Annotated in this window: 32 protein-coding genes (2 of these 32 running past the window's edge); 8 read left to right on the top strand and 24 right to left on the bottom strand. The window is 37.7% G+C overall.

What is annotated here, in order from left to right; translation table 11 throughout:
- Both MYP_RS10190 and MYP_RS10185 read left to right on the top strand, forming a co-directional pair.
- Positions 1-646, top strand: partial view of a bifunctional alpha,alpha-trehalose-phosphate synthase (UDP-forming)/trehalose-phosphatase gene (locus MYP_RS10190; protein WP_045462391.1) — the end only. Its footprint begins 1,544 nt before the window's first position; 646 of the gene's 2,190 nt are visible here — the last part of the coding sequence; its start codon lies off the left edge, out of view; it ends in the stop codon at positions 644-646.
- A gap of 270 nt (positions 647-916) precedes the next feature.
- Positions 917-2,260, top strand: a complete 1,344-nt coding sequence (locus MYP_RS10185; protein ID WP_045462380.1) for a sensor histidine kinase — start codon at positions 917-919, stop codon at positions 2,258-2,260.
- A 7-nt stretch (positions 2,261-2,267) separates the two neighbouring features.
- On the opposite strand, the gene MYP_RS10180 is transcribed toward MYP_RS10185, so the two are convergent.
- Entirely contained in the window at positions 2,268-2,699 is a 432-nt protein-coding gene (locus MYP_RS10180) for a response regulator (protein WP_045462666.1), read from the bottom strand.
- Between the two features lie 339 nt (positions 2,700-3,038).
- Between MYP_RS10180 and MYP_RS10175 the strand changes: the two genes are divergently transcribed.
- Positions 3,039-3,290 carry a hypothetical protein gene (locus MYP_RS10175; protein WP_045462377.1) on the top strand — a complete coding sequence of 84 codons (252 nt, stop codon included), beginning with the start codon at positions 3,039-3,041 and terminating at the stop codon, positions 3,288-3,290.
- Between the two features lie 166 nt (positions 3,291-3,456).
- Here MYP_RS10175 and MYP_RS24945 read toward each other — a convergent pair whose 3' ends face one another.
- Together MYP_RS24945 and MYP_RS24940 are read right to left on the bottom strand one after the other, a co-directional pair.
- Entirely contained in the window at positions 3,457-5,808 is a 2,352-nt protein-coding gene (locus MYP_RS24945) for a glycosyl hydrolase family 8 (protein WP_052430078.1), read from the bottom strand.
- Positions 5,809-6,331: 523 nt separating this feature from the next.
- Positions 6,332-8,890, bottom strand: a complete 2,559-nt coding sequence (locus MYP_RS24940; RefSeq protein WP_052430077.1) for a glycoside hydrolase family 11 protein — start codon at positions 8,888-8,890, stop codon at positions 6,332-6,334.
- Positions 8,891-9,070: 180 nt separating this feature from the next.
- Here MYP_RS24940 and MYP_RS10160 point away from each other — a divergent pair, with 180 nt between their 5' ends.
- Positions 9,071-10,228 carry an alpha/beta hydrolase fold domain-containing protein gene (locus MYP_RS10160; RefSeq protein ID WP_081990472.1) on the top strand — a complete coding sequence of 386 codons (1,158 nt, stop codon included), beginning with the start codon at positions 9,071-9,073 and terminating at the stop codon, positions 10,226-10,228.
- A 200-nt stretch (positions 10,229-10,428) separates the two neighbouring features.
- Here the strand turns inward: MYP_RS10160 and MYP_RS26915 are convergent, their stop codons facing one another.
- The 9 genes from MYP_RS26915 to MYP_RS10110 all read right to left on the bottom strand — a co-directional run bounded on the left by MYP_RS26915 (position 10,429) and on the right by MYP_RS10110 (position 33,294).
- Positions 10,429-12,768 carry a carbohydrate-binding protein gene (locus MYP_RS26915; protein WP_156140480.1) on the bottom strand — a complete coding sequence of 780 codons (2,340 nt, stop codon included), beginning with the start codon at positions 12,766-12,768 and terminating at the stop codon, positions 10,429-10,431.
- An 84-nt stretch (positions 12,769-12,852) separates the two neighbouring features.
- The gene (locus MYP_RS25685) at positions 12,853-15,294 is read right to left on the bottom strand and encodes a carbohydrate-binding protein (protein ID WP_156140478.1); all 2,442 of its coding nucleotides are present in this window, start codon (positions 15,292-15,294) and stop codon (positions 12,853-12,855) included.
- 302 nt (positions 15,295-15,596) lie between these two features.
- The gene (locus MYP_RS25680) at positions 15,597-18,119 is read right to left on the bottom strand and encodes a family 43 glycosylhydrolase (RefSeq protein WP_081990469.1); all 2,523 of its coding nucleotides are present in this window, start codon (positions 18,117-18,119) and stop codon (positions 15,597-15,599) included.
- A gap of 127 nt (positions 18,120-18,246) precedes the next feature.
- Positions 18,247-20,691 (bottom strand): T9SS type A sorting domain-containing protein, encoded by a 2,445-nt coding sequence (locus MYP_RS10135; RefSeq protein WP_081990468.1) that lies wholly within the window; start codon positions 20,689-20,691, stop codon positions 18,247-18,249.
- 73 nt (positions 20,692-20,764) lie between these two features.
- Entirely contained in the window at positions 20,765-23,593 is a 2,829-nt protein-coding gene (locus tag MYP_RS24935) for an NPCBM/NEW2 domain-containing protein (protein WP_052430075.1), read from the bottom strand.
- 710 nt (positions 23,594-24,303) lie between these two features.
- Positions 24,304-27,150 carry an endo-1,4-beta-xylanase gene (locus MYP_RS24930; protein ID WP_052430074.1) on the bottom strand — a complete coding sequence of 949 codons (2,847 nt, stop codon included), beginning with the start codon at positions 27,148-27,150 and terminating at the stop codon, positions 24,304-24,306.
- A 25-nt stretch (positions 27,151-27,175) separates the two neighbouring features.
- Positions 27,176-30,589: a carbohydrate-binding protein gene (locus MYP_RS24925; RefSeq protein ID WP_081990467.1), complete on the bottom strand. Its 3,414-nt coding sequence runs from the start codon at positions 30,587-30,589 to the stop codon at positions 27,176-27,178.
- 708 nt (positions 30,590-31,297) lie between these two features.
- Positions 31,298-32,926: a T9SS type A sorting domain-containing protein gene (locus MYP_RS10115; protein ID WP_045462374.1), complete on the bottom strand. Its 1,629-nt coding sequence runs from the start codon at positions 32,924-32,926 to the stop codon at positions 31,298-31,300.
- On the bottom strand, positions 32,884-33,294 hold the full coding sequence (locus tag MYP_RS10110) for a hypothetical protein (RefSeq protein WP_045462370.1): 411 nt from the start codon (positions 33,292-33,294) through the stop codon (positions 32,884-32,886). Before MYP_RS10110 ends, MYP_RS10115 begins: the two co-directional genes overlap by 43 nt.
- A gap of 330 nt (positions 33,295-33,624) precedes the next feature.
- Between MYP_RS10110 and MYP_RS10105 the strand changes: the two genes are divergently transcribed.
- Positions 33,625-34,320 carry a hypothetical protein gene (locus MYP_RS10105; protein ID WP_045462365.1) on the top strand — a complete coding sequence of 232 codons (696 nt, stop codon included), beginning with the start codon at positions 33,625-33,627 and terminating at the stop codon, positions 34,318-34,320.
- A 491-nt stretch (positions 34,321-34,811) separates the two neighbouring features.
- Here the strand turns inward: MYP_RS10105 and MYP_RS10095 are convergent, their stop codons facing one another.
- Both MYP_RS10095 and MYP_RS10090 read right to left on the bottom strand, forming a co-directional pair.
- Positions 34,812-36,983, bottom strand: a complete 2,172-nt coding sequence (locus MYP_RS10095; protein WP_045462359.1) for a glycoside hydrolase family 9 protein — start codon at positions 36,981-36,983, stop codon at positions 34,812-34,814.
- A gap of 579 nt (positions 36,984-37,562) precedes the next feature.
- Positions 37,563-37,901: a hypothetical protein gene (locus MYP_RS10090; protein ID WP_156140476.1), complete on the bottom strand. Its 339-nt coding sequence runs from the start codon at positions 37,899-37,901 to the stop codon at positions 37,563-37,565.
- A gap of 416 nt (positions 37,902-38,317) precedes the next feature.
- Between MYP_RS10090 and MYP_RS10085 the strand changes: the two genes are divergently transcribed.
- The 3 genes from MYP_RS10085 (at position 38,318) to MYP_RS10075 (ending at position 43,176) form a co-directional block, all read left to right on the top strand.
- Positions 38,318-39,031, top strand: coding sequence for a hypothetical protein (locus tag MYP_RS10085; RefSeq protein WP_045462351.1), 714 nt, complete (start codon positions 38,318-38,320; stop codon positions 39,029-39,031).
- A gap of 518 nt (positions 39,032-39,549) precedes the next feature.
- Positions 39,550-41,919: a TonB-dependent receptor gene (locus MYP_RS10080; protein ID WP_156140474.1), complete on the top strand. Its 2,370-nt coding sequence runs from the start codon at positions 39,550-39,552 to the stop codon at positions 41,917-41,919.
- Between the two features lie 21 nt (positions 41,920-41,940).
- A complete protein-coding gene (locus MYP_RS10075) occupies positions 41,941-43,176 on the top strand; it encodes a DUF4374 domain-containing protein (RefSeq protein WP_045462348.1) in 1,236 nt (411 codons plus the stop codon).
- 399 nt (positions 43,177-43,575) lie between these two features.
- On the opposite strand, the gene MYP_RS10070 is transcribed toward MYP_RS10075, so the two are convergent.
- The 10 genes from MYP_RS10070 to MYP_RS10025 all read right to left on the bottom strand — a co-directional run.
- The gene (locus MYP_RS10070) at positions 43,576-44,715 is read right to left on the bottom strand and encodes a hypothetical protein (protein ID WP_197060052.1); all 1,140 of its coding nucleotides are present in this window, start codon (positions 44,713-44,715) and stop codon (positions 43,576-43,578) included.
- A 281-nt stretch (positions 44,716-44,996) separates the two neighbouring features.
- The gene (locus MYP_RS10065) at positions 44,997-46,379 is read right to left on the bottom strand and encodes an AMP-binding protein (protein ID WP_045462345.1); all 1,383 of its coding nucleotides are present in this window, start codon (positions 46,377-46,379) and stop codon (positions 44,997-44,999) included.
- Positions 46,380-46,608: 229 nt separating this feature from the next.
- On the bottom strand, positions 46,609-46,854 hold the full coding sequence (locus MYP_RS10060) for an acyl carrier protein (protein ID WP_045462342.1): 246 nt from the start codon (positions 46,852-46,854) through the stop codon (positions 46,609-46,611).
- A 307-nt stretch (positions 46,855-47,161) separates the two neighbouring features.
- Entirely contained in the window at positions 47,162-47,827 is a 666-nt protein-coding gene (locus MYP_RS10055; RefSeq protein ID WP_045462339.1) for a LuxR C-terminal-related transcriptional regulator, read from the bottom strand.
- A 707-nt stretch (positions 47,828-48,534) separates the two neighbouring features.
- Positions 48,535-49,932 carry an MATE family efflux transporter gene (locus MYP_RS10050; protein WP_197060051.1) on the bottom strand — a complete coding sequence of 466 codons (1,398 nt, stop codon included), beginning with the start codon at positions 49,930-49,932 and terminating at the stop codon, positions 48,535-48,537.
- A gap of 63 nt (positions 49,933-49,995) precedes the next feature.
- A complete protein-coding gene (locus MYP_RS10045) occupies positions 49,996-51,348 on the bottom strand; it encodes a lysine N(6)-hydroxylase/L-ornithine N(5)-oxygenase family protein (RefSeq protein WP_045462333.1) in 1,353 nt (450 codons plus the stop codon).
- Positions 51,345-53,804, bottom strand: a complete 2,460-nt coding sequence (locus MYP_RS10040; RefSeq protein ID WP_045462330.1) for a GNAT family N-acetyltransferase — start codon at positions 53,802-53,804, stop codon at positions 51,345-51,347. Before MYP_RS10040 ends, MYP_RS10045 begins: the two co-directional genes overlap by 4 nt.
- Positions 53,782-55,308, bottom strand: a complete 1,527-nt coding sequence (locus MYP_RS10035) for a pyridoxal phosphate-dependent decarboxylase family protein (protein WP_045462327.1) — start codon at positions 55,306-55,308, stop codon at positions 53,782-53,784. Before MYP_RS10035 ends, MYP_RS10040 begins: the two co-directional genes overlap by 23 nt.
- 32 nt (positions 55,309-55,340) lie before the next feature.
- Positions 55,341-55,979, bottom strand: a complete 639-nt coding sequence (locus MYP_RS10030; RefSeq protein WP_045462324.1) for a nitroreductase family protein — start codon at positions 55,977-55,979, stop codon at positions 55,341-55,343.
- 12 nt (positions 55,980-55,991) lie between these two features.
- Positions 55,992-57,671, bottom strand: the 3' portion of a protein-coding gene (locus MYP_RS10025; protein WP_045462321.1) for an IucA/IucC family protein. Its footprint extends 147 nt past the window's final position; 1,680 of the gene's 1,827 nt are visible here — the last part of the coding sequence; its start codon lies beyond the right edge, outside the window — the gene reads right to left on this strand; the stop codon is at positions 55,992-55,994.

The raw sequence follows: 57,671 nt of genomic DNA, 5'->3' as shown, positions 1-57,671 counted from the left end.
TGATGAAGAACTTAAGGATATGATCAGAAAACTATGCGAAATCTCCAATCTTACAGTTGTCATAATCTCTGGAAGAGATAAAGCAACCCTGGAAAAATGGTTTGGAAACTTCAAACTGGACATTGTTGCAGAGCATGGATTCTGGATTAAGAAGGGAAGAAAATGGAAAGCAATGATTCAATTACAAAACGAGTGGAAAATACAACTGCTTGAAATCCTTACCCGATTTGTAGGAAAAACGCCCGGATCTTTTATTGAAGAGAAAGATCACTCTCTTGTCTGGCATTATAGAAAAGCTGATACTGATCTTTCAAACACACGAAAAAAAGAACTACTTGATTACCTACAATACCTTACTACCAATATGGGGCTATCTGTACTTGAAGGGAATAAAGTTGTGGAAATAAAAAGTTCTTTGATTAATAAAGGAAGAGCTGTAAAGAGATATCTTAAGTCCAACTATGATTTCATATTTGCAGCGGGCGATGACTGGACAGATGAAGATATGTTCAAGGTAATGCCAGAACATGCGCATACTATAAAAATCGGATACTCCTTATCCGCCGCAAAATATAGCATGCCAGAGCATTTCAGAGGAACTGACATAGGAATAAGGGGGTTCCTTGCTGAATTCGCCAGCTCATAAAAACGAATAGATAAACTAATGGCATTGTATTATTAAAGAGAAAAGAGGGTTTGTCTCCTTCCTGAAGTGGAGACTGGTAGACAGTAATTTCAATATAACCTCCCATCGGAACAAAAGGAAAGTACTTCCACAAGTATATATAAATGAATATATCGATTCTTTACTTAAACACATGAAAAAGTATCTATCCAAGAAATAGATTGATAAATCTTCATGCCTAAATGTATCCACAGACTTGTGAAATGATATATGATTTAAAAGAAGAGTGAGATGCGGATCCGAAACAAGTTAACAATTCAGTTCACAGGCATAGTATTTTGTATTCTTATAGTATTTAGTGCATCAATCTATACTGCATTCTGGAAATACAGAACCTACTATTTCAGAAAACGCCTAAAAGAGAAAGCATTAAATACTACAAAAATGCTTATCGAAGTCAAAGAGATCAATACAGATCTGCTAAAAAAACTGAGAAGGAAATACTTTCTGACCTTCCCGAATGAATTCGTAAGAATCTATGACAAATACGATAACCTGGTATATAAAGATGATACCATAAACTACAAACTTCCTAATGAGCTGCTTCAAAAAATCAGAAGCGAAAAAAATTATTCTTTTTCTATAAAGGGCAGGCAAGTTGTGGGCATAGACTATGATGGAACCTACGTAATAACTGCCTCAGCAATTGATAAGGATGGATATGAGACCCTCAAATTTCTGGCTCTTTCTTTATTTGCAGGAAACTTCATTGCATTAATAATTATCTTTCTATCAGGAAAATTTTTTTCGTCAAAGGCTTTATTTCCTATTGCTGATATTATCGAAGAGGTTGACAACATTAATGAAGGCCATACAGGCTTAAGATTAAAGAATAGGGACGGTAAAGATGAAATAGCTACATTGGCTAATTCCTTTAACAACATGTTCGACAGGATAGAAGATACTTTTGAGAATCAAAGCAAATTCATCTCTCATGCTTCCCATGAATTAAGGACTCCTCTTACATCAATTACCGGGGAAATTGATGTGGCCTTACTAAAGGACCGCACATCTGAAGAATATAAAGCAACACTTTACTCCATATTGGAAGAGTCTCTTGCACTTACTGAACTTTCCAATAAATTACTTAAGCTACTTCAATCCAATAATAAAAACCTTAATGCTGACAGAATTAATTTAAGACATCTTATAGATCGGCTTGAAGAAGAGATATACGAACGCAGATACAAAAACAAGTTTAAAATTGAGAATCGAACATCAAAAGAATTAAGTATTTTAGAGATTTTTGGAAACGAGGATTTGATTAAGGCTGCTTTAATCAATGTGATAGACAATGGATTTAAGTACTCTGATTACCCGGTTACTCTTAAAATAAGCAGGCAAGAAGGAACAAAGATATCCTTCAAAGTAATAGATCATGGAATTGGTATAGACAAAGATGATCTCAGCAAAATTATTCAGCCATTCTATAGAAGCTCTAAAGGTAACGAGAAGAAAGGCTTTGGCATTGGGCTTTCATTAACAGAAAAAATAGTAACGCTCCATAAAGGAACATTAGAAATATTTTCGAAGCCAAAATTTGGGACTCAGGTCACTTTGACATTTCCTATATAAATAGGAATCACATAAAAGTCTTGCCTATCATTTTCAAAATTTGGAAGTGCATAAAATTATCCATGGAGGAGTTTCTCTTTGTGTTTTCATTAAAATTCAATGGCTTAATTGTGTAGCCATCAATCTTGAAACTTTCAGCACGAATCCTGTTTTTTTCTTCATTAGATGTAGTCATTACGAAAATTCTAACTAAATCAAATCTTCTATCCTTCCTTATCTCTTCCAAAAATTCAAATCCATCCATCTTCGGCAAATTAAGATCAATTACAATAATATCAGGAATTGGAATTTTATTGACTCCATTAAGTAACTCTAATGCCTCTACACCATTATGAACAGAATGAAAATCTATCGGAAGATTAAATTTTTGTATAGCTCGCTCAAAACTATATAAGTCTAGTTCATCATCTTCTAGTAGTAAAATAGATTTAGCTGCCATATTCATTATAAAGAAATCCCTTGCCTTACTTTTTATCAGTAAAGAGTAAAGGGCTAACACGATCCACGAGATAGGCAGATCGCAACTAATGTTATATATGATAATAAATAACACATAAATTTACTCAGATGATTGAGGTTCGGAATTAGAATTTAATTAGAATTAAAATTCCAGTTCAAATTTCCACCTGAGAAGATTAAAGGACTTTTCTGTTAATATTAAAGCGAAACACATTTATAAATCATTGCGTCTCAACAGTCCATATATGTATCTCACTAGGCACAAAATTAAGATGGAACTTATGATCTTAGGCATAAGTTAATTTAATAAAAAAAGACCATGAAAAATATTTTGATAATAGCTATAATGTTCTTGGGATTTGCTTGTAGTAGCAATAAAACAACCGTTTCATCAACCCAGGTGCCTGATGAAGTCGTTGCATCATTTAACAGAAGGTATCCTGATGCAAAAGATGCTACATGGAAAATCAATAATGAAGGATTATATGAGGTTAAATTTGAAGATGGAGCGGGTAAGAACCGTGATGTTTTTTATCGGGGAGACGGTGACCTAGTTAGAGTTGATAAGTAAAAATGATGAGGCCAAGTCTGGCCTCATTTATTTATACACATTTAAAGCTTTTTTGCATAAAATTTCCTTCTTTAAAAGACTCTCTAATTCTTATAAGTAAAAAAGCTGTCCTAATAATAAGGACAGCCCTTCTCAGTGAAATTTGAAGAAAAAGATTTTATAAAACTTATCTGACCACAACCTTTACTACGCTACTTCTCCCCTCAGATTGAACTATTAAACCATAAATTCCGGACTTTAGGTTACTGATATCAACCTGCCCCTCGCTTCTACCTTGCTGAAGTAGTCTGCCTGAATAGTCCAAAATGGAGTATTCGAAATTCCCTTGCAATCCTTGAACCTGAATAAACTCATCTGCAGGGTTCGGATATATGTCGATAGTAAGTTGATTGTTTCTTCCTATGTTAGTAATAATTCTCTCTGCAAGTATTGCCGTACCAAAAAGAGAAGGATCCTGCCATGCGTTATCTTCACCAGCATTCCAGGATAGCTTTTTATCTCTGCCACTGCCATCGTCATCGTCATTAATCATAAAATCAATACCAATAAGTTGGTCTTTCGCTGGTGTACCCTGTAATGTTGACCAAGGAATACTTGCTTCTATGATGTAACCATCAGTAGTGCTAACGCTGCTATAGACAATTCCTGCAGAAGATCTTCCGGATGGTAATGTCCCTACCACTGCCCCGTCGTTCCAGCCGAATGTATACTGAACATCATTAGCTCCATAGGTGGTTGCTTTATCGTTATTGATATCAAAGTAAAACTCAACAGCATCATCTTCATAACTATTAGGACTGTCATTGGTCTTCACATTGTCGGTTACAACAGCCAGAAGATATACATTTGTATTGTCCCACATAATTTTAGCTGAACCGCTTAAATCGTTGCTGTTAGATATCGTTCCAACAAGAGTTTTTGTAGCAGTGATGGGTGCAACAATTGGATCATTCCACAATTCATCCACAACTCCATCTATAGTCGGAGCAATGTTTGTATTGTAAATCTTGTAGGTATAGGTAACTTTAACAGTGATAGCAGCTCTTGGCCCTTCACAACCACTCAAAGTTTGAGAAACATAATACGTCACAGTTCCTGGTGCAGATGTATTTGGAACTGGAGCTGAAGCTAAAGCAGTACCACCTGTCTGCACTGTATACCACTTCAAGCTGGTTCCGGAAGCTGTTAATGGAGTTGCGATATCACCAAGTTCATATGCAACAGAAGCTGTTACTGTCGGAGCAGGAGTTGCGCAAGGATTTTCACAAGCAGGTTTATAAACTTTAAAATTACCAGACACATTTAATAACGCGAGCATATATAACATACCGTCGTAGTACCTCCATTGCCCGCTAGGGACTGCCATGTTCCAGAATGCCTGCACAAAAGGTGTAGAAAGCGCTGTATTACTTGTTGCCAGAGATGCTACCGCATTGCAGGCAACAAGCCCTCCGGATTGACTTCCTTCTGCACCTGAGCCATCCCAATTATAATGACTTTGATAGTTAGCTCCACGATTTTTAAAGAAAGTTAGATAACGCTCAGCAACCGCTGGTTGCAAAGGATCTGCTTTAAACCAATGGTAGTCCATCCCTATATTCATAATACTTCTCCATGCATCATACATAAACCTGTGACTATTGGAGTTGAAGGAAGTAGATTTAGGTGTTCCGTCAAAATTAGAGTAGTCTGTTGTTAAGCCAGAACTAGAGTGAGAAGCATCACGAAGTAACTTTCTTGCTGCTGCCGGTGTCTGTGACCAAAAGTTTTTATTCGTAGTTGACCAACGAGCCCACAACTCCCAAAAGGCAGGTAAGTTATAAGAAGGGTCAGTGTAGTCGTACGACCCCTGATTAGGTCCAAATGTTATTAATTTTGAATTGGTATTGAACAAATTATTGATACCACCAGCACCTGTTTTGCTCTGCACCTTATTTAAAACAGATTGTGCTTCAGCAGCATAATTAAAAATTCCTGTACCATTTCCCCAACGGTTAGCAGCAAAGAATAAGGCTGTTACAAAATATGCTTCACCATCCGGAGCAGGGTTATTATCCTTAGCACTTCCACTTGTATTTAATGACCATCTAAAGAACCCATCCAGATTTCCGGATGTATGATGCATGTAGGTCTTGGTCCATCTCCACAGTTTATCAAACTCAGCTTTTTTGTCAAGCTGCACACAAATCATCATTCCGTAAGACATACCTTCCGAGCGGACATCATTATTAGCCACATCAAGAATGTAGGCCATGTCTTGCCCTACCGGATAATACAATTGCTGATTTGAGTTACCATAGAAAATCTGCTGAAAAGCGTTGTTGATCTTGGTATTAATTTCTGTATCGTTTTTGTTCAAAAGTTCTTTGAACATATTTCTGTAAACGCCCGTAAAATAAGCACCCTCTCCGGTTTCTTTACAGAGATCCTGTGCATGAGAATTTCTGCTGGTGCAGAGGAACAGCACCATAAGTAATCCGCACAGCAAATTAATTCTTTTGGGAAAAAGATTCTTCATAAGCTAACAGTTTAAATTAGTTGGAAAATTTTTAATAGTTTGTATTATAAGTATATAGGTTTTAAAATTTACAATTCCGGCTCCATATAGGGTAAATACAGAGACCATATAAACAAAATCCCTCCGCCCAACTTACAATCTTGGCAGTACACAGAGGTAAATAAAAAGTAAACATCCTTTCTAAAAAAAATCTGATTAGATCTTTTTTAAATTCTATTGCTTGTTCTTACCTCAGCATATTCTGGGCTCAAAGAATAAAAACAACTATTTAAAAATTTTTACAAGAAAGAACTACCAGAGTTCATTTCCTCCAAAAGCACATTTCTGGTTATTAGAATTTTAGATGAGGAATAATGTATCCCTCCCTCTTAATAACACCTTATAATCAAAGCAATAAAAAATAAATTAGAAGAGATTGACAGATTAGTAAAAATTTAAAAGGCCGGAAAGATTTTCCGGCCTTTTAATGCATCATTTTGTTGCTGTTTCACTTTACTGATGAAACAGTACCAGATTGTATTAACTACCTCTTAACTGTTATCTTCTTTTGCACGATTGAATTATCCTTCTTAATACTAAGGACATAGATTCCCTCTTGTAATCCGCCTACATCTATCTTTACTGTATTTCCTGCAACTTCAGTTTTCTGAACAACTTCCTTACCCAATACATCTATTAAGGTGAAAGTCGCATTTGATAAATCCAGCTCTGAATCTATATATACTTCTCCGCTCGCAGGGTTTGGATAGAAATTAGCAAATACTGTGCTTGCTGATGACCAGAACCCTGTAACGCTACCTGATGTTACAGTTGTCACAGATGAAGTTGTAACTCCACCATTACTGTCGGTTACCCTTACTGTTATAGAATGATCTCCAGGGCTTGGGTTATTCCATACAAAGCTATAAGGTACAGTTGCGCTCGTGCCAATGACATTGGTCCCATCCAAAAACTCCACCAGAGTAATACCTCCATCCGGATCAGATATGTCTGCCGAAATCGTAACTGAACCTTCAATTATTGCATTGGATAAAGGTGAAGTAATCGTAATGACGGATGGTTGATTTGCATTCACAGTTACCTGTAGAGCCTGAGATTTTGCTTTACATTGAGAAGCATTTGTTACTTCCACAGTATAAACTCCAGCTTCAGTTGCAGTATATTTTGATTCTGTACCTACTTTTACATCATTTCTATACCACTGATAAGTTAATCCTGAACCTGAATTGGCTTGCAACCCAACACTACCTCCTATAACAAATGTAGTTGGTCCTGAAGGTGTGATAACAGCATTCGGATTTGCATTCACAGTTACTTCTATAAGAGCTCTCGAACTTTCACAACCGTTTACATTCTGACTAACATAATACTTTGTTAAGCCTGCTGAAGTCGTAAGGGGCACGGGAGCTGATGATGCACCTGTACCTCCTGAAGCGGAAGTAAACCACAATAGCCCTGTACCAGTGGCAGACAACGGATTTGCTGTTGCATTCTGACAGTATGTCAGGGTAGCAGTTACTGCTGGAGGAGCAGGAGTAGTACATGGCAACAGACCTTGCAGAATAGCTGTACCAAATAAAGAAGGATTCTGCCATGCATCATCTGTCGATGCATTCCATGATAATTTACCATCCCTTGCGCCATTGTCATCATCATCATTGATCATAAAATCCATCCCCAAGAGCTGTCCGATAGCAGGAGTTCCTTGTAAGGTTGTCCATGGTATTCTAGCTTCTACGATATATCCTCCGGTACGTGCTATTGCTGAATAGGTTATCCCAGCAGTTGATCTTCCGGAAGGCAATACTCCAACGGTGGTTCCATCATTCCATCCAAATGTATACTGAACATCATTTGCTCCGTATGATGTGGCCTTATCATTGTTAATATCAACATAAAATTCCACTCCATCATCGTCGTACACGTTCGCACTTTCATTTACTTTCGTTTCATCCGAAACGTCTGCAAGTAAATAAAGATAGGTATCATCCCACAGCACCTTTGCATAGCCCGATAAATCTGCAGCATTTGATACTGTGCCAGACAACAATTTAGCCGCACTTACAGACAATACACTTGCATGGCTCCAAGTAGGATCAATAGCTCCATCAATTGTAATAGGAGAACCTGTTTTAAATATTTTATAGGTATTTACAACATTTACTCTTACAGATGCCCGCGGACCTTCACAACCATTCAAAGTCTGACCTACATAATAGGTGGTGGAGCCAGTAGTTGAAGTGTTTGGAGTGGGAGCAGAAGATAAGGCAGTACCACCGGATTCAACTGTATACCACTTTAAACTTGTACCAGTTGCAGTTAATTGACTAGCTGTTGCATTTTGTTCATAAGTAATAACAGCAGATGGAACTGTAGGTGCAGGTGTGGAGCAGGCATTACATTCTTTTACTGTAATATTTGAACTTCCGGTACTTTGATATCCTTCTGACTCCATGATCTGGTAATCCCAGGTAGTACCCATATTCATACCCAAACTCCTCCATTTATCTACGTGATTTTTGAAAGTCACAGTACCACTTGACCTTTTAGAGGTACGAACACTCCAATATTGTTGAAATGTAGCATCACCTATAATGGAAGGTTTATTGACCCGGGTAGATACGTAAATATTATAAGTACCTCCGTCACTGGTAAAAGAACCTTTGTGAATTATATCACTTGTGTTACCCGGAGGTGTCCATTGACCATAACTTTCAACGACATAGTATTCAATTAAAGGATCTTTAGTCCAGCCGTAAACAGCTAAAAACCCATTACTTCCTCCATTGTAAGACCCTTCAAAACATACCGTTCTGTCTGCTTTTCCAACTTTCCAGCCTTTTCCGGCAGTAAAGTTATTGATATTATTCCAGGTAGTGCTGTAGTTCCCACCAGGACCTAAAGTCATAGATGCAGAACCTCTTTGTCCATCATTCCAGAAGGAATAGAAGTATCCGTCATGGGTACCTTGAGTATTATTGGTTATTGTCTGAGCATAACTTTGTTGCCAAGAGAATAATAAAGTAAATACTGCCATTGACAGCATTCTGAGTGAATCTCGACAGAGTAATATTCTTTTCATAAAATATCTTGTTTAATTAATGACTTAAAATTTCATTGAGCAGCTTATTTGAAGTGGCAGTACACAGAACCAGCTAAAAAGTAAACACATACAGAAAAAAAACTTTTCTTAGTTCGTTTACAATTCAATTGACTATGTGTAGTCCTCCAAAACATCTTTAAACCATTATAAATCAAGATTATGAAAAAACTTATACTTCTGATTTTCTTATTCATTAATGTCACCTGCTTTGGCCAGCAATATTCTCAAAAATGGTCGGACATAAATTATGCAGGTGACAATCAAGGTTTTCACAACCTTGACATCTACCTGCCAAAGGTAATTAAGGATAAATATCCTGTGGTTGTATATATTTATGGAAGTGCCTGGTATAGCAATAATTCCAAAGGAGCAGACATGAACACTGTAGGAGCAGCATTACTGGATGCAGGATTTGCAGTAGTAACACCGAACCATCGATCTAGTGGAGATGCAAAGTTTCCTGCTCAGATCCATGACATAAAAGCTGTAACTAGATTTATCAGGGGCAAAAGCGCAGATTATAAATTTGATACAACCTTCATAGGTATCAGCGGAAGCTCATCCGGAGGGCACCTAGCATCATTAGCAGGAACAACCAATAATGTTAAAAATTATACAGTGGGCTCTGTTACAATGAACATAGAAGGGGATCTTGGGAAATACACTCAATATAGCAGTTCTGTAGATGCTGTTTGTGACTGGTTTGGCCCAATTGATTTCTTTAAGATGGAAAACTGTAATACTTACAAATCCGGAAATTCTCCCGAGTCTGATATTATAGGGGGACCACTCCCATCTAATTTAGATAAACTAAGACTTTTAGGTCCTATTACCTACATTGACCCAACAGATCCTCCGTTCCTAATTTTCCATGGAAGCAGCGACAATGTAGTTCCAAGCTGCCAAAGCCAGTTTTTTAATACTGCTCTGAAAAATGCAGGTGTAGAAAGTGAATATATATTAGTTCAAAATGGCCAGCATGGTCCGGGTGTCAATAATGTACAAACTAACCTTCAGAAGATGGTAACTTTTTTCCAAAATGCGAGGGAAACTGTAGTAACTTCCATTTATGAAACAGCTCATAATTCATCAGCACTCATAGTAATCTCCGAGAACTCAACTGTTGATCTTTCGACATTATCAATTGGAAAAATTGAAAAATATGAACTAGCAGATATGTCAGGCCGAATGGTTCATTCAGGATCTTCAACCGGAAATCATATCTATCTTGGCGGATTAAATAATGGCATCTATATACTTTCGCTTTACACTTCAAATGGTGAAAAACTGGTACAAAGAGTAGCAAGTTGGAGATAATTATCAACTGTAATTCAATTCGGATCAACTCTGATCGTAAAAAGGTATAATTAAAAAAACAATCAACAGAAAAGGTTCAGGCAATTAAAACTCCTGAACCTTTCTGTTTTATTAAGAACCTTCTCTTATTATTTATATCTGAAATGATGATAAGTTTGGATATATAACTTGATTAGATTGTTTATTCTTGAAAAGAAATCTTACTGCCTATTAATCCTAATCACGTCCTGACTATCTACCTGATTAATAAACAGAAAGTATATTCCAGGCATAAGATTTTTACCTGCCTGCAGTTCATCCGCTCCTTGGCCCCGCTCTATTAAAGTACCTTTCGCATCAGTGATGTGGTATTCAAAATCGCCATCCTTCTGAATATGTATTCCCGATTCTGAAAATGGATTTGGATATAAATTAACATTTCTATCTTTATTAATTTTTAACCCTGTTATCACATCAGAAAACTCCATATAATTCAAATTCATATAACTCGCATCAAAAGCAATTCGCATAATATGCTCTCCTGCTTTTAGATTTACATTTTTTACAGTTACTGTTTGCCATGCTTGCCAGCCTCCTGTATTAGGGACATTCACAGGACCAGTAACATCAACACCATCCATTTCTATATGAAGCACTTTGCCATCGCCATCTGCAGCCACCCTTACATTAAGATCGTATTGCCCTGAAGCTACAACATTTACTGTATATTCCAGCCATTCCCCTTGAAGGATATACCCTACATTGTAGGCACCTTCGGAGTCCTGGGTAGTTTCTATATCCACTTCATCATTTCTAAATGTAGCTTTTCCTTCATTCCCATTGGCATTGGCTTCATGGTATGCCATTCCTTCTCCTCCAAGATCATACTCTTCAGCCTCAATTCTTCCAGGAATCAGGTGGGCCTCTCCTTTAAATGGTTCCTGTTTCAGTTCTTTGGCTAGTGTAAATGTGACATAGTTGAGATTTACAAAATCGGTAGCAACAATGGAAATACGCAAAACTTTTTGTCCGGCAGCAAGATTGACATCCTTTACTTTTACCGTTTGCCAGGTTTGCCAGCCGCCCGTATTGGGTATGACTACATTGCCAGCGATTTCGCTTCCATCCATCGCCAGCGAAACTGTTCTGCCTGTTCCATTTGCAGCTACTCTCAGATCAAGATCATAAGTTCCCGGAGTTTTTATATCAACACTGTATTCAAGCCACTCTCCGGCAGTTGCGTATCCAATATTATATCCTGCTCCAATATCTGTACAAATCTCAATATCTACATCTTCATCAGTTCTGAAGTTTACTGAAGGAGTAACCTGGCTACCCGGGCTATCATCACTGTATGCAAAGCCATTACCCCCCAAATCAAACTCTTCAAACTGAATAGTACCGGGAATAACATGCGGACTACCCTTGTATGAACTTTGTGGCACATTAACTTTAATTGTAATAGTTGCTTCAGCAGTTTTACCCTGACTATCCGTGGCTACAGCTTTTATCTGGTAATTGCCCGCAAGTACGCTTGGCCAGGTATATGAATAAGGAGCGGAGTTATCAGTATTAATTAAAGTGCCGCCAGCATAAAATTTAACATTGGTTATACTGCCATTAGGGGAAGTAGCAGATACAGACAATTCTATATTACCACCCGCAGTAAAGATTGAATTATTTACAGGCCCAACAAATGTAACAGAAGGGTTAGTAGTTGCCGGAAGTAAGCTTAGCATCTTCTGAGCATACCGCTGCCCCAGGGTCCTATAAGAAGCAGAAGTAAAGTGTAGTTTATCTCCTACATGAGGAAGTCCTGCAGCAGAAACAACATGAGCATTCGGAACAACTTTTGGCATGGTTGCAATAACAGAATTATGTCCTCCGCAGGCACCACCTTCTGCCGTAGTAACAAGCTCCCCAACCAACAATGGAACCTTAACCGGGTCCAAACCTAAATCTTTGATCAGATTGTCATAAATTGCTTTAACCTTTGCCGGCCATGTCGATTGCATGTTGTTGGTTTCACCCTGATGCAGAAGAATCCCTTTGATAACGCCGTCCTTTTGTGCAATTTTTGCCACTTCAACCAGACGGCCATATGGATTGCCTCCATACTGGGCAATCGTACCTTGCATCCAGCTTGGAGCTGTTGCTACATAACTCGAATAATTTACCTTATCAAACAGAGCAATATCACAACCTCCAATTGCGACAGACACAACACCTACCTTAATATTAGAAGGAAGATTGGCAACCATAGTCCTTCCAAAATAATCTGAAGGCCCTAAGCCTGTATTACACCTCACAAGAGGAGGATTGGCTGTCTGCCATTTCCCCAATGTGTAGGACTTGCCACCTGAATTACAATTAACAGCTCCAATCACCTGAAACCGGCTATCAACCGATCTATCCTGAGTCTCAATCGTAGCAGCTCCTTCCATATTGGATTGACCAAAACAAAGATAAATATGAAAGTTTGGGTCCTGAGCAAAAGAGATTTGCGAAGAAACAAACGTCAGCACTATAAGCATCCAACGGGCAATAGGAGATTTTTTCATAATATTGAATTCAACAGCCATAAGAAGTTGGGGAAAAAATATAGCTGGCAGATAAAAATTACCTGCCAGTTAATTCTGTATACATTAATGTTTCAAAATCTTTTGTACAAATGTCTCTTTTCCAATTTCAATCGTCAGAACATATGCACCCGGCTTAAGGTTATTTCCAACCATGGCATTTCCAGTAACAGTTCCTGATTCCAGTTCCAATCCACGAAGATCAGTAATCCTGTATCGGAATTCTTCAGAGACATTTATTGCTAATCCAGCATTCCCAAACGGATTAGGAAACACTTTTATATCTGATAAAATGGCATTATCTGTTCCGGTAATCACATCTCTGAACTCCAGGTAGTTCAAATTCATATAATTAGCATCAAAGACGATACGCATGACATGTTTTCCTGCAGTAAGAGAAACATCATTCACTGTAACAGTCTTCCAAATCTGCCAGCCACCCGTATTTGGTATACTGATCGGGCCTGTAACATCAATCCCATCCATTTCAATATGAAAGATTTTACCATCTCCATCTGCTGCTACTCTTAAATCAAGATTATAAGAGCCTGTACCAGCAATTTCAACTGTATACTCAAGCCATTCTCCCTGAAGAATATAGCTTATATTATATGAACCATCAACATCTCCTGTTGTTTCGATATCTACTTCATCGTCCCGGAATGTTGCTTTTCCTTCATTACCATTTGTATTAGCTTCATGGTATGCCAAGCCCTCACCTCCAAGATCATACTCTTCTGCCTCTATTCTTCCTGGTATCACATGTGCAGAACCTTTAAACGGTTCCTGTTTTAATTCTTTGCTTAGGGTGAATGTAACATAGTTCAGATTCACATAATCAGTAGCCCCAATAGTGACACGCATAATCTTTTGGCCTGGCGTAAGATTAATATCTTTAACTGATACAGTTTGCCAGGTTTGCCAGCCTGAAGTATTAGGAATTGCTACATTGTTTGCAATAGTAAGTCCATCCATCGCTACCGAAACTGTACGACCGGTGCCGTTGCAAGCAACACGAAATGCCAGATCATATACACCTGCTGTTTTCACATCAACAGAATATTCAAGCCATTCACCTGCAGTAGTCCATCCTATGTTATAACCACCTCCAGCATCAGTACATTCCTCAATATCGACATCCTCGTCGTTTCTGAAAGTAACACCTGTTTCACTACCAGGGCTGCTGTCCATATAAGCATTACCATTTCCTCCTACATCAAAGTGTTCCAATTGAATTGTACCAGGAATAGAATGCAAAGTACCATTATAAGGACCCTGAGGCTGATTTACTTTAATTGTGATAGAGGTTTCGGCTGTTTTATTTTGACTATCTGTAAGTACTGCACGAACCTTATATGTGCCAGCAGCAACGTTTGTCCAACTGTAACTGTAAGGAGCTGAATCATCAGAGCCCAATAAGGTATTTCCATTATAAAATTTTACGTTAGCTATAGTTCCATTTGGTGTAGCAGCTGTAGCCACTAAATTAATAGCAGCAGGAGCTGTATATACAGCATTGGCAGGCTGAGTTGCCAGGGTTATAGAAGGGCCTACATTTAGAGAGAAGTTTCTTAGAAACTTCCATAACTCAATGGTTGTATGTACACCTGCATCATCATTAGAATGCCAATGTCCTTTTCCATCCAGAGTAATTAGAGAAACAGCACTGTTCTTACAAGGTCCCCAATACTCCATCACAGACCTTGAATTCGGTTTATTAGTAGGATATGGTGTAGTTCTTGTCCCTGTAGAAGGGCACTGATTCCAGTTCCTCCACTTTTGAAGCATCGCCACCACCCCTTGCTGGTTGCCACTAGCCTGGTAGTATACTACATCATCAGATGTTCCATGAACGTGAATGATAGGCATAGGCCTCGAACTGGCAGTGGTATTTGAAAATAAGTATCCTGAAACCGGTCCAATTGCAGCAATTTTGTCTGCTATTTTATTAGCAGTATGGTAACTCATCATACCACCCATAGAAAACCCGGATACATATACCCTATTCCTGTCGATGCCGAAACGAGTGACCATCGATTCAATAATAGCTAAAATAAAATCCGTATCTCTGTTTCCATTTATATCCCAGGAATTATTAACTCCGGCAGGATAGACCACAACAAATTTTGCAGTATCTGCCACTAACTCCCATTTTGCCTGGCCCTTCTGATAATTAATATCCTGATTCAGTCCATGAAGGGAAATCACTAAAGGTCTGTTTTGTGGGAGATTAGCCGGTGCATAAACAAATAAGCTCCTATTCTGCCCACCAACAGTAAGTGTTGTTTGCTGCGCACTTAAAGTAAGCGGAGTTATTAAAAGGCATGCAAACCACAACCAGAGACAACTTAAGTTAATCTTTAAATTTCTAATGATGAGCATTTCAGAAGACAGTACTTTAAGTGAACGGCCGCTTAAATTACTTTCAGAAGAGACACGCATCGCGTTTTTGTAATGTAAAACCATATTATTCCAGGTTAGATATATGTAGTTATTATTATACTTCATTTTAATGATTTAATGTAATTCAGAAGTTACTCCTTCTTATGAAAGAATTTACCATCAAGGACAACTCCTAAATTAATATCTATAACAGTTAACTACCCACAACTTAAAATAAAGTAAACTTATTTTATAGACTCTTTTGGCATTTTTTAAAAGGATTACATGATGATTATTGACAACATTAAACATTGCCTTAATTATTTAAGAGGTTCATACGATTATCAGGATTGACCTATACCAATCAAATACATTGCGATAACAACCAACTTCCCTTTCATTTCTGTATGTTAAATTATAACCTTAAATCATTCATACTTTATAATTTTTTCAGTAATCACTTTTATAGCATTATCTACTGACACCAAATATATACCGGGGTTAAGTCCTGCACCTACGACAGCAGCATCCATACCTTTCCCATTTTCCACAATCAACCCTCTTATATCTGTAATTATATAGTTAAAGTCTCCTTGTGTACATATATGAAAACCATCACTAGAAAAAGGATTTGGATAGATTATTTTATTATTTAGCTTAATTGCATGAACTCCTGTAACCACATCATTGAACTGAATATAGTTAAGGTTCATATAATCGGAGTCAAAAACCATTCTCATCACTTGTTCACCTCTCTTCAAATTCAAATCCTTAATGGTAATGGTTTTCCAAATTTGCCAACCACCTGTATTGGGCAGATTAATGGGCCCTGACACATCTATGCCATCCATTTCAATATGAAAAGTTTTGTTTTCTCCATCAGCTGCAACTCTGACATCCAGATCATAGTAGCCTGATGCTGCAACATTAACAGTATACTCCAACCATTCCCCCTTTAAAATATAACCTACATTAAAATCTCCTTCGTTATCTTTTGTCACTTCAATATCTACTTCATCATTTCTAAATGCAGCTTTTCCTTCGTTACCATTTGCATTCATTTCATGATATGCCAGTCCTTCTCCTCCAATATCGTATTCCTCTATCTCTATTCTACCTGGAATCTGATGCGCCGTACCCTTGAATGGCTCTTGTTTTAACTCCTTGACCAAAGTAAAACTAACATAGTTCAGATTTACAAAATCAGTAGATCCGATGGTTGCCCTCATGATCTTCCGGCCAGCTGTAAGCTTTATATCTTTCAATGTAACAGTTTGCCAGTTTTGCCAGCCAGTAGTGTTAGGAATGACTAAATTAGTAGCTATATCCATGTTGTCCATAGCTATTGATACAGTACGACCATCTCCATTGCAGGCAATTCGAAGAGCCATATCGTAAGTGCCCGCTTTAGTAACATCTACGGAATACTCAAGCCATTCACCAGAGGTGGCCCAACCTATATTATATCCACCTCCTGAATCATTACAAGTTTCAATGTCTACATCTTCGTCAGCGCGAAAGTTTACTAACGGAGTTACCTGGCTACCTGGAGTTCCATCCATATAAGCAAAACCATTTCCTCCAACATCAAAATGCTCGAGCTGAATGGTACCAGGAATTATATGTGTCTCTCCGTTATAAGGTCCTTGTGGAGGATTGACTTTAATAATAATGGATGCTTCCGAAGTCAGGCCTTTGCTATCGGTTGCTATAGCCTTCACACTGTATGTCCCAGCAGGAACATTTGTCCAGTTATAACTATAAGGTGCAGTATTATCTGCATGGAGTAAAGCAGCGCCATTATAGAAACTGATATTTGTTATAGTACCTCCGTGAGCAATAGCATCAGCTGTTAATGTAATAGTGGAGGGTGCCGCAAATGAAGTATTTGCCAAAGGACTGGTAAAGCTAATAGTAGGTGGACCAGAGGGTGGGCATGGGGAATTTATAGTAATGCCGGCAGTTGTTTGAGTAATGGGCTTAATTGTTCCGTCAGCATTGTAGCACAGGTATTCTACACAAACACTCCTTCTGCCCAAAGCAGGTCCTTGGCCATTAAGGGTTAATGTTGCATTATGGTAAAACAAATAAGATTGTCCTTTATATTCGACAATTCCCGGATGGATGGTATAACTGTTCTTAGCTGTCCCTGTCAAAATACCCCGATAAGTCCAGGGGCCATTGATATTTGTTGCTGTAGCATAGCAGATTTGTTCAGAGCCCACAGGAGCTACAAAAGCCGGATAAGTAAGATAATAAATCCCATTCCGTTTGCTTAGCCAAGGGCCTTCAGCATAATTAGGCGGTGTTATCATTTTTATTTCACCGTCGATTTCAGTCATATTGGGTTTAAGCTTAACCAGATAACAGATTGGGTTTCCCCAACACAGGTATGCCTGTCCGTCATCATCAATCAAGACTGTCGGATCAATATCATCCCAGACCTTTCCGTTGTTAGTCATATTGTCGCGTATCAAAGGTGTGCCCCTGGCATCGACAAAAGGCCCTGTAGGACTGTCAGAGACCGCTACCCCAATATTTCTTCCGCCATAAGGATTTTTGCCCGTTACAGTTACATACAAATAAAATTTACCATTTTTCTCAACTACCTGCGCTGCCCATGCATCTTTATCTCCCCAGGTAAAATTATTAGGTGTCATAACAGGACCATGATAGGTCCAGTTCTTCATATCTGTAGTTGAATAGCAAAGCCATGCAGTCATAGTAAACATTTCCCCATCCTTTGCCTCATCTTTTCCCACATAAATATATAGCCTGCCATTATGGACAAGAGGCGCAGGGTCTGCGGTAAAGGAATTACGAAAAATCGGATTTTCTCCTGAAACAAATGTAGTTTGTCCATAAGCTAAATTTGTTAAAATAAGAAGACTTATAATATGTGCAAGCAGACAAGACTTACGTCCTTTTATGAAAAAGATTAAGTTTTTCATCAATTAAATATTTTAGAATAGTTAACTTCTTGATTTATTTAAAAGCAAATCACTCTATACAGAACAAGCACTGCTATAGAAATACAGAGCTGTGATGCCTGATAAGTTTGAAACTTCACAGCATATTTTATCTTAATAACAACTTAGTACTTTTCTTTACCTTTTCATCAGTATAGATTACTATATACACTCCCGGAGTCAGACTGCTTACATTTATGCTTACTTCATTGCTGGCATTAAGACTTGTAGAACTTAAGGTATGGCCACTTACAGAATTACAAATAGAAATTGTCCCTTTTGGACTTACTCTTTCATTTATGCGAACCTTTATAATCTCAGAAGCAGGATTCGGGAAAACATCAATAGACCCGGAAAATGACCTCATCTTATTCATGCTGGATACGACAGCGCTTGATTCATGCTCATCTATCTGAAGCAAGTAGGCCAGTAGCTGATTGATTTGCTTCTCAGAGAGAGAAGTAATATCCCCATGTTTATCGTTAACATTCCTGGCAATAAGCACATCTCTTAATGTTGGGGCAGAGCCATCATGCAAATAAGGTGCAGTTTCCCAAATTCCTTTTAGGGTAGGAGTACCCAATGCTGTTAACTTCTCAGATCTACGCTGTCCGGAAGATGTTTGAATGGTTCCGACATCGTGAAAGACACCTGACTTCCGGTCCGTAAAGTCAGGACCTGAATGACAGACGTTACAACCAAGATCTGCGAAAATCAATTTTCCTTCAAAAGCATCGTCAGTAAGACTTCCATCTGAATTTCGATAAGGACTGGGATTTACTTTATCCAGAGAACGCACATAGGCTGCCAGCGCATCAAGCTCCGGGCTTAAACCAGCCTTTGGACCTCCCAGAGGGTCGCTAATGGTACCTCTGTTAAATATAGAGTCAGGGAGAAATCCTTTTCCTCTAAAGGCATATCGTATATCATTTTCAAAATCCTGAATTTCATCAAAGTTCGCAGTCCAATGCACATTACCCATTCCCATCCCTCTTCTACCTAATAAAGAATGCGTATTACGCAGACCTTCTCCACGATCCGTAAAATCCCATACCCGCTCATCACTGCCACCGTCCAAATGACAACTGGCACAACTAATGTAGCCAGCGAAAGTCATGCGTTCATCCTGAGCGTTATAAAAAATTTGTTTACCTTTCAGGACCTGAGCATTTAAAGAGTCCTTAAGCACAATAGGAATAGTGGCGGCAATTACGGGGTTAAAATTATTGGAAAGTATAATATTTTCAGTGTTGAATATAGTTATACTACGAGACATAAAATTGTGAACAAAAAGTCTGGAACCATCTGCATTAAAGACTAAGCCCTGAGGTGCCAGTCCGGTAGTATCAAGTAAACCCAGTCTTGAATTAGTTGCTACGTCTATCATAGCAATCTTATTATTTCCCTGTAATGCTATAAATGCAATATTACCATATGGACTAAACTCTACAGCACAAGCCATATCCGCATCATTGATGTCTATCCTTGAATCAATCACTTCACTTCCCTGAGTCAGATCTATCTTTGAAACAATTGTGCGGACAGTATTATCAAATGTAAGAGCTTGTCCATCTCTGAATAAACCTCTTGCTGTATTATCTTTTTTTGATGGTATCCAAATTTCGGATCCGTCAGGAGTAATAGTGAGTGAAGAGATATAGTTAGGCACGCCCCGGCCCCTGTCTTCAAAATCCACAGTCTCATCAAATGCAAGGCCTATCTCCGACTTAAGTTCCATTGTTTCAGCATCGATTTCTCTTATCAATCCTTTTTCTCCCGGAGATATAAACTGAGTAACAAATACACGCTTCCCATCAGAAGTTATGGCAATTCCCCGTGGTCTCCTTCCTGCTTCTGTGACTTGAACTATCTGAAAATCTTTTGCATCAAGCTTGACAAGTTGCCCTAGACTTTGCAAAGTTATGTAGCAGTAGCTCTTCATAGGATCAAAACATAAGCCATAAGGTCTTGAAGCATATGGAAGGTTAATTGTTTGTAGCTTTTGTCCGGAGGCTGAAAGAATAGTAATAGTAGCATCATCTTCATTTGCTACCCAAACATTTCCCGCATTGTCCAAAGCAAGAGTTCTCGGATTCTTACCTGTTGGAATCTCGCTGATCAGCTGATAATTGGCAGCATTGATAGATGACACCGAATGATTATCAGGATTTACAGCCCATACGATTTGCCGACTAGTATCTATGCAAATTGTGGATGAATGAGTTGGGGCAATCTTCTTTAATGGTTTGTGTACCGTCTGTGTAACTGAAAGCGGAATATCCTCCCCTAGAATTCGGGCAAAAACCTGGTAAACTCCAGGCTGCATAAATTTATGCGTTGTTGTAAGGCCCTGTTTATAATTGCCCAAACCATTTTCATCGCCATAGTCCCACGCAATAAATGGGTTTGTCCCCTCAGGCGCCGTGATAGTGAATGTAACTGTTGTCCCTACTTCAACAGGTTTATTCTGAATAAGAACATACTGTTCAGTGTCATTCACTTCACCTATCCAGTTAATAAACACTAATATTATAAAGGTTATGAAAAATCGCATATCAAACAGTCTATTTTTACTTTAAGCGGTCACTTTATTTATATCATTGAAATGAACTTACAACTTTTAATAATTATTCCTTTACAATCTTTCTGACTATTACTTCACTTTTATTTTCTATAGAAATTATGTAAACTCCGGGCTTTAGCTCCTTTCCTACAGTTTGATACTGATTTCCGTTTCCTGTCTCCAGAATATAACCACTGACATCGGAAAGTCTATAATAGAAATCACCCTCTGCACTGACCACAAAACCATTGTTGCCAAATGGATTCGGATAAATCAAAATGTCTCTGAACTTATTCTCCGGGATTCCGGTAACTATACCATTAAACTCCAGATAATTTATGTTCATATAATTTGCGTCAAAAGCTATCCTCATTACATGATTGCCTTCAGTAAGACTGATTTCATCTACTGTGATGGTTTTCCAAATTTGCCAACCACCGGTATTAGGGACACTTATCGGTCCTGTTACATCTCTTCCGTCAAATTCTATATGAAACATTTTACCATCTCCTTCTGCCGCTACTCTCATATCCAATTTATACACACCTGTTGATGTTACATTCACTGTATATTCCAGCCATTCCCCCTGAAGTATGTAGCCTATATTGTACTTTCCATCGACATCTCCGGTAGCTTCAATATCTACTTCATCAATTCTCAGGTTTGCTTTACCTTCATTTCCATTGGCATTTGCTTCATGATAAGCAATACCTTCACCACCAAAGTCATATTCTTCTGCTTCAATGCGTCCAGGTATTAAATGAGCAGTTTGATTAAATGGTGTCTGACTCGGCCTTAGCCTTGCTCCACCCCATGAAGCATGATCTAATTCATTATTTCCATCTGGTGAAACATTCAGCGTAAGCACATTTCCGCCTGCGATATTAATGTCAATACTTTTGGTATCAGAAGAACCATTCATTAATCCACTATTATATACCTGTTTCCCATCCAAAAGGACAGTAAAAATTACAGATCCTGCACTCCCTGCTTCGTCATCAAGGCCTACATCAGATAAAAACCGTTCATACTTTCCATCAAGGTTGTAACTTATACTGCTTTCGGCATGAACTCCCAAACCTCTTGAGTATTTAATGCCATTTAAAGTAATTACACCTCCATCATTCGAAGCAGTTTTACCATTGCTTTGGTCAATTTCAGCAGGTCCCCAGCCATTCGATGAAGAGATCCAATTCAGTTTAGTAATGTAAAAAGAGGGCATTCCCTTAATTACAGAAGAAGTCACAATTTCTCCCAAGTTATTGTTAGCTGTAACCGAATAGTAATACGTCTTATCATTTTCAACCAAAGTATCAGAAAAAGATAATTGACTCGTGGTACCAATCGTTTGAAAAGTACCTGTAGGTGATGTCCCCCTTTTGATAGTGTAAGTAGAAGCATTGGAAGTACGATTCCAATTCAAAGTTATTTTCTTATCGTCTTCAAAAATCCGGGGCTGCTCAGTACCATCGGAAGGGAAGTTTCCATTAGGGCCTGTAGAAAAATAAGATGTAAAAGTTTTACTTGTAGTGTTTCCTGCATAGTCTTTTATACCACCTGATGGAATCACTATTTCATAGGTAGTATTTGGCAGGAGAGGCTGGTCAGGTGAAAAATTTACCATAGAGAATTGATGGCTGTATTTACCTGACAATGCTGCTCCACCCAAAGGTCTGACTATAAAAGTATTCTTGTTGACTGATTCCAGAATTATATTATCAGTAAAGGTAACTCCAACCCGTGAAGTCAATGCACGGTTTACATCATTGGCTTTTGGAACCACCATATTTACTTCTGGAGCTTTTGTATCTGGTTCTCTTTGATGAACCCAGAATCCACTACCTGAACCATGGTCATTCCCAACAAAAATAAGATTACCAAAAGGTGTTACCTGACCATGATCTGAGTCGCCAAAGATACCTAAAGATCCCCTTCCGATGATTTTTAGTTGAGCAGGATTCGATGCATCTATTTTTACAACCTCTGACTGGCAACCTTGAAATATAAACTGATCCTGAGTAGAATTATATAATTGTTCACCACTGTTCCCGATATTTAAAGTCGTAATTTTTTTTATGCTTAGCGGATCGCTCAAATCATAAGTTCCGAAGACGGCATTGTTTGCATTTCCCCGTGCAGAAATAACGAGTTTATTTCCATTAACCATCGATGCATACATATTTTCAGTATTACTATAACTATTCAATAATTTTGGATCCCTGGGATTACTTATATCATATATGGTGATTCCTCTCCCAAAATCATGTGCAGAGGTATAGAGAAGGTTTCCTATCGCAAAAATGGGTCCTACCTGTCTTGGAGTATTGACATGTTTTACAAATACTGGATTATTTATATCTGTAGCATCGACGACATCAAAGCCCTTACTGCCATTAGCAATAAAAATATAAGGAGCTTGCCAGAATAATTGCCATGCTGAACCATAATCATCGTGGGCATATCCGCTCATAATATGTCTTTTGACTTGTATAGGATTTTTAGCATCACTAAAGTCCCAAATCTGAAACCCAAAGCCATCCTGAAACAACATGTATTTGTCATGTTGTGGCATAGCATGCTGTTCACGAAAATTAGCTGTACGCGAATCATATACCCGCGTAACCAAAACCGGTTTTCTTGGATTCGATACATCCCAAACCAGAATTCCTCCAGGTGGCTTACCACTGTCTGGATGAAAGGTGGTTATCATGTAACCATTATGCATGGTGGCCATAGTAGACCCCATGTGGTTTAATTCAGTATATTTCCAAATGCTTTTGTAAAGCTCATTAGATGTATAGGTAAGATTACCCAATCCTGGCCCCATCTGTGCAGACAATAGACCTGGCAAGAGCAGTAATATATTCAGAAGTAATATCCATCTATTTTTCATATGACAGGAATTTTAAAGTTATGTTCAGTTATGGTTGAGGCCTTACTAAAGTTTTAAAATATTACTGATGAAATTTCCTTCTTTAATTTTAATGATCGCATTTAATACATCCGGTTTATGGTTTAAGGCTTAGGCCAATGGCATGTTCACTATTAGCTCCACAAGACTCTAGCTCCCTGATGCATAATCATAACTTGTCTTATAGTTTTAGAAAAGTTCACCTTAAGTGGTTGCTGTCCTTTTGCCGCAAAGCTTACAATCAACATTGTACAAAAGCTCGTATGACAAATCCGCTAACTATAGGTTTCATCAAGGTCACAAAACAATATAATTTCATGCTCCTCTCCCACCATAGTTTCAGATCAGCTATGTCTGGCTAAAACAATTAACACTGATATATCAATAATAATAGGTTAGCTTTCTTACACTATTCAGATTAAAAATGTCTGAATTTGATAAAAGCATACAACAGTCCACCAGTCATATGTTTAGTAAATCGATAAAATCATCGGAGCACTGATTAGTTGCATTGTAATACAACTTATATAACTAAATATCCTCATTCAGATCATTGAGACATCAGGCCATCAGAATATATAACAAGAATACAAGCATTTTGAACCCTTGCAATTGGCATGATAAAAATTATCAGGCCAATTGCGGGCAGCAGAAGATTCAAGCAGTTCTCAGAAATGAGTTACATTCTGCTTTCATTGCTTTACTATTTTGTGGACAGAAACGTTATTGTTATTTTCAACTATAAGGAAATAGATACCTTCACTTAAATTTTTTCCGACATTATGACCACGTCTTCCATTTCCTGATTCTACTAATATTCCGCTGATATCAGTAATTTTATACTGAAACTCACCTGCATTATTAATCTGTATACCGGAAGCTGTAAACGGATTCGGGAATACTGCAATAGATGAAAATTCTTCTTCAGCAATGCCGGTAATGACATCCTTAAACTCTACATAGTTCAGATTCATGTAATCCGAATCAAAGGCAATACGCATGATATGTTCTCCACCTGTAAGGTTAATGTCATTCAAAGTAACTGTTTGCCATGTCTGCCAACCACCGGTATTTGGAATATTAATAGGACCAGTTACATTTACTCCATCCATTTCGATGTGAAAGGATTTATTCTCACCTTCAGCTGCTATTCTCACATCCAGGTCATATTTACCAGATGCTGCGACATTTACAGTATACTCCAGCCATTCGCCCTGTAAGATATAACCTACATTGTAAGCTCCATCACTATCCTGAGTAGTTTCAATATCCACTTCATCATTTCTGAATGTAGCTTTCCCCTCATTTCCATTTGCATTGGCTTCATGGTATGCAAGACCTTCACCTCCGAGGTCATATTCTTCTGCCTCAATTCTGCCAGGAATCAGATGTGCTGAGCCTTTAAATGGTTCCTGTTTCAATTCTTTGGTTAAAGTGAAAGTCACATAGTTCATATTCACATAATCAGTAGCACCTATGGTAACCCTCATAATTTTCTTTCCTGCAGTAAGATTGACATCTTTTACTTTTACTGTTTGCCAGGTTTGCCACCCTACTGTATTAGGTATCGCTATATTGCTGGCTATATTTACACCATCCATAGCTACTGTTACTGTGCGACCATCACCGTTTGCCGCTATTCTCAGATCAAGATCGTAAGCACCAGGAGTTTTCACATCCACGCTGTATTCAAGCCATTCACCGGCAGTTGTCCAGCCAATGTTGTATCCAGCTCCAACGTCAGTGCAGTTCTCAATATCCACATCTTCGTCAGTGCGGAAGTTAACTACCGGAGTTACCTCGCTGCCAGGAGTGGCATCCATATAAGCAAAACCATTTCCTCCAACATCAAAATGCTCCAGCTGGATTGTCCCCGGAATAACGTGCCAGGTACCATTGTAAGGCCCTTGTGGAACGTTTACTTTAATAGTTACTTTTGCTTCCGCGATATTTCCCTGGTTATCTGTGGCAACTACTTTAATCTCATGAGTTCCAGCTGGTGCCCCTGTCCAAATGAAGCTATAAGGAGCAGAATTATCAGTATTCAGCAATGTAGATCCGCTGTAGAATTTAACATTGGCAATTGTGCCATCTCCATCAATAGCAGTTGCAGAAAGTGTTATCTGATCAGCTGTAGTAAATATTTGTCCTTCAGTTGGTGCGGTTATAGCAAGACTAATTTTTCCGTCATTTGAACATCCTTCTGCAGGACACATAGGATAACCAACCTTGGGGCGGCTATTCATGTAGGTTTTTAACCAGGCACCAGCAGCTCTGTCTTGTCCGTTTTCCAAAGTGAATCCTGTACCTGTAACCCAGGTCCTGTTTAGCACATGGCCCCACCAGGTAATCCCCTTAACATGAGGGTGCTCCCAGAATTCAGGAAAGTGGGTTTGAAAGCTCGCCAATTGCTGTTGTTCATTGTTATTGTTATCATTCCCACCTGCCATATCAAGCTCTGTTACATAGACAGGTACACCGCCGCGGGCCATTCTGCTACAATCCTGAGTAATACGTCCAGCTGGCTGACGATCTACACTAAACCAATGGGCCTGGGTCCCAAATCCATCGATGATTCCCCTGTCTCTTAATGCAGCAACCAACTTCAACATCTCATCAATAGCACTGTTGCTTCCTTCTAATCCGTAATCATTTAACACTAGTTTTGTATTTGGGAAAATCCTCCTGGCTTCAGTAAACAACCAGATTTGCCAACTAAAATCATCAACGGCAGTATTAGTTTTGCCACTGAATTTATCACGCATTTGCTGGTTAGCTTGTTGGTGCGTAAATAGTTGTTCATTTAATACATCAATTTGATCTATATACTTATATCGAGCAGCTATTCCTTCCATATATTCAATCAGTTCCGCTCTTGCATCTGCAGTACTTAAGGTAAATAGCCAATTTGGATATTGGGCTGCCCACATAGCCGCATGCCAGCGGAACATTATTTTTCTGTCATTCGCAGCTTTATAAGCAGCGTCCGCTCCATTCCAGTTCATTACATCTCTATTCCCTTCAACAGATCCCCACTTACATGCATTTTCAGCGCTTATACCATTGAAGTATGAGTTCCAGCTCCCGAGGAGTTGATTCTGGTGTAAACCGGCCATGTATTTGCCTTTGCAAGCTGCAAGTCCCTGAGATGGGAAATTTGCATTACCTACAGTAATCAATACACCAACTGAAGTGAAGCTTACACCCTTGTTATTAGTGGCCTTTGCAGTGATCCTATACTCACCTGCAGGTACACAGCCCCAGACAAACCTATAGGTATTGTTTGAATGTGTACTGGTTTCTCCAAGCTTCGTGGTTCCATTAAAAAACTCTACTTTAGTCACTGTACCATTGTTAGTTGTTTTACCTATGTCTGTAGCATAAACATGTATTTCTACATCAGTTCCTGTTTTAAAATAAGCATTGCTAAATGGCATGGTAATGACTGCAGATGGAGGATAAGTCTGCGCAAAGGAATTATATGCTACAAACAGAATAATAATTCCTATGAGGTTAAAAATGATTTTTGATTTATTCATAACGAAAATTTCATTAAGGCTTTACTTATTGCTTTATTATCTTCCGGATGGAAATATTATTGTTATGTACTATAGTGAGTACATAAATTCCGGGATTTAGTCTGTCCCCGATTAACTTTTTAGAACTACCGGTACCGGCTTCCACTACTGATCCTTTTACATCGGTTATTCTGTAGTTGAAATCTCCATTAAATGATAGAGTGATACCTGCATCTGAAAAGGGATTGGGGGATACGGATATTTCAGGTGATTCAAAATCACCAATAGAGGTAATGATATCTTTAAACTCTACATAGTTTAGATTCAGGTAATCTGAGTCGAAAGCGATACGCATTACATGTTCCCCGGACTCAAGCCTGATATCATTTAACTTCAGGGTCTGCCATGCCTGCCAGCCGCCTGTATTAGGGATGTTTACAGGGCCCGTAATATCTACTCCATCCATTTCTATATGAAAAGTTTTACCATCGCCATCAGCAGCTACTCTTGCTTCCAGATCATAATTTCCTGATGCAACCACATTGACTGTATACTCAAGCCATTCACCCTTTAGAATATATGCAATGTTATATGCTCCATCACTATCCTGGGTTGCTTCAATATCAACTTCGTCATTTCTTAATGTTGCTTTTCCTTCATTTCCATTTGTATTAACCTCATGATAAGCCAATCCTTCTCCTCCCAAGTCATATTCTTCTGCTTCGATTCTGCCCGGAATCTGATGAGCGATGCCTTTGTAAGGCTCCTGTTTGAGTTCTTTGGTTAATGAGAATGTAACATAGTTCAGGTTAATAAAATCAACATCTCCAATGGACACTCTCATTATCTTCTTCCCAGTAGTGAGATTAATATCTTTTACTTTCACTGTTTGCCAGGTTTGCCAGCCTCCAGTGTTGGGTATGGCAATTTTACTGGCAATTGAAGCTCCATCCATTGAAACTGATATAGTCCGACCATCTCCATTTGCTGCAATTCTCAGGTCAATATCATAAGTGCCGGGAGTCTTGACATCTACACTGTATTCTAACCATTCCCCTGCAACTGCCCATCCAATATTGTAACCAGCTCCGACATCAGTACAATTTTCTATATCAACATCTTCATTAGTACGAAAGTTAACTCCAGTTTCGCTTCCAGGACTGCTGTCCATATATGCGAAACCATTTCCTCCTTCATCAAAGTGTTCTAATTGAATTGTACCGGGAATTACATGCCAGGTGCCATTATAAGGACCCTGAGGCAGATTAACCTTTACCACAATCTCTGCTTGAGCCTCATTACCTTCATTATCTGTGGCAAGGGCTTTTATTGTATAGGAACCCGCTGAAACATTTGACCAACTATAACTATAAGGTGCACTGTTGTCAGTAAACAACAAGGTATTACCATTATAAAATTTCACACTGGCAATACTGCCATTGGCATCACTTGCAGTAGCAACAAGATTAATTGTAGCTGGAGCTGAAAACACGGAATTGTTTTCAGGAGAGGTGAAACTGATGGAAGGTCCCCCGTTTGAAACAAAACGTACTGTATTTAATCTGAATGCATTGGCAGCTCCGACAAACCTAAGGTATAGATCATGCTGTCCCGAAACATTTATATTAGCTGAAAAATCCTTATATGTGCCAGTTCCTCCAGTGCTTGTAATAGGGATGGTTGCAATTTTAGTTCCTGCCGTTCCAATATTATCAGTCCACACTTCAAGTGTTCCGCTTGAGCTTGCTGAGGCTGCGCTCACAACAATACGGTTTGCAGACGACCCACCACTTTCCATGGTAACACCAGGAAGCATGCACCATGCTCCGTCAGAATTATTGGTTACTGTTCCACTTCCTATAGTGGTTGCATTGTAATGATAATAAGATGCAACACTTATCGGATCAAAACCATGGTTAAATGAAAACTGATCAAAATCCGCAGTTTGAGATCGGGCATATAATCCCAAGCTTGTTCCTACCCAGGCATTATCATTCGTTTGTGCCTTATCAAGATCTGCAACACTTACATTCCCTCCTATTTGTGTCCAAGCTATTCCGTCTGCACTATAAAAACCGGTAATGTTATGCTGATTTCTCACGAGTTTTAACCATACTGTGTTTCCAATAGTATTATTTACCTCAGTAGTAGTAGTTCCGTTGAAAGTGATACCAAATTTCTTTCCATTGTTATAACCACTATAGACTGCGGCATATACCAGATCTTCCCCATTCATTAGTCTCAATCCTGCTTGTTGCCCGTTTGAGGTTGCATTAATATCCACTTTTGTTACTAAAGAATACTGCTTTGAAGGATCTCTTTGCAATATATGCGTGACACCATTACCTGGTGAAAGCCTCATAAATCCAGGTCTAGCTGTCAAAGACGCTTTACCGATATTGGCTATGTTATGAAAGTACCATTCTGGTTTCCTTGTTGCAGTAGTGAAATTGTCAGACTCCGGGAATTCATAGTTTATCCCGTTGCTAGGAAGGTTTGGAGCAGTAAGCGGCTGCCCGTTTGGATTATTTGCATAAGGCACTCCATTGGCATCCCAAAAGACCTGAAACAACATACTCTGTCGGCCTTGCCCTTCCCATCCATTGTTTCCATATGAATGTCCCAGACACCACCAGGTACCATCAGCAACTTGTACAGGTCCTGTAATGTGATTAGGCCCCGTGAATGCTCCTGAAGCTGAACCTTTGAAAAAATTACCATGACGTGTCCAACTGGATTCATTGGCAGTGAGTGTAGCGCTGCTCAACACATACTGCCCTCCATAAACATTTCCGGCTACAAAATAATAGTAGCGACCATTTCTCTTACACATTTTTGGACCTTCTGCCCAGCTATAAATATGGTTCCTGTTAACCCAACTCATGTCCATACGCGTACCAGTGAGCCTGCCATTCGCATCAATCTCCTGGATAGCTGCGAAATCCTGACCATTCTTCATAAGCATGTAAGCCTTACCATTATCATCGACAAACACTGCATTGTCATATCCTATTGACCCCTGTACAAGGGTTGGAGCGCTCCATGGTCCTGCCATACTAGATGCAGTACAGAAATATTGCCCTGCACCATGAATAAAAAAGAAGGCCCAATACTTTCCGGCAAACTGAGCCAAGGCCCCTTGCCACGTACCATCTTTAGGCGCGTCATTGGCCCTGATAACACTCCAATTCGGATCTACAACCGTTGATATTAACTCCCAGTGTACCAAATCTGTGGAATGATAAATGGGAAAGTTTGGAGTCCAGTGAAAACTTGAGCCTGCCGTATAATAATCATTTCCTACTTTCAAAAGTGTTTGATCAGGGTGGCTGCCAGGCAATACAGGGTTAGTGTAGGTTGAAACCCCATCTCTCTGGGCATATCCCTGTTTGGACACCAACGATATTGCTATCAGGCAAATTAACAGCACCTTATTTGGTATAGTAAAATTGTATATCATAAGTATATGAATTAAACTTATATCCCTTTTAGATTCCAGATCTTGTTTTAATGCTCTTCTTATCCGGAAGCGCCAAGGTTAAGACATATGAATTCTTTTAAAATTATTACAGATAATATCAGCTATATAAAGAGAAAGCAATGTTATTAACTCATGTGGGTTTAAGAGTAAATGCAATCTGCTATTGTATATCATATTAAATAAGTATAACCTTTTGTCTTATCAAGATTAGCTTGCGACTTGAGACCATTTTAAAACTGGCTTAAAAGCTAAGAATGATATTAAAATTGCTCACCTACAAACAGATTCTTTAAATAGTAAACATTATTAGAAAAAAAATTATAAAAAATTGAAACCTTGGGAATATTATTGATTTTCAACACATAAACTTCATTCGAAAATTAACCTAAAGGAGAAAGTAAATAAATGGCACTTTATCAATAAGAGCAAGAGTACCTTTTATATTAATAATATAGAACAACTGTCCATCATACAGTTAAAGCAAAACACAAAACATTTATTACTTCTCCCTATATTAATATTAAAAAATGCTGAAATAGATTTTTGATAAAAAAAATTAAATTTCTGCAACGCATTTTTATGAGGATAAAAAAATAGCGGTAGACTACTGACAATCTTCAGATAGGAAAACAAAAGGCCTTTCTGACTTGAAGAAAGGCCTTACCTAAATCAATAAGAAAATAATATTTATTGCCTGATTACTTTACCTGTGAGAATGCTTCCGTCTTTCAAAGTTGTTCTTACAACATATACACCAAGTGGCAAATCCGAAACAGATAATTGAGCAGTAGCCTGCGATTGTAATACTTTATTTCCTGTCAGGTCAAGCACCTCAATGGACATTAATAAAGCAGGATTGGCAAATGTAATCACGTCCCTGGCAGGATTAGGAAAAAAAGACAACATGTCCCTGAAATGAAAACTATTCCCAAGCCCTAAAGGGGATTCATAATCTCTCAGATTTCTCCGGTACAGCCTTTCAAACTGGATAGCCCCATAAACTGTATCACCTATTACAAGAAGGTCTTTAACTTTAAATGGTAAGTTCCCATTAAATGGAGCCCAGGCTGTATCTGAATGCATACGGATAAACAGATCTCCCATCCCATCGATAGTTAAAACATATTCAGGTGTTACAGTAAGATGAGATATAGTACCCTGGGCAATTCCTTTCTTAATCAATGTCCATTTATCTCCACCATCAAAGGACCGATAGATGTCATCTGAAAAAGAAGCAGCATAGATCGTATCTCCGTTCTGCGCTGCACAAGAAAACTCTTGCTTGAATGTGAGACTACCCGCTTTCCAGGAAGAATATGGTGGTTCTGATTCATAATGATTGTTACCTCCGAATGCAAATAGCTTACCGTTCCTTGAAATAACGAAACTTCGTATTTCGGTGTAAATTTTACCTTCTGGCTCTAGCCATTGATCTCCATTGTTCAGGCTATAAAAAAGTCCCTTTGAAGTACCTAACCACAACATATCCTTTACTTTAAAGAAACAATTGACGGAAGTAAATTCATCCAAATTTTCATTGATCATTTTCCAGGATCTTCCATCATCTGATGACCGGAAGGGTCCTTTTCCCGCTCGACAAAACCAAAATCCATCTGCGTAATAAGCCCCACCAATTCCCCAAACTGCCTCATAGTGAAAAGGAGGGCTACGCATAAGCCAGGTCATTCCCTCGTCATATGAAATGTATCCTCCGGTACCTTCTGATGCAGCAAATATTGTAGCTCCATCTGTTGCCAATGAAGTAAAACTCCGTAACTGATTACTTTTTAAAGGGGATGTAATAGGAGTCCAGTTCACTCCGTCTTCAGAAAAAACCATTCCCCAATAAGATGACACCAACTGCGTCCTTCCTAAATTCAATACATCGAGATATTCTCCTGCCAATCCTCCCAAATGAACTTCAACTATCCCACTTTTTAAGGTCTTTCTAAAAAGTTGATTCTGTGTGTAAATATATAGTTCCTCTGCGTTCTGAGTAAGTCTTTTAATGGTCTGGTTTCCAAAGAAAGCAACCTTAGTCCATACTTTACCTGTATCTGAAGAGTAAAACAGCCCTGAATTTGTACCTGCATAAAGCGTATCTGCAATGCATCCGATTGCATTAACGGATGCTTTGGCTGAAATTCTTTTCCAGATAAGGCCATCATCATATGATATATGCACCCCGCTATCAGTGGCTGCAAGCAGATCATTTCCGAGCACTTTAACATCAAATACATTTCTGACGGAAGCACCGGTGAGCTCTAAAGTCTTTAATGTATCTCTGCTTCTAAGTATTCCGTGGTAAGTACCCACCAATAAAGTAGTTCCTTTACTTCCAGGCTATAGATATAACCCTTAGCCCAGGTCTGACTTCTTAGCTTTTGACCTGTGGATACGTCAGAATATACGGTTACGATATTGGAAGTAGCTGTAACAAAATAATCGCCCCATGAACAGGCATATTTAACTCCGGTTGACTGATCTATGGGATAAAAAGCATAAACATCTTCGCTTTCCCTATCACCAGCGCAAAGACGACCTTCAATGACGGCATAAGCCTTATCGTGATGATTGACCAATCTTACAGCTGAAATTGGATACATATATCCCAGGGGCTGCCATTGAGCCATTCCGTCCAGCACCGCCCAAAAAAAAATGAAAATAAAAATTACCTTTTTCATTTTGCGTGAATTAAAATTGAGATTCTGAGAAGATTATTTACAAAGGTAAATAATAGATAAAAAGTTACAGAAAGATATTCTATAATATTTAACTTATAAAAATCTGCTTCCAGACTTAAGCTACTTCTTTCTGATTTTTTGTTTAGTCAGAACATTCTTTCCGTTTCATGAACCTGAATAAAGAAGATTCTCACCTTAAAAAATGAAGAGATTGAGTTTAAAGAAAGATGCTTAGCTTAATTTAATTCTTTAGCCTTTTTGCTATTTTAGATATCCAATTACTTTTAATAAATTAGTTAAAAGTAATTCAAATACTTTTAGTCATATACGATGAAGAAATTTAAACTAAAACTTATCTTGACTATTTTAATGATAAGTTTATTAAAACCTGTTCACTCACAAGATATTAATCATTGGGACATTAAAATTACTGCGGAGAAGGATACAATTGAGAGTGGGGAAAAATATACAGCTTATTTGTCTGTTAAGAATAAAAACATTGACAATTCTTCCATTGAGGTCTTGGTTCATGGAGCTAGTTTGAAAAAAGATTCTAGTGGAAAATTTATTTATCAGGTAATTGGAATGAACTTTCAGCCCGCATTAACTTATAAGAAAATCGATCAACAATTTAAAATTAAATGCCCCTACATAAATATTAAAGACACAACAGTGAGGTATTCCTACTATGTCAAATACAAAAATTCTGTTGAAGAAGACCAAGTTATACTTTATACTAATCCAATGCCAGAATTTATAGCAAGCAGGCACTATCCTACATTTAATGATTATATAGTAAATAAAATAAAAGCAAAGAAGGTTACAGCAAAAGGAACTTTATTCGTACAGTTTATTGTCACCAAAGAAGGAACTTTGAAGTATGAACAATTGATAAGGGGTGATATTGACCTTGAGAATCTAACCAAAATCATTGATATATTCAACAATTCCCCTGAATGGTCTCCTGGAGAAGAATATGGCAGGAAGGTTAATGTGAGAAAGGTAATTCCAATAAAATTTAATTAATAGGATTAGTGTTTTAATTCCTCTTGTCAATATGGACCGGCCTTGAGGAAATTGGGTTAAGAAATTTCCTAACAGCCTTGATTCTTTTACTTAATTTTCTCCTCAAGGAGAATAGTGACAAAACCAGTCTAAAGAGATTAAGATGAAATCGAAGCACCCAGTCATGATTTTCTCAATCATTGGTTATAAAAAAAATCGCATTGATATTTCTCTTCTTCAGTTCAGGAATGACTAAGGAGGATGACCAGGTCAACAGTCATCAAAAGTAAGCACAACAGCCGCTTTTTATCCTCAAACCAATTCGAAATGGAGTATTTGAGAATTGAATCATAGCCGATAAAAAAAGGGAACTCAAAAGCTCTGGCTTTTGAGTTCCTATCATCAATCCTGCTAATATAGACCTGCATTTACTGTCTGGCCTCTAAAAGTAAAAAAGGACAACAATAAACAAGCGATTGACAGTTTCCCAGACATTGCATCTGAATATAATATTACAATTTAATCAATGGTTTAATTATAACCTGCTCTCCTCCTGAAACTTTAACCAGATATGAACCGGAAGGCAAATCAGAAAGCTGAATTTCCTGTGATCCATTATCCATAGTATATGTCTTCATAACAGATCCTCTTATATCCATTACCGTAACCTGATATTTACCTGGTTTCACATTGGATATCCAGAAAGAACCATTTGTAGGATTAGGAAAAAGATCCATTGAAGATGTATTTTTTCCTGAAGGACTTTCAACACTCGTTGTTTCATTTATATCTACAAACTTCGAAAGCAAACGAATATAGCTGATCTGATATCCATTACTATTTTCAGTCACGGACCATGAGTTCAGTGGCCAGCTGGTGTTGAAATCTTTATATGACTTTTGTTTTGGTTGTCCTTTAGGAGGCGTGATAGATTCGGAAGTACAAACAGCATTGAATTGTGAGCTGCCACATCCGGAAGGGCAACAACCATCCCAATCATATCCAGGGTTTGCTCCACCTACCAGGAATCCTGGCGCAGGACCGTAAGTGGAGGTTCCTACTCTGTCCCACTTAGCACTTTTATCTGTAAACCAACTATGGTAAAATTCATTAACCCCATTTTCAGCACCATAGTTATACATGTTTGATAAGTAAACCATGCTCAAAGGATTAACCCCATGAATATAGTGGATGTATCCCAAAGCAGCTTCTCTGGCAATAGTGTTTTTGGTAGCGTCAACATTATAACTTATTATGTTATGAAACATGGTTCCCTGCATAGATTTTATGTTGTTGCTACCCCAGGTGTAGTCTTTCAGGTGAGCACGATAAGGGTCTTTTTTTGAAGTAATTGCCTTAAAATTATCATCGTGGTTTGTCATACTACCTTTGTAAGCGTTGATGATGGCATTTTTTGTAGCAGTTGTAGCTCCTGACAGAGATGTATAATAAAGCAAAACATCCTGTAATTCACCCTCAAATGGGTATGCAAACCCCCATTGAAGTAAATGTGAATTTTTATAATTCGCATCTACATAAGATTTATATGTAGCTTCTCCCGTAGCATCATAGAGGAATACTGCAGCTTTTAATCTTCCCATTTCACGACCATAATCATCCGTTTCCTGCTGCCCAGCTCCAATTCCTGAAGATCCATATGCCGCATCATTATTGTTCCATACCACATTTGGATTTACGCCGGACCAGTCCCAGGCAAGTTTTGCTCTTTTAACCAACGTATCTGCATAAGCATTCATATTCAGTGAACGATATACTTTGGAAGCTATCGCAAAAGCGCCAGCGACACTATGTGCGGAAGAGGTATTGATACCACCATAATAAGTTGTACCTGTTGCACTTGAAGGAGGGCTGGCATGAGCAAGAGATGCAATGCTAATTACTGAGCCGTCAGCCTGCTGCATGCGAAGCAAATGATCTATTCCCCACTTTGCTTCATCCAGTAAATCAGGCACACCATTACCAGATTCCGGCAAATTGTAATTATCAGCCCATGCATCTGGTTTTTCCAGATAAGCCAACATCATCTGTACTACATAGTTTGCTGTCCAGTTCGTATATTTATTGTAGTCACCCGCATCATACCAACCACCTGAAACATCTTTTTCCTTTGCAGCATTGTTTCTATCGTTATATGCTCTTGCTTTCTTGTCCTGCATATGGCTTGCACCATCAGCCCAACCTTCCCCTGCATACTGTGCCTGTTTTGCAAAGCCCGCACGCTGGTAAAAGAATGTCCGTACTGCGTGTTTGAGTATATCGTTATAAATCCCACCGCTAATTTGAAAGGAATATGAGCGAACATTATTATTGACATCCAGAATATAATATTCACCTGGTTGATCTACAGACGAAAAATCAAACCACCAGGCTTTGTCACCTGAAGAGTTATCTTCCACACCACCTGACCAAATCTGCAATGGACCGGTATATACCTGTTGCCCTGCAGAATTGACAACTGCATACAAAGTACCCGGCGTAAAAGATTCTGAACCATCATAACCTGTCACCGGATCACGGACAACAGCTATTTTAACCTCATCCGGAAGATATCCGAACTGATCTGCCACGATGAATTTAGAAACAGATTGACCAGAAACCTCCTTCAATCCGAATAAAAGGAATAAGTAAATTGATAGAAATAGAGTAGAATAAAATTTATCCATATTTTATTTAGTTTTTTTGTTACTACTGTAAAGAGGATCAATAAGTAATCACTTAAGCCTTAAAGAATCCAAAATTTCCTTAATTAAATCACAATTCAATAAATATTCGTACGAAGTAGATTCGATTGAGATGCATATTGGGAGATTTTATTCAAAAATAAGACGCAAATAAATAGAACATTACCATGAAAATATAGTATCAAAGCAAGAAGCGGGAACTGTAGGACAAGAAATAAATCAAATGAGCAATTGCAGCAGGGCTTATTAAGTCAATTTTAGGCAGTTATTCATCAATAATAAAGGTTGAATTTCAACTAAATAAGAAAAATAAATTATAACTTCTGGATATTTAGTCTTCAAAAATCAGCTTCTCCGAGCTTTTAATTTTGATGCCTTCATTTTTTGCGGGTTCTATAGCCCTTGCCAGTTTTATTATAAACTTGACCTGTTTGATGGAGCCAGGTTGTTAATTGCCAATGTCCCATTAACATAAACATCAATGCGAGCAAAGGTATTTGATGCAGGATCAGCAAATGAGTTATGGTAAAGCAATAATGAAGTGCCCTTTAGGAAGACCACTTATAGTAAGCTCAATCTCTGCTCCGCATTTCCAACTTCTACAACCATACCATCACATATTAGTCGGGCATAATTTGGCGCCTGTACTCCTGCTTTATACCTGTCAGCACGCAATGCAGAACCCTTAGATCCTGCCTTCCTGAAGGTAAAAGTAACTCCGTTAATTATCTTTGTTATACTGACAGCATTATCAGCAACCCAGGCCAGGTAGTTCGAGTCATTGGTTTCAGCATCATCGCGGCCACTCATATTCAGGTCGACTTTGATGACCAGCCTTTGAGCCATTATTGAATGTAGAGAACTTAAAGTTAAAGCAATGAAGAATAAAAGTTTTCTCATAAAGTATGGGTTACAAGAATATTCTTATTTCTGCATTATTATTTTTTAATCCTTGTTAAGCAGAATACCCAAGCCCAAAATCAGAAGTAACATTTTTCAAAAAAAATGTAAAATAAAAAATACACACCTCTATATCCTTCTTCCTGAGCTGTAATAAGGATGTTTAATCGTTTTAAGAAATTGCGACCAGATAAAGATGTTAAACTTAAATGACTCTTGATTGTAAATTAGAACAAGTGATCTTACCCAAAAGCAGTAATAAATTAATGGATCAAACATCTTAAACTTTTGAATGAACCTGCTTTACATAATCCTGAAAATAATCATTCATATTTGATAATATTGACTTAACAGTAAGTTAACATAACAGACTAATTTGCAATACGTTTTATTAGTAAATCGTCATACATAAAGATATGAGGACATTTAGCAAATTAGAAAAGAGCATCATAAAAAAGATTATAAGTCTTAGTAAGAAAGGACAAACAATGATCTCCCCTGAGCTTTTTTTAGAGAATCAACTGAATTCATCTTCTCAACTATATGTCATTGAAGGAAAAAGTATACCTACCATATCTGATGAAGGCGTATGGAATTTCAGTAAAATTGAAATAACAGGTAAGCCTGAAGATGTTTATAAAGATTTCTACGAATTGCCACAAAGATTCTTGCTGATCTCTGAATTTATAGATTATCTTTTAAAAGAAGAATATCTGATGATTCAGGGAACCAGATTACCCTCCAGCTTTTACTTAAACAAAATTGCAAACATACCTGAAGATGAAACAGGTATAGCTGAATTAGATTTAAAGATCACGCCTACAATCAAGTTATTCCTTGATAAATATACTCATTACTATGCACCCACTGATGCTTTAATAAATCTTTCTCAAAACAACTTCTATACATATTCAAGACAAAGCAATTTTCGGAAAAGAATACTGTCAATACCCACTGCTGCAATGTATTTATTCGGAACCCGAATAAACCATTGGCTAAAAAAAACCCGGCTGTTAAATCAACAGTCAATAAAATTAAACCCCATACATGGAATACATTACAGCAATATGAGGTCCAGTGAAATTGAATTCGAAACAGATCAGATTTATCTTTCATTACTTGAAGATTGACCTAAGCACATATACAAAGTCAATTTCAGTCACTTTGCTTTCATTTTGAATGATTAGATCTTATAGCTTTTCTATTAAAATGAATAAAAGGATTAATGGTCTGATAATACTAATCGGTCATTATATTTTTTTATGGTATATCTAAAATCTTCCCGGAACTCCCCCAAACAAAGGGTAAAACCAAAGTATTCACAATTAAAAGACTGCAAACCAACATCTTAATAAAACAGCAGACCCAAATTTGAGAGTCAGCATAAAGGTAAACTGTGGTGAAAAATTTTTTTTGCCTAATCAATTAATTTTTATAAGTTTACGTGCTATTTATAATAAGTCTAAATAAAAATTAGAAATTTTCGCTACTAAGCAAGAAATTTCTGTCTGCATATTATTGAAAGAACAACCTGAAAAACAACCTTTAACAATGATTGATATTCACTGAGCTTACGGTTCAATCAGAGGCCTTAAGGACTGGTATTTTGAGGCCAAATTTGGGTCATACAAAAATTATAGGAGTAAAAATGAAATCTTATTTTCTAGCTTTTTTAAATATTTACTTTTTCCTGTCCGGAGCATGTTTTGGACAAGGTGATAATTGTAAAGTAACCGGAAGGGTTCTCACTGTGACGGGAGAGCCAATACCTTATGCAACTATTGTAACAGATCCATTGCAGTTAGGATCAATGTCAGACCCAAACGGAACATTCACCATTGAAAGAGTACCATTTGGGACCTTTAGCATTCAGGCGCGAGCTATTGGTTTTATGCCTTACTCAATAACAATAACAGTGAAAGATACCGCAGCTCTTAATATTAATTTTACCCTTAGCCCCGAGCCGCATTCACTGGATGAAGTGGTCGTAACCGGCAAAAGTGAAGCCAGGAAGATTAAAGAGAGCGGCTTTAATGTCAATGTTATACAAACAAAGAATTTCTCCAACAGAACAAGTGATCTTAATCAGGTGCTGGGAACTACTACCGGCGTTAGAATAAGAGAAGACGGAGGGCTTGGTTCAGGATTTAGTTTCTCTCTTAATGGGTTTACTAGCAATCAGGTGCGCTTCTTTCTGGATGAAATCCCAATGGAGAACTTCGGATCTTCACTTACATTAAACAATATCCCAATCAATCTAGCCGACAGAATAGAAATCTATAAAGGTGTAGTACCTGTCTGGCTAGGTTCTGACGCATTGGGAGGCGCAATAAATATAGTCACCGATAAAAAATCCAGAAATTTCCTTGATGTATCGTATTCATACGGTTCATTTAATACACATCGAACCTCTGTAAACTTTGCTATTACAGACTCTGCAACAGGCCTCACTGTCCGCGCAAACCTCTTTCAGAATTACTCAGACAACAATTATTGGGTTGATGTAGATGAAGTCGTAAATGGATACACTATTACAGGAAATAAAATTCGAGTCAGAAGATTTCATGATACCTATGATTCCAAATCAGCGATTTTTGAAGTTGGTCTGCTTGATAAAAAATATGTAGATCAATTATTATTTGGATTCATAGCATCCGGCAGTGATAAAGAAATACAAACTGGAGCAACTATGGAAAGGGTCTATGGAGAACGCAGACAACTGAGTTCTACCTTGATGCCTACATTCAAATATCAAAAGAAAAACCTTATTGTAAAAGGATTGAGTTTAAGCACCTACGCTTCTTACAACTTCGGTCATGACCAAACCATTGATACAGCAACTGCCCGGACATATTCGTGGAATGGCACCATAGGGTACAAGGCAAACAGAGGAGAAAACACATTAACTATGTATCGCTATAGCAATAATCTGATGCTGGCTACTGCAAACCTGAGTTATCTGATTTCCGAACATCATTCACTGGTTGCTAACTATACCTTTAATCGCTTTGATCGCAAAGGCCATGATGAAATAGATCCGACCAACATGAGGTATCGGCATCCTCAAGTTGTGAGCAAATCCATACTAGGTTTGGGCTATCGTTTTGACTGGGAAGAGAAATTAACTTTTTCTGTCTTTGCCAAGCAATATCTCCAAAACGGTGCTTCCTATTATATATCTGACAAATTCGTTGCCGATTCCTGGAAAATAAAAGAGCTAAACCGTCAGCATACAGGATGGGGACTAGCTTCACAATGGACAATATCTCGAGGACTGAAAGCCTACGCGTCCTACGAAAACTCCTTTCGATTACCTGAAGGATGGGAATATTTCGGAGATGGAGTAAATCTGGAAGGAAATCCGCACATAAAAACAGAGAAAAGTAAAAATTTCAACTTAGGATTAAGCTACCGTTTAAATACCAAGCTTTCCCATAAAATTATACTGGAAGGAGGATTCTTGTACAGACGTGCCAAGGACTTTATCCGAACCCAAGTGATAACTATAACTACTGAAGTTATCAATGAAGCTGCTATAGAGGTAACAGGATTTGATGCCGACATTCTTTATGAATACAAAAACTTTTTACGTCTTTCTTTAAATGGTACCTGGCAAAATACCTTAAGTCTTGTTCAATATGATGGGCATGGCAATCAATTGGAATCTTATCTTACGAAAGTACCTAACATCCCAAATCTTTTTGGTAACGCAGATATATCAGTTCAGAACAGAAAAATTATCTGTTCACACGATCAGCTATCCCTGGGCTATCGTTTTGCTTTTGTTGAAGAATATTTCCTGAAATGGGAAATATATGGAAGAAGAGATACTAAACTTAGAATTCCAAGACAGACTTCCCATGCAGCATATATTTCTTACTCTCTGAAAAACGGACGCTATAATATCAGTGCGGATTGTAACAATATTTTTGATGCACAATTGTACGATAATTTCAAACTTCAAAAACCTGGCAGGGCATTTTATGTCAAACTTCGCTATTTCATTAGTAAACCATAAACCATTAAATAAATTTTTACCATGAAAAAACAATTATTACTCTGGGGTATAGGTCTGACCTATGCTGCTATATTTTTAACTTCTTGCAGAGAGAAAAAAGATGACCTCCCTGATGTGGCATCAACAGGAGCCTATGTATTATCTGTTCGTTCTGAAGGAAGTTCAACTGTATCGACAGAGTATCTTACAAATGTTGATAATGTAAAAAGTGGAGAAATATCCATTGTCGGAAAAGGTATAGAACAAACAAACTACCATCATTATCAGCAGACCGGCAAATACCTTACTACTATTACCTATACTGATGTAAACATCGGAACGATCTACAAGATGAATGAAAACAAGCAACTTGTACAACACAAAAAATTTACTATAGATCGTTTGCATCTTTTTCATCCAATCAGTGAAGTAGAATTCTTAGCTATAAATATTCCTTTTAAAGTACAGGATCAGAATTACGGTACAATCTTTCGTGTAAATGCGGAAACAGGTTCCGTGATCATGCAAGGGAAAGTAAATCTTTATACACCTACAAATCATTCAGGTGAACAGGCTGTATTTTCAGGTATGGCTTTGAGAGGGAACAAACTATATTTACCCTTCTTCCATATTTCGGATGGCAAATTTAATTCTACATATACTGATACCGCTTATGTAGCTATATACTCGTGGCCTGACTTAAAATATGAAAAAAGAATCGTAGACAGCAGAACTGGTTTTATTGGTTCATACTGCGCAGCTGGGCATGTCTTCACCACTGAAAATAATGACATCTATACTGTATCTCCATGCTCTTTTTCTACAGGGGCTTCTCAAGAAACAAAACCATCCGGAATTCTTCGTATCAAAGCTGGACAAACAGAGTTTGACAAAGACTATTTTGTCAATATTGAAGATTTGAGCGGTGGTTATAAAATAAACAGTGCCTACTATCTTGGAAATAACAAAATGCTGGCAAGTATTTTTACAACTCATCATACAATAGCTGACAGATGGGCAAGAGCAGATGTGAAACTAGCTATTATTGACATTGCAGATAAGACTCTTAATTATGTAAACGGCGTCCCGGTGCATTATGGAGGAGTAACAGGTATGTATCCCAACCACTTCATGATCGACAATGAAGGCAAACTTCAAATCAAGATAAAAAGCGCTGAGGGCTTGTATATGTATGAAGTTGATCCTAATACATATACTGGAATCCGTGGCGCAAAGATTATTGGCCAGGATGTAATGCATGTTGCTAACTTAAAGTAATCCGATAAACCCTTTTAGAGAACATCTCAGGTACACATCCATATTTCAGATCTCCCTTTTGTATATTTCCAGGAGGGAGATTCTTTATTTCTGAAAGTCTAAAAAAGAACTCATCCTAAATCCTTCTCTTTAATAAAAAGATGTATTTGCTCTATCCTCCGGAGCCACTCGCAGGATCTGAGGTATAAAGAACCACAGATCCCTCTTTCCAACTGATGTCAAAAAACAAAGATTCTACATAACTTTCTATTAAGTTGACCTATGAACTGAAGGCGAAATGAATAAAGAAGTGAACAAGATCCAGTCCTGCCAATGGTTCCAATGAATTCACTAATTATAAAAAAAAGAGATTACCTTAAAGGCAGTCTCTTTTTTTATAATGATTTGGGTTAGTAATTCTTAATTTCCTGATTCATCAAACATTTCTCCAAGATGCTTTTCCATTACCAGGTAAGGATCATCTGTATGGGTAACATGACGGATATTTATCAGACTAGCCTTACTCATCATGCGCATCATCTGCCTTCTCTCACATTTAATTTTTTCACCATTAACAATCTTTACTCCTGCTTCAAATGCATTTCTTCCATGGGCACACAAATGATTGTTTACAAAAATGAGATCACCTGACTTAGGAATAAATTCGTTGTAGATTAACGTCTTTGCTTCTTCCCAGTATTTCATAAGGTAATCCATTGCTTCCTGTGTTTGATTTGCATCAGGATTAAAAATCTGTTCCGCTGCATCAAAACGAATAAACGGGAATTTTTCATTACCATACAATACAGGAGTTTTTACTTCAACCTTATTACTTACTTCCAAATGATAATTAGCATCCTGAGGACAACGATAAATAGAACGGAATAATGGTTTCAAGACATCACTTGCTTCTCCATGAGAGCGAATAGAATAAAGTGTAGACGGAACCAACTCTTCATTTCTAAGATACATAAAACTCAAAAAATCAGCTGGATTGAACAGAAATGCATCTTCAGTATGTACATATAGATCTGCTCTTGAGCCTGACCCTGTCTGAGTAAAATTCATGTTTTCATCCGGGATAATCGGATGCATCAACCCTCCTCCTTTTCGTTGAGAATAATACTGAACTGGTTTGGAAGGAACAGCCCCATGAAGCAGAGAAGAAATAAATCCATAAATATTGAGTTTACTAAAATCTGCTTCCTGCCATCTTGCAGGAGTGCGCCCCAGAGCTTGTTGGTCAACATGAACCAAACCTTTAAAAACAATTGCCCCATACTGTCTTGCTGAGAAATCCGTACCAAACCTGCTTAATATCCTGATAATCCTTTCAGGAAGAAACTGATAAGCATAAATATGAAGATTGCTTATATACTCTGGATCTTCATAAGTCTTATAAGCTTTGCAAAGAATTTCGCCTACCTGATTAATTGCTTTTCTCTCCTCTTCTGTTACCTCAATCATTTCAGGCTTTAAAGGAGCGAAGGCTTTATTGGGTAAGGTCGACTGGCTATTTTCTACCTCGAAAACAGGAGGTTCCTTATGTATAATATTCATAGCTAATGATTAAATAAAATTGGAGAATAAATTATTGTAAATTTTAATTAAAGGAATAGTTATATAGGTTCATTAATGTATGTAAACACATTAAATAAAACCATAAAGACCTCACCCTAAATCCCTCTCCTGAAGGAGAGAGAATTTAATGTGTATATTATTAGTTCTGTCGCTATTAATTCAACATTTTCTCGTCGACTATTCCCTTCTCCTTCAGGAGAAGGGCTAGGGACGAGGTTAATTGGCTTTGATACGAGAACTAAATAATTAATCCAAGCTTTTTAAACTAAGATTGATTCTATTGCTCTGTAATCATTTTTTCCATTTGCAGTCAAAGGTATTGCGTCTACATAGCTCACTCGGATTGTTCGGGGATGTAAATGCAGTCTGTGAGACAGAAGCTGGGTAATACACTCTTCTGATACGTGAGGTTCACTATGAACTATATACAGGAATTTATCTCCAACTCCATGACAAGCTACTGATATATTTCCAAGCTCTCTTTTCAGGAAGCCTTCAATTTCGTCAAGATTAATTCGATGTCCTGAAAGCTTTATGAATCGTTTCAACCGGCCTGTGATATAAAAATATCCTTCGTCATCACACCGGCCAATATCTCCGGTTCTCAATAATTTGTTAGTATCAAATGTCTTCAAATCTTCAGGACAAGAAGCATACCCTCCAAAAACATTTGGCCCCTCATACAATACTTCATTTGTATCAGGATCCAGACTCAAGGAACCTCCTTTTATAGCATTTCCTATTGATCCTGTCTTTCTTAGTATATCATCAGGGTGTAAATAGGCAATGCGGGCCGCAGCTTCAGTTTGTCCGTACATAACATAAAACTTTACCCCATAATGTTCTGCATACTGTCCAAAATTTCGTATCAGCCCATCACTTAACTTACCCCCAGCCTGCGTAAGATAGCGCAATGAAGGGTAATTCCTGGAACAGAATCCTATTCTGTTTAAGATCTCATAGTTAATGGGGACTCCTGCTAAAGATGAACAACTATAGTAGTCAAAGTCATACCAGAAATCTTTTTGCAGTATATCCTTCTCGATGCATAGGATACAACCTCCAGCAATAGAGTTGCTCGTAAATACGGATAAACCATAGGAATAGAACAATGGCAAATTTAAAGGAACTACATCATCCTCCAGTATAGGAAGGTAATCAACAATTGACAATGCATTTGAAAGAAGGTTCTTTTCAGAAAGCTTTACAAATTTTGGAGATCCTGTGGAACCTGATGTACTCAAAAGATATTTCAGATTATGATGTATCTCATAATTCACCGGATTTATACCAATATGAAGATTAATTCTTTCCCCATACTCAGCTACCTTATAACCGGAGATAACGTTCCTGGACATGTCATAGATATACACGGGAGAATATCTGTTTTCCAGTTGTATCTTAAGATACTCAGCAATTCCGGGGCTTAACAATACAATTACATGATCTGAACGAAGAAAATTAAGCAACACTTCCACTGATTGGATTGTATTGTCCAGATAGAGAAAGGCAAGGCTTTTAACTCCATTAAGATTCAATGAATCATGAAAATCATCTGCCTTGTATAACTTACCAGTTGCTCCGTCTATATACCTGAGGTTCTTATTTTCAAGTATAACCTTATATAAATTCTGATTCCCCATAATATTTATCTGATAGTAAAAATTAGGAATAAATATTTAGTTCCCGTTTCACATTTATTAACCTCATCCCTAACCCATCTCCTGAAGGAAATGGGAACAGTCAATGAGAAAAATGTTGAATTAATAGCGACAGAACTAATAACATACATATCTAAATCTCTCTCCTGAAGGAGAGAAATTTAGGGTGAGATCTTTGAAGGTCATCGGGGACTTAAATAGTTAATAATATTTAGTTCTTTAAATCTATATTATATTGGGCCAGCATCTTTTTTGCATCAGCATAACTCGTAAGAGCAAGAACATCATTCGTATTGATATTGATATCAAACGTACATTCTATTTCTTCTATCAAAGTCAGATGACCGAGAGAATCCCATTCAGGTATGCTCTGATAAGAGAGGTCTTCCGTGACAATTCTTCCAGGAATCGCAAGTGCTCTTGAGAATGCAGCCTTTAGTTTTTCTTCCGTACTCATATCTATAAATTCTTTGCTTGATTTAGATTATTTAATTTTATTGTTTACTCTTTAATTGATACAAAATTAGTCTGGGCAATATCAGCAGACAATCACCATGAGGTGGTAAAAGAAGGGTATATATTAAGGGTAAAAACAATACCTTTACTATGGTAGTATAGCGCTATAAATATAAGGTAGATATAGATTATATAGAGGCAAATTAGATCTAATACCTATTGTGGATTTGAAGCTATATAGAAATATGAGGCATAAAATACTTTGAATATATTCTTTACTCAGAATACGTTTCTTATCAATTGATAGATTATGCCTGTGCAATTATGCCGGATTGAATTGCATAATTACATAATTCAACTGCGGAATGTAATTGCAGCTTTTTCATTATATTCTTTCTATGGGTATGTACCGTATGAGGGCTAATATTTAATGTATCCCCAATCTCTTTATTAGTCTTCCCAATACTAATCTGTTTGATTATCTCCCTCTCTCTTATTGTTAGGGATGTTGTTGTTAAATCAATATTACTCTCCATCCTATGCCTGTCCGCAAGGATGATATCTACAATAAGAGGGCAAAAAAACTTTTCTCCCTGAATTGCAGAAGTTACAGCTTTTAAAATATCTCTTTTTCCACAATCTTTCATAAGATAACAATAGACATTCAGATCAAGCAATTTTATTATATCACCCTTTTTGTCATGTGCTGCAAGCACAATAACTCTGCAATTATGCAACATATTGAGTATTCTCTTAATTTCATTCAATTCAAAAAACTGAGAATTATAATCTATGATCAAAATGTCCGGACAAAATTCTACTGCTGTATAATTGAATTCATGTGTGTTACCGACTTCCTCTATAAGAAATCTTGACTCACCATCCCCTTCAAGAATCTTTTTGATTCCTTCTCTAAAAACCGGTTGCGAATCAGCTATTATAATTTTCGTCTTATCTTTAATTACCATTTCCATAGGTGTAGTGAGTTAGACAGTTACCAAAGGTATTTTGCTGACTATATCAGAAAGAAAGTCTGAACAACATTTAATTTCTACTCCTGGTAAAACTCATTTTTAATATCTTCTCTAGCAATCCCATTGAAAAACCAGGTTGAATAGCAGAATAATATCGGTGAAATTATACCCTGTTTAGAATAATTCCAAATAACTTCATCCTAGTATTTAAAAATACCCTCCACAGGTTATAAGCATATTCTTACAATCACTATCTCCTTTTCTCTTGTTGGACGAATAGCAATAAAAAGCCTGAGAACTCTGCTTCCCATTTAGTCATTAACTTTGAACTAGTCCTATAGCAAATCCAACCATTTCCATTTTAGTGTTTAGTTTGTTTAGTTATGTTACTGGCATTTCACAAATTAAAGATTGAGTGTATTACAATGAGCTGATCTCAATTGATTAATGGAAAGGAAGTATTACTTTGGTTCTTAGAGTTAACTGTATTAGCTGGAGGACAGCTGATCCAACATAAAAAGAAAAAAATATTTGTAATAAAAATCAAAAACTAAAAAATGATCATTTATAAATTGTAGCTTCCTCTGATTCAAAAATGAGAATGGTTGTCCTTGATTTTAATCCTTTTGACTTCATAAGAAAATAATTATACAAATTTCAGATTGTTAAATTAGTTAGTATGTAGTCATTTAGATTACATACACTATTCACAGTTTACTTAGCTTCCACTTTCCTGTCTTGAATACAAAGATACAACCTATAGTCAGTACAATTTCTGAAAAAGCAATTCCGACGAAGATTCCTGTTGCACCCCAGTTCAGAACAATAGCCAAGAGGTATGCCAACGGCAATTGGATAATTAGGAACATGATTATATATAACAATGTAACTGTATTTACCTTCCCCGAAGCATTCAATGATTTGGCGATTACCATGGTATAACCAAAGAAAAAGTAGGCTATAACCATAAATTGAAGGTATTGAACAGAATAACCAGCTATCACTGCGTCATTGGTAAACCAGCCTACAATTAGTTTGCAAAAGAATAAAACTACAAAACCTGTAAAACCCAGAAACAAAAAATTAAACAATCCAGCTTTCCATACGGACTCTTCTGCCCGGTCCGGCTGACCCGCTCCCAAATTCTGTCCTGTTAATATTCCGGCTGCATTGGCAATACCCCAGGCAGGTAATACAGTAAACATGATCACTCGATTAGCAATGATATAGCCTGCGAGGACACTTTCACCCAATCTGGCTACAATTACAACCATAAGAAATCGACTTAGCGAAGGCACCAAATACTGCACAATTCCCGCAAATGCCAAAGTGACCAGTTTAGACATAATTGTAATAGAAAGTTTTAACTGTTGCCTTCCTATTGAAATCCGTTTTTCCCGAAAAGCAAAATACCAAAACTGATATCCAACACTTAGTACATTGGCTATCAGAGCAGCCAATCCTATACCGGTAAGTCCCAATGCCGGTATTGCACCCAAACCAAATACAAACAATCCACAAAAGATTACATTCAGGAGATTTGAAATAGTCAGCGATCGCATAGACATGGCAGCGTTTCCCGTCCCCCGAAAGATTCCATTCATGAGTGTACGTATGAACATGAAGATGAGTGAACAGAACATTAAGGTAGTATAACTACCTCCTGCCTGAAACATAGCAGTATTAGCACCGGCAATTGTAAGGATAGGTTTTTCAAACCCGATTATCAATAAGGAAAACATGCCAGAGATTAATATGGTCAAAGCGATTACCTGAATCGCCACCAAGCCTGCTTCTTCCGGTTTTTTCTCACCGATACGTCTGGAAATTATAGCTGTTGCCGCTATGCTCAGCCCTGTCGGTATAGAGTAAAGGATAAGTATAACAGAATTAGTGATTCCTGCAAGCGTGATCGCCTGATTACCTATACTACTAACGAACAACAGATTTACCATTACAAAAAGCGACTCCATGACCAGTTCCAGCATAGACGGCAGAGCAAGGAGGAAAGTCGCCCTGTTTACACTTCCTGTGGTAAAGTTCTTTTCATTTCCCAGAAGAGCAATTTTAAATAAATTGGCGTACGATCTCAGTTTTAGTAACACAGTTATTGAGTTGAATAAGAATGAAGCTTTTGTTAGAATGTTATGAAAACCAAACCATTATATTTACAATGATTCGGCAAGATTTTTTATAGATTCGCCCTCTTGGAATTTTTCTTCTGAATTCACCGGTACTCCGAATTCCTGGAATGCAATCCGTTTTTCTACTCTGTAAATCTCTTTTCCAGCAATAGTATTAATAATTCTCGAGTTACGATAGGCACCCATTCCCAGATCCGGGCTTACAAAACCATGCGAATGTAGCTCGGCATTCTGGACAAAAATTTCATTGTTATTGATATCGACAGTATAGTTCCTGCTCACATTCAGAAGATTTTCAGAAGTTCTCATTATTCTGCTTTGTATGCCTTCAATGCATGCAGGCTCATTGTATTTATATCCGGTAGCAAGAATGACATAATCACTTTCCGATGTGAAATTTCTTTGCTGATGAACCTCAGTAAACTCAAGAAGGTTACTGCCTTTAAGGGTAGATGATATGGAATTTAATCTGCAATTGGTACGTAAAAATGCCGGTAGTTCTGTATTGTCCACAGACATTTCATATAGCTTGTCAAAGATGCTCGAAATAAGATCAAAATTAATTCCCTTATACAATCCATTCTGAGCATTTAATATTTGCCTGCGCTTTTCCGAAGATAAGTGATAGAAATAATCTACATACTCTGGTGAGGTAAGCTCAAGTGTTAGTTTTGAATATTCCAATGGAAAATATCTTTCAGACCTGGTAAACCAGTTAATTTTTAATCCGCTTTCCAGCTCCGGAAGCAGATCGGAAAAGATCTCTGCTGCGCTTTGGCCTGATCCAATTATGCTTACAGAAGTGCTATTAAGAATCTCAGACTTGCGAAATTGGTATTGAGATGTGTGAAGTACTTTTGGTAACTGTTGACGATTTGCAAAATCAGGAATATTAGGTTGAGTGCCTGTTCCCAAAACCAGTTTCTTTGTGATATACTCTTCTTCTTTTCCTGTGCTCATATTTTTGACACTCAGAATGTAAAGACCTTTATCATAAATGACGGATATAACCTGGTGCCCGAACCGACAGTTATCAAGCTGTAACGCCACCCATTTACAATAGCTGTTATACTCTTTCCGGAGAATAAAAAAATTCTCTCTGATAAAAAATTTATATAACCTGTCATTTTCTTTTAGATAGTTTAAAAAACTGAACCTGCTTTTAGGATCTGCCATAGTAACCAGATCTGTTCCCATGAAGGGGTTTTGCAAAGTGGCACTGTCCAGCATAAGACCAGGATGCCAGTTAAACTCACTAACTCCATCGAAAAAGATTGAAGACAATTCCTTTACAGGTTGCAAAAGTGCTGCCAGCCCAAGGTTAAAAGGACCAATGCCAATGCCGATTAAATTATATATAGTAGATTCTTTTTTCATGATAGTATTGAAAGTTTGGATGTTAAAAGTTGTTTATCAGAATTGAATACAGAATCAGGAAATTTTTCACGATACCACTCCCTGTAACATATATTCAAATGAGCTTTTTTATGTGGCATTTCAATAACCTTTTGAAGCCTGAATCCCACCTGGGCCTTATTTATCAAAGCAGCCATTGATTCTACCGATCCTTCTCCAACAAGTCTTCCAACTTTGGAATCATTAAATAACCAGTCAAGGATTGCACGCATACAGAGGACTGGATGCTTTTTGCTTTTGTCAGTGGTAGCAATCATAAAATGGGTACCATAATCATCCGGTAGCACTTCATAATAATCACCGACAAGATCAGCGACAGCCCTGTATACTTCTATATTGAAAGTAGGTTCACCGTTTATCATGCCGATATAACTATACATATGATTACCTGCATGGTTTTTTCTGTAATACTGTTCAAGCTTGTTCAAAGACCAGTTCATTCGCCAGATCTTCAGCGTATGCTCACGGTGAAACCATTCATGCAGCATTTCAATATCATGATCAGGATCAACAGGACGTAAACTGACGTTAATATCTTCTTCTGGAAAATATTTGCTAAACACCTCTTTCTTTGGGTCCGGGAATAATAGATCAGTGGAAATATACCTGTAATGAAGAATGTTCGGCGTCTTTAAATACACTACCGATGCTGTAGCTGTTCCCGCATCAATATTTCTGATAGCAGTTAACAAATTACCTTTAATGCACCATTGCTTTCTGGTTAAGAGATAATCTGTTATTTTACCCGGATTATCAAGATGCATCTGATAAGTCTTCTGATAAAAAATCTCTATCAGCTCTGATTCCGGAACTAGTTCATTTTTCCCGAATGCTTGAATTAACGCAGCAATATTACTGGTTATCAAAAAATGAGACAAGAGATCAAGCAGGGAGATTTCATTTTGAAAGTTGTCTTCATTGTTGCGCAGTTCCGGAATTATTGAGCATAAATAGTCCTTCTTTGTTTTTCTGAACAGATAACTCTGATTATCGCGCAGATATAATTTCTGTGGTAAATAATCATTACCCATTTCAATGAGTATATTCTGTTGATGTAACTCACAGATAAAACCGTAAGTCTCAAACATAGTAACAGTGGCTGGCAATATCATATCAAGATATTTGTCAAACCAGGTCTTTGCAGCAAAGGGAACAGAGCTTTTCATCACCTCAGCAGCTTTTTCAATGATCGATGCAATTCTGGCAGCTTGCCCTAAGACCTCATCCTGGCACAAAGATGCCAGTAATCCAATATTGGTATTTGCCCTGTTTCCTATGAATGGATTGTTCCTGAATGAGGTATTGAATCCAGCTATATTATGCCCATTGTAATTCACTGAAATGAACCCCGGATCATAGAGAAATTCAATGTCAGGATGCTGTTCTTGTAGACCTTTACCAAAGGCCTCTTGCATCAGTCTGCTGAAATCATATCCGCGATGCATTTCACTCAGATGATTTACACGCTCAGCACTGGTAATCTTTACATGAAGAGAAAACTTGAGCATCCAGGGGGTGTTTTCATTGTAAACAGTTCTTACCGATGAAGTCGCAGTGTACAATGGCCCCCATAAACCTATATCAATGAGCAATCCTAACTCCTGCATTTCCCGTACTTCAGACAGAGTATTTAAATACCCTGCTTCCCATGGATGTACTGGTACAGGTTTCCAATCAGAATTTTTAGTAATTACTTTAAACGTCTTATGATCCTGGGGTATGTAAGTCATGAGATCTTCTCTCAGTAATTTTGAAAATAGGTGTGCTGCAGTACTCCTTTCCAATACAATGCTTGGATGCGCAAGAAAATAATGTACCTGAAAGCGTTCACTGGTTTCAGGGCTATACTTTAACAGATCTCCATCTGAAAAGCCTTCTCTGCTTTTTGTTAGGGGATGAAAACTATGGCCGGTTACAAGGTTCTGTTCAGATTCAATAAAAGTCTGAAACGTTTTATTGACTTGTATCTTTTCTTCACTGAAAAAATTCAGGAAAGTGGTCATATTGCTAATACTGTTTCGCAAACGTCTTAATATATTCTTTTTGTCCGAGTCAGGATATTTGACATTGCATTCAGAAACGACAATTTCCATAAACCTGAAAATATCTATACTAATAATTTTACTGGAGCTGTTATTTCTTTCAAATACAGGAAAATCATAGACATGTTGTAAGTTACAAGCCGAGCGATAAAGAACAGGAATAAAAACATCTATATTGACAGATGAAAAGCGCATTTGAAGATGAAGCTCCTTACCTGACTTACGAATGAAAGCAGCAAGTTCCTCATCATACTTAGGAGCACCAATATAAAACGAGGCATTCTGAAGTTCTCGAAAGCAATTGTTGATAAGTATTGTAAAACTTATCTCTTGCGCTGCCTGCTGTGCTGATTTATACGTTTCTCTTGTTTGCATGATTCCTGATTGATTCAAGTATTTCCCTAATGTCATTCATGGATGTTATAGGGTTAAGTATGGTGAATTTGAGATAAAACTTTCCGTTTACTTTTGTGCACGCCAACAATACCTCTCCACTATTAAATAATGTCTTTTTTATTTTCTGGTTAAGATCACAGACTTTCTCCGGAGATATATTTTCAGGCACATAGCGAAAAACCAGGACACTGAAATCCGAATGACAGAGGAGCTCAAATTCAGGATCTGATTCTATGACCTGAGCAGCCTGCTCTGTTGTCTCTATGACTTTGTCTATATAGCTACCCAGTTTTTCTCTGCCCATAAGCCTGAGGGTACACCAAAGTTTCAGGGCATCAAATCTCCTGGTCGACTGAGTTATTGTTTTATTGATCTGGGCCGGATGCTCCTCATAATCCTGTTCCTGTGGATTGAGATAATCTGCATGATGTCTGATAATATCAAGGCTACACTTATTTCTAACTATAATGGCACTGCTGCTGATTGGCTGAAAAAAAGATTTGTGATAATCTATCGTTACTGAATCGCTAAATTCTATTCCGTTTAGCAAATGTCTGTACCTGTCTGAAAGGAGCAATCCGCAGCCATAAGCAGCATCAACATGCAACCAGAGATTATATTTATGAGCAATATTACCAATTTCATATAACGGATCTACATTCCCAAAGTCTGTTGTAGCTGCAGTGGCAACAATAGCAATTGGAATATTTCCAAACTCCATTTCTTTTTCGATGGCATGATTTAGTGCAGATACCTGCATTCTGAAACGAGGATCTGTCGGAATCCTGACAAGAGCCTGCTCGCCCAACCCCATCAGGGATGCATTTTTCTGATTACTGAAGTGTGATTTGTCAGAAACAAAAATTCTGAATTTAGAAGCTTCTTTAGGATTTCCATTAATTTTAATATTATGCCTCAGATGAGTGTTCGCATAATTGTCACGGGCCAACAAAAGCCCCATAAGATTGCTTTGTGAACCACCAGCGGTAAATACCCCGTCTGCACTATAGTTATATCCTATCTGCTCTGCAGTCCAGTCTATCAGCTTTCTTTCCATTAAAGTACCTCCTGCACTTTGATCCCATGTGTCTTGTGATGAATTGATTGCGCTGATCAGTACCTCTGCCCATAATGCAGGTATAACTACCGGACAGTTTAAGTGCGCAATGTATTTGGGCAAATGAAATGCTGTAGCATGATCTACATAAAGTCTGTTAATCTCTTCTTCCAACTGCCGATAATTCTTCAATGGCTTGTCAAAATCAACTTTACCAAACAGTTCTCCTAAGCTTGGCGGAGATATACCGCTAAAAGGTTTCTTAGTATTTTCAAGAAACTTTTCCGTTACCTGAATGGCTGATAGCATTGCTTTTTGGTAATCAGCAGCAGTATTCTCATAAAATATATCCTTTAGAAAATAGTCAGTAGTTGGCTCTGCAGGAATACTGATCTTCTGAATTCCTGGTTGAATTAGATCTTGCATAATTTCAGTTGTAAATTGTTTGTTTAAAAAAATCAGTTTAGCCAGGTGGTCTTTTGTTCTATAGGTGTTCTTTTTTTTTCGGCTTTGTAAGCTTCAGGATCACAATGACCTATAAAGAATAACCCTAATGACTGTTCATTTTCCTGCAATTCTAATGACTTGACAAATTCAATGGCAGGACCATTTGTTGCCCAGTATGAACCAAGATTATAAGCTGTACAGGTCAAAGCCATATTCTGAACCGCACAAGAGACTGCCGCTACTTCTTCCCATTCCGGAATACTTACATTAGTACTTTTATTCAAGATGATAGCAATTATGCAAGAAGCTTTTAAAGGATAATTCCGAAGGTATCTGAGCTTTTCCGCAAGGGCCTCCTGATTGGGTGCAGTCTTACTGTATATTGGCAAATAATAGTCAGCCATAAACCTTCCATAATTAATAAGCTGTTTATCCTGAAGCACAATAAATCTCCACGGTTCCGTCATTTTGTGTGTTGGTGCCCATATCGCGTTGGTAAGGATCTCACGAATCATTTCTGAAGAAATAGACTTTTTTATATAGGCATCAGCATATATACTCTTGCGATTTCGGATAATCTCTGACATAATACTTCCCTTTAAAAAGTCAGAGGATGATGATAGTACTGAAATTGTGGCGTATGAATTCATGGTAATACTATATCAAGCGGTTGTTATTGCACTTTCAATATTATGTTTCTTCGGATGTCTGTATTTATAAATTGGATTTTGATGTCTTCCGACTAGTTGAAAACTAGACACTGGATCTGCGGAATTGAACATTTGCCTATGGTTGCGTAATTGTAGCCTGTTTAAGCATGACTGGTCATACTCCTTCACAAAGAGATCAAACCGCTTAAATTTGCGTTCCAGATGAGTATTTTCCTGTTGGTAATCGTGAATACATTCTGCCACCAACCTCCAGAATTCTTCATCCGTAAACTGGCAGTATTCTTCAAGAATTGCTGTAACAAATCGGAAGAACCCATCGAAAACATCAATGAGGATGTTTAACATTCTGATATCATCAGGTATCTCCAGATAAATGCGTTGTGCCTTTTCAGGTAGTTTTACTTCAGGATTAAGTACATTGATCTCTTCTGTTATATCTTTCATAATGATCTTTACCGGAATATGATTTTCCAATACCAGAATCACATTTTCACCATGAGGAATAAAGCTCAGATCGTGTTCGTAAAAGGCGTGTAACAATGGAGCCAGATAACAACGAAGATATTTCCTAAGCCAATCAGAAATTGTGAAACCTGAGTTTTTAATTATTTCAGGAAGCAATGCCTGGTTCTCATGATCTATGTGTATTAAAGCAGCCATAGTCATAAGCTGTTGACCTTTTTTTGTTATAGAAGCAGGGCTTTCTCTCCATAAGGCGGCCAGCATTTTGTTGTAAGAGGAAGTTTGTCCAAACTTTTCAAAAGTAAAGTTCCTGTACCCTACCGTTGCAACTTCACATAGCATGGTAAATCCAAGGCTTTTAATATAAGGGTCTTTCCCGATCGTGCTTTTAATCCAGGTAGTAATAGCTGGTGTTGTGTCCATAAAATATGGACTCATTCCCCGGAGAAATCCCATATTCAGAATAGAAAGGGCTGTCTTGGTATAGAATTTTTCAGGATTACTGATATTGAATAAAGTACGCAGAGACTGTTGTACTAAATAAATATCAGGGCCTGAACCCATTAATACAAGTTGATTAGCTACTATATCCGGAGCAAACAATATAGCCAGTTTGTTATCCCATTGCCATGGATGTACTGGTATGAAAACGTATTCGTCAGGATTTAGACCCTTTTCCGCAAGCTGTCTGTTGAATTGCTGAATGATAGCTTCACCCAGTTCCTGTTTCATAAGATTTTCATAAGGCAGTTCTTCAACAGCATTGAACGAGGCGCGAGACTTATGTCCGGCAAGCCATACAAGTTGAATTGACTGATTAGCCTCCGGAGCGTATTTCCTGTAATCCTCAGCATCAAACCCTACACGACCATTGTTGGCTACAAATATCGGATGACCGTTAAACATAGCATGTTCAATAGTCTGGTAATCGGCATTCACAAGTTTATTAACCGGAATCTGATTATGCTTTAGAATAAACATACTTCCATAAAGGGTTGCTGTTATTTCCTCTAAATAGCCAGGCAGTAAAGTTTCCGGAATTTCCAGATTTTGTTGAAACTCCAGAATGAAATGAATGCTTTCTGGTAAATGGCTTTTGCCGTTGACCATTTTTTTTACTGAACCTTTCTTTAAAAGCCAGTGATTTAACTTCAGCACACGAGCTTCGAAATGGTAAATAATACTGGAATCTCCTGGTGTTATTAGTTT

Source organism: Sporocytophaga myxococcoides (assembly GCF_000775915.1).
GTDB lineage: Bacteria > Bacteroidota > Bacteroidia > Cytophagales > Cytophagaceae > Sporocytophaga > Sporocytophaga myxococcoides_A.
Note: the sequence above shows the minus strand (reverse complement) of the source record. Positions and strands in the feature narration are given on the sequence as shown.

Bases quoted from the DNA above. Each gene is read 5' to 3' on its own strand.
- MYP_RS10045 (WP_045462333.1), bottom strand. From the start codon at position 51,348: ATGAAAAAAGAATCTACTATATATAATTTAATCGGCATTGGCATTGGT.
- MYP_RS24925 (WP_081990467.1), bottom strand. From the start codon at position 30,589: ATGATATACAATTTTACTATACCAAATAAGGTGCTGTTAATTTGCCTG.
- MYP_RS10105 (WP_045462365.1), top strand. From the start codon at position 33,625: ATGAAGAAATTTAAACTAAAACTTATCTTGACTATTTTAATGATAAGT.
- MYP_RS24930 (WP_052430074.1), bottom strand. From the start codon at position 27,150: ATGAATAAATCAAAAATCATTTTTAACCTCATAGGAATTATTATTCTG.
- MYP_RS10135 (WP_081990468.1), bottom strand. From the start codon at position 20,691: ATGCGATTTTTCATAACCTTTATAATATTAGTGTTTATTAACTGGATA.
- MYP_RS10055 (WP_045462339.1), bottom strand. From the start codon at position 47,827: ATGGAAATGGTAATTAAAGATAAGACGAAAATTATAATAGCTGATTCG.
- MYP_RS10110 (WP_045462370.1), bottom strand. From the start codon at position 33,294: ATGAAAAAGGTAATTTTTATTTTCATTTTTTTTTGGGCGGTGCTGGAC.
- MYP_RS10075 (WP_045462348.1), top strand. From the start codon at position 41,941: ATGAAAAAACAATTATTACTCTGGGGTATAGGTCTGACCTATGCTGCT.
- MYP_RS10060 (WP_045462342.1), bottom strand. From the start codon at position 46,854: ATGAGTACGGAAGAAAAACTAAAGGCTGCATTCTCAAGAGCACTTGCG.
- MYP_RS26915 (WP_156140480.1), bottom strand. From the start codon at position 12,768: ATGAAAAAATCTCCTATTGCCCGTTGGATGCTTATAGTGCTGACGTTT.
- MYP_RS25685 (WP_156140478.1), bottom strand. From the start codon at position 15,294: ATGAAGTATAATAATAACTACATATATCTAACCTGGAATAATATGGTT.
- MYP_RS10085 (WP_045462351.1), top strand. From the start codon at position 38,318: ATGAGGACATTTAGCAAATTAGAAAAGAGCATCATAAAAAAGATTATA.
- MYP_RS10095 (WP_045462359.1), bottom strand. From the start codon at position 36,983: ATGGATAAATTTTATTCTACTCTATTTCTATCAATTTACTTATTCCTT.
- MYP_RS10040 (WP_045462330.1), bottom strand. From the start codon at position 53,804: ATGCAAACAAGAGAAACGTATAAATCAGCACAGCAGGCAGCGCAAGAG.
- MYP_RS10080 (WP_156140474.1), top strand. From the start codon at position 39,550: ATGAAATCTTATTTTCTAGCTTTTTTAAATATTTACTTTTTCCTGTCC.
- MYP_RS10030 (WP_045462324.1), bottom strand. From the start codon at position 55,979: ATGAATTCATACGCCACAATTTCAGTACTATCATCATCCTCTGACTTT.
- MYP_RS25680 (WP_081990469.1), bottom strand. From the start codon at position 18,119: ATGAAAAACTTAATCTTTTTCATAAAAGGACGTAAGTCTTGTCTGCTT.
- MYP_RS10035 (WP_045462327.1), bottom strand. From the start codon at position 55,308: ATGCAAGATCTAATTCAACCAGGAATTCAGAAGATCAGTATTCCTGCA.
- MYP_RS10065 (WP_045462345.1), bottom strand. From the start codon at position 46,379: ATGGGGAATCAGAATTTATATAAGGTTATACTTGAAAATAAGAACCTC.
- MYP_RS10185 (WP_045462380.1), top strand. From the start codon at position 917: ATGCGGATCCGAAACAAGTTAACAATTCAGTTCACAGGCATAGTATTT.
- MYP_RS10070 (WP_197060052.1), bottom strand. From the start codon at position 44,715: ATGAATATTATACATAAGGAACCTCCTGTTTTCGAGGTAGAAAATAGC.
- MYP_RS24945 (WP_052430078.1), bottom strand. From the start codon at position 5,808: ATGAAGAATCTTTTTCCCAAAAGAATTAATTTGCTGTGCGGATTACTT.
- MYP_RS24940 (WP_052430077.1), bottom strand. From the start codon at position 8,890: ATGAAAAGAATATTACTCTGTCGAGATTCACTCAGAATGCTGTCAATG.
- MYP_RS24935 (WP_052430075.1), bottom strand. From the start codon at position 23,593: ATGAAAAATAGATGGATATTACTTCTGAATATATTACTGCTCTTGCCA.
- MYP_RS10175 (WP_045462377.1), top strand. From the start codon at position 3,039: ATGAAAAATATTTTGATAATAGCTATAATGTTCTTGGGATTTGCTTGT.
- MYP_RS10160 (WP_081990472.1), top strand. From the start codon at position 9,071: ATGAAAAAACTTATACTTCTGATTTTCTTATTCATTAATGTCACCTGC.
- MYP_RS10090 (WP_156140476.1), bottom strand. From the start codon at position 37,901: ATGAGAAAACTTTTATTCTTCATTGCTTTAACTTTAAGTTCTCTACAT.
- MYP_RS10180 (WP_045462666.1), bottom strand. From the start codon at position 2,699: ATGGCAGCTAAATCTATTTTACTACTAGAAGATGATGAACTAGACTTA.